This is a genomic window from Streptomyces sp. PA03-3a, from assembly GCF_033792735.1.
Classification (GTDB): domain Bacteria; phylum Actinomycetota; class Actinomycetes; order Streptomycetales; family Streptomycetaceae; genus Actinacidiphila.
This window is the reverse complement of record NZ_JARAVM010000003.1, coordinates 115344-173014: the sequence shown is the minus strand read 5'-3', so window position 1 is coordinate 173014 and position 57671 is coordinate 115344. Positions and strand designations below refer to the sequence as shown.

Sequence of the window (57671 nt, the reverse complement as noted above, 5' to 3'; positions counted from 1 at the left end):
CGGCGTACGGCTGCTGGCCGCCGACTGCGACCGCGCGGCGATCGGACCCGCCCTGCCCGCGATCATGGACGGACTGGGCCAGGACACCCCGCGCGGCGCGGTCACCGGAGCCGTCTGGCACCTGGGCAGCGACCGCCTGCTGGAACGCGTGCTGGCGGGCGGGTCCCGCTACGCCGTGGAGGAGGGCCACGGCGAGGACGGCGACCTGCGCCGCTGCGAGGACGACGGGGCGGTGGCCGACGCGGACACCGGCCAGGTCGGCGCACGCGCCCGCGAACGCGGCCTCGGGCAGGTCGGCAGCCTCGGCTCGGGCAACCACTTCCTGGAGGTCCAGGAGGTGGCCGAGGTCTACGACGAGCCGGTCGCCGCCGCCTTCGGCCTCGCGCTCGGCCAGGTCTGCGTGATGATCCACTGCGGTTCCCGGGGACTGGGCCACCAGATCTGCTCCGACCACGTGCGCGCGATGGACCGTGCGATGCGGCGCTACGGCATCGAGGTCCCCGACCGGCAGCTCGCCTGCGTCCCCGTCGACTCGCCCGAGGGCCGCGCCTACCTCGGCGCGATGGCCGCCGCCGCCAACTACGCCCGGGCCAACCGCCAGCTGCTGGGCGAGCTGTCCCGCCGCATCTTCCGCCGCGAGGCGGGCGTCCCTCTCACGCTCGTCTACGACGTGTCCCACAACCTGGCCAAGATCGAGGAGCACGAGGTGGACGCGGCGCCGCGCACCCTGTGCGTCCACCGCAAGGGCGCCACCCGGGCACTTCCGCCCGGCCACCCGGACCTGCCCGCCGACCTTCGCGGAGTCGGCCAGCCCGTGCTCATCCCCGGCACCATGGGCACCTGCTCCTACGTCCTCACCGGAGTCCCCCGAGGTGCGGCGTTCCACTCGACCTGCCACGGGGCCGGCCGCGAGAAGAGCCGGCACCAGGCCGCGCGCGGGGTCAGCGGCAGGGAGCTGCGGGCGCGGCTGGAGGCCCGCGGGATCGCCGTGCGGGCCTCGTCCTGGCGCGGCCTCGCCGAGGAGACGCCGGAGGCGTACAAGGACGTCTCGGCGGTGGTCGAGGCCAGCGAGGGCGCCGGACTGTGCCGCAGGGTCGTCCGCCTGGTGCCCCTCGGTGTGGTGAAGGGGTAGCCACGCCCCGGAGGACCGGTCAGACGTCTCAGACGTCGACCGTGGCCGCGCAGGTCCACCCGTACGGGCCAGGCGCCAGGTGGAGCTCGCCCAGCGAGACGGCCTTCGGCACCGCGCCGACGACCTCGACCGACGCGACGTCGGCCACCGCCATCCGTACGTCCAGCCCGCCGCCGTCGTCGTCCGACTCGGCCTCGACGTCGACGGGCACCTCCCCGTGCACCTCGAGCCGGAAGATGACCTCGTCGAGGAGGTCGGCCAGCAGATCGTCGTCGGGGGCCTCCGCCACCGGCACCCGCCGTACGCACGCGGGCCGCACCCCGGCGACGTCCGCGAAGCACTCGACCAGCCCCATCACCGCCTCGACCAGGCACTGCTCTCTGGTCGGCCCCCACGCCTCGATCCGCACATCGGCGGTGTGCGGCACCGTACGGTGCCCGCCCGCCTCCGCTCCGCCGCCGCCGTAGGTCTCGTCCACCATGAGGAACGCCTGCCCGGTTCGCGCGGCCTCAAGGGTCCGGCGGCCCGCCGTCAGCTCTTGACGGCCCGCAGGACCACGAACTTCGGATTCGACGCGACGACCTCGCAGTTCCCGAAGAGCCGCCGCAGGCGCACGTGGTAGCCGAGGTGCCGGTTGCCGACGACCAGCAGCTCGCCCCCGGACCGCAGCGCGGACCGGGCGGTGACGAACATGCGCTGGGCGGTCGCTGCGGTGACCGCCTGGTGGGAGTGGAACGGCGGGTTGTTGAGGACGAGGTCGGCCCCCTCGGGCCCGACGGCGGCCACGGCGTCGGCCGCGTCCCCGACGAGGAACCGGGCCCTGCCCCCGGGGCCCGCGTTGTCGCGGAAGGTCCGCTCGGCGGAGGCGACCGCCTGGTGCGACTCGTCGACGAACAGCACGTCGCTGTCGTGGTTCGCCACGGCGACCGCGGTGCCGACGACACCGTTGCCGCAGCCCAGGTCGACCACGCGGTCCGGGCCCTTGCGGTCCGGAAGGTGCTCGAGCAGGAAGCGGGTGCCGATGTCGAGGCGGTCGGCGCAGAACACGCCCGCGTGGTTGGTGACGGTACGGCCGGACAACGGCCCGATGCCGTCGGGCAGCGCGTACCGCAGCGGCCACGGGTTCGTCCCGCGGGCCGCCGCCGGATCGGGCGTGCTGAAGATCAGCCGCGCCTTGCGCACCGCCGGCGAGGTACGGGTCGGCCCGACGATCCGCTCGAACAGCCGCAGCGTGGACGTGTGGATCTCGGTGACCATCCCCGTACCCAGGACGACGGTGTCCGGGTGGAGCGCGGGCGCCAGCCGGTGCAGCTGGTCCTCCAGCAGGGCGAGGCTCTTGGGCACCCGGACCAGCAGCACGTCGATGCGCGCGGGAGGCTCGTCGCGCGTGGTCAGCAACCGCACCTCGGCGTCCGGCACGTTGCGGCGCAGGTTCGCGCGCGTGGCCTGCTGCCCGAGGTGGGAGTCTGTGATCTGCGCGGGACGGTACGCGGCCAGCGCCGTCGCCAGCGCCCCCCAGCGGTCGCCCAGGACGACGGTCGTGCCCGTCAGGTCCGTGCCCGTCTCGGCGACGTGCCGCAGAAGGTAGTCGTCGGCGGCGTCCCACGCCCGCAGCGTCTCCCGCGGCTCCGCGGGGAATCGGGTCAGTTCGAGTGCGCCCCACGGCGTGCTGAAGAGGTTCATCGCCCCCTCAGGGTACGGGCTGCGCGCACCGCCCCAGGCTGCGGGCTCCGAGGCCGCCGCCGGCAACGGCGACGCGGGCCGGCGGTACCGCCGGCAGGCCGGTGAGGTCGCGCGGGCCCCGTCACGCGGCCGGTGGGTGCGCGCGGTCGCGGCGCACCCACCGACGCGAGGGGATCAGCCCTGGGCGGCGTTCTGCACCATCTCGGCGAACGTGGTGACGTCCTTGGCCGGGGGAACCTTGATCGCGGAGGTCTCGCCGTAGCCGGAGTAGCCGATCGTCAGCTTGGCCGGGCCCTTGGCGGTCGTACCGGACTCCAGGGTCTGCACGGCGAGGTCGTCGGCGCCGATCCACGCCTCGATCTTGACGGTGTTCTTGAGGCCGGTGGTCTGCAATTCCTTGACGTACGCGTCGCGCTCGTCCTTGCTGATGAGGTCAAGGACAGCGGTGTCCGCGGCGAGCTTCTTGATGTCCACCGTGCCCGTGTAGTGGGTCGCCTCGGCGCCGGCGACCTGCTCCGTACCGGCCTTGGCGAGGTCCGTCGCGGTGGACAGGGCGGCGAGAGCCGCGGCGGGCCCGTGCGGCAGGTCGGCGGCCGGGTTGTCCTCCGCCGAGGTGCCGTCGAGCTTCAGCCACTTCTTGCCGCCGGCGGCCTCCGCCATCTCACCCTCGACGGGGAGGTACACGGCGCCGTCGGCCATCGTCATGTGCACCTTGCCGTCCGGGCCCGCCATGTCCTGCAGCTCGGGGTCGGAAGCCGCGTCCATGCTCAGCTCGGCCCCCTCGGAGCCCTTCCCCCAGCTCAGCGTGCCCTCCGCCTTGGTGTTGCCGTCCGCCGGATCGACGGCGTCGACGCTGACCTTCGCGGAGGCCTGCTGTTCCACCGCCTTGGTGGCGTTCCGCAGCGCCTCGGCCGGGGCGACCTCCTTCTTCTCCGGCTTGGCGGAGCCCTGCGTCGACCCGGACTTCGGCGCGGCGTCCTCGCCGGAGTCACCACAGGCCGCGAGACCGAGCGCGAGCGTGCCGGTCGCAGCGGTGATCGCCACAAGGCGACGAATACGCATGAAAAGTTCCCCCCTGGGGGTAAAAATCTGTACAACGATCAACGGCCCTGCACGATACATCAACCTTCGGACACTCGAACGATCAGGCGGTCCGGCATGATCAGGGCATGCCTTTGATCGACGTCGTACAAGGTGACATCACCGCTGAGGAGTCCGACGCCGTCGTGACCGCGGCCAACGAGTCGCTGATGGGCGGCGGTGGCGTGGACGGCGCCATCCACCGGGCGGCGCGTCCGCGACTGGCACAGGCGGGTGCCGCCATCGGTCCCTGCCCACCGGGAGATGCGATGGCGACGCCCGCCTTCGGCCTCGGACGGCGGGTCAGGCACGTGATCCACACGGTCGGTCCGGTGTGGGAAGGCGGCGACCAGGGAGAGGCCGAGGTCCTCGCCTCCTGTTACCGCCACTGCCTGGAGGTCGCCGACGAACTCGGGGCGGCGAGCGTCGCGTTCCCCGCGATCGCCACGGGCGTCGTGGCCCGCCGCCACGGCCTCCGGGCCGGACTGCCCGGCGGGCATCGTCACCCAGGCCGCGAACCCGTCCCGCGAGCCGACCTCGTCGGAGGCCCCAGCCCGAAGCCGTCCTCGTGCCGGCCGGGCCCCCACTCGTCGTGGGCCTCGAGCCGGACGGAGTGCAGACGGACGGTGGGCGCGACCAGTTCGGGCAGGCAGGAGACGACGATATCCGCGTGCGGTTCTCGAACGGCCGTCCGCCCTCCTCGGAAAAATCGGGTGTGTGTGCGCACCGAGCACTGCTAATTTCTGTGACGTGCCGAAGCTCAATCAGATCATCGCCGTGGAAAAGGGCGTCAAGTCCAAGTCCCTCCAGGAACTGACCCAGGCCCATCACGACGTCCAGAAGCCCGCGCTGCTCGCCGGGATCTCGCGGACGTACCAGCCCAAGGACGAGGAGGGCGAGCAACTGCCCCCGGAGTCCACCCGGGTCCAGGTGAAGGCCGAGGACGTCCTGCGCGCGGTCGGGGGCACCCTGACGCGGCTCTTCGACGTGACGGCGACCAAGGACTGGGCCAACCGGACCGCGGCCGCCGACGTGCTGGTGGACGGGCGGGTGCTCCTCGCTCAGGTCCCCGTCCCGTACCTGCTGTTCCTGGAGAAGCAGCTCACCGACCTGCACACGTTCGTGCGCAAGCTGCCGGTCCTCGACGCGTCGGAGTCGTGGAACCCGGACCCGTCGACGGACTGCTGGAAGACCGACCCGGTCCGGACGATCCGCACCAGGAAGGTGCCGCGCAACCACGTGAAGGCCGAGGCCACGGAGAAGCACCCGGCGCAGGTCGAGGTGTACTACGAGGACGTGCCCGTCGGGTACTGGACGACCGTGAAGTTCTCCGGCGCGCTGCCGGCGCGCCGCGTGAACGAACTCCTCGGCAGGGTCGAGAAGCTGCAGCAGGCCGTCAAGTTCGCCCGCGAGGAGGCCAACGGCGCGGACGTCGCCGACCAGCGCGTGGGCGAGGCGGTCTTCGGCTACTTGTTCGGGTAGCCTCATCAACGCCCCCCGTGAGAGCGGGGGGTGCGCCGAGAGCGCAAGCTGAAACTGACGTTGAAGCTGACCAGGGGTATCAGTGGGGGTTCGAATCCCTCTCCCGGCACCACGTGCCGGGGTGGCCCAACCGGTAGAGGCAGCCCCGTGAATCTCAGACTCTCGCTCCAGTCTCAGCATTCGCCGCCGAACACCGGATCGACCGAGCGTGGACGATCATCGACGGATGGGGGTTCAATTCCCCTCTGCGCCTCTTCGCGGCGCGGTAGTTCAAAGGTAGAACACGTCGATCTCAGAATGATCCGCGACTCTTAAACGCCGCCGGTGTGCGCAATTGGGTGGCACCTCAGGAGCCCGGGCAGCTGGATACCGCTCCCGGGCTCCGTCACGTCTTCCCCCGCCGGTCCGCGGCTGCCGACCGTCCGGGACAGCAAGGCCAAGTGCGTCCCGACGGATCGGGAACCCGACCTTTGCCTGGACGTCAGCGACCTGGCTGTGGTCTACCTCTGCGGCACCGCCCGCGGTGCCGCCCGCGGTGCCGCAGAGCCCGCAACCGCGCAGATATCACCTCGTGCCCTCGCTCTCTCGCGCCGGAGCCTTTCGGCCCGGAGCCGAGCCGCTGCGTTGTCAGTCTCCGCTGATACCGTCCGGCCGTTCACGATCTTCGAGGAGGGGCTGTATGGGTGCCAGCGGGTGGGACTACGTTACCGGGTACGACGGGGACGTCGCGGCGGCTCTGGCGGGTTTGCAGGCGAGGGTGTTCCAGGAGACGTACGGCGACGGTGCCCGCTACAAGGACCTGGAGGAGCTGTATGAGGACGAGGAGTTCATGGGGGAGGAGGGCACCCACACGATCCTCGACATCCACACGGTCGTGGCCACGGACGACCCGCCTGTGCCGTCCCGTGCCGGGGACTACGGCACGCTCAAACCCCTGCCGCTCAGCCGCGTGGTCCACCACTTCGGTACCGAGCAGCCGACGGTGGAGCAGTACTCGGCGCTCGTCGCCGCTGCCGATGAGTTCACGAGCCACGAGGAGTTCGAGCGGAGCCTGCTCGGCGAGTGCCGGATGAGGTGGACTGGCTGCTACGTCGTTCTGTACTCCGATGGCGGGCCCACCCACCTGGGGATCTTCGGCTTCTCAGGTGACTAGGACCGAGCTGGCCGGCTTGTGACCGCACCGGATACGGGTTGGCGGGCGGGGGGATCCAAGGGTGCCGAGGGGGCGTGGGGGGCTTGTGTAACCGTGATGCGCGACAACGTTGTCAGTTGATCCGGGCATGACTATATCGGCCCGAGAGGCAACGTTGTCAAGGGAGTTGGCGTGCGGCGGAGGCGGTCTTCCGGGACACCGGTGAGACGCGTTACTGTCCCCGCGGCTTGTGTGACCGTGGCGCGCGACCCGTCCGTGAGAAGAAGGGCCGCGTCATGCGCTTGCGTCCGACGTCCGTGCTGCTGGCCGCCGTCCTGGCGGTCGGCGGCGCCACTCCCGCCCTCGCGGCGCCCGCCGCGCCGCCACCCGATCTCGTGCAGGACCCCACCTCCTACGTCGACCCCCTGATCGGCACCAGGAACGGCGGCAACGTCTTCCCCGGCGCCGTCATGCCGCAGGGCATGCTGTCCTGGAGCCCCGAGACCACCGGCGGCGACGCCACCCGCACCACGGCGCCCGGCGGTTACCACTACGACGCCCCCCGCGTCCGGGGCTTCAGCCTCACCCACATGTCGGGCACCGGCTGTGCGGGCGGCAGCGGCGACATCCCGTTCCTCCCGTACGCCGGGGAGGTCACCACCTCGCCCGCCGCGGACACCAAGGACGCCGTCTACGCCGCCGACTTCAAGCACGCCGACGAGACCGCCGAGCCCGGCCGCTACAAGGTCGGCCTGTCCTCCGGCGTCACCGCGGACCTGACGGCCACCACGCGGACGGGCTCCGGCCGTTTCACCTATCCCGCGGACAAGCCGGCCTCTTTGCTGATCCGCACCGCCAACTCCGAGGTCGGGTCCACGGACTCGACCGTGACCATCGACCCGAAGACCCGTACCGTCTCCGGCTCCGTCACCTCCGGGAACTTCTGCGGCTACCTCGACCCGGAGGGCCGCCGCTCCTACTACACCCTCTACTTCACCGCCCGCTTCGACCGTGCCTTCAAGGCGACCGGCATCTGGCAGGACGACAAGGTGAGCCCCGGTGCCACCAGCGCCTCCGGCGGCACCGGCGGCTTCGCCGACGGCGGGAACCCGGTTCCCGGCAAGGGCGCGGGCGGCTGGGTGGAGTTCGCGCCCGGCGGCGGACCGGTGAACGTCAAGGTCGGCATCTCGTACGTCAGCCAGGCCGGCGCCGCCGCCAACCTCGCCGCGGAGAACCCCCGGCACCGCTCCTTCGACGCCGTACGGGACGCGGCCCGCCGCGCGTGGCGCGAGCGGCTGGGCGCGATCAAGGTCGGCGGCGGCACGGACGCCGAGCGCACCACCTTCTACACCGCGCTGTACCACGCGATGATGCACCCCAACGTCATCAGCGACAGCGACCGCAGATACCGGGGCAGCGACGGCGAGGTCCACACGGTCGCCCGCGGCCACCAGGCCCAGTACGGCACCTTCTCCGGCTGGGACGTCTACCGCTCCCAGGTCCAGCTGCTCACCCTGCTGAGCCCGCGCACCGGCTCCGACATCGCCCAGTCGCTGTACGAGTTCGCCCGGCAGAACGGCGGCGTCTGGGACCGCTGGCTGCACGGCGCGTCCGGCACACACGTCATGAACGGCGACCCGTCGCCCGCCGCCCTCGCCGGGATCCGGGCCTTCGGCGGAACGGACTTCGACCTGCGCGGCGCGCTGGACTCCCTGGTGAAGGCCGCGACCGTGCCGACCGAGCGCGACCTTTCGCCGGCGGGCAAGCCCATCCTCTCCGTGGGCCAGCGCCCCTCCCTGGACAAGTACCTGAAGCTGCACTACATGCCGTCCGTCTCCAACGCCTGGGGCGGCGCCGCCGAGACCCTGGAGATGTCGGGCGCCGACTTCGCCCTCTCCCAGCTCGCCAAGGCCGCCGGGGACAAGCGCACCGCGGCCGACTTCGCCCGGCGCTCCCAGTGGTGGCAGAACAACTTCAACCTCGCGGCCGACCCGAGCGGCGGCTACATCGCCAACCGCGCGGCCGACGGCAGCTGGGTCACCGGCTTCACCCCGGCCACGGGCAACGGCTTCGTCGAGGGCACGGCGGCCCAGTACACCTGGATGGTGCAGCACGACCCGGCCGGGCTGTTCGCCGCGATGGGCGGACGGGACAAGGCCCTCGACCGGCTGGACGCCTTCTTCCACAAGGCGGACGGCAGCTGGGCGTTCACCGGCAGCGGCGGCGGGAAGTCCGAGATGGACAACGAGCCGTCGATCAACGTGCCGTACCTCTACGCCTACGCCGGCAAGCCCTACAAGACGCAGGAGACCGTCCGGGCCGCGATGGGCGCCCTGTGGTCCACGCAGCCGGGCGGCATCCCCGGCAACGACGACCTCGGCGCGATGTCGTCCTGGTACGTCTTCTCGGCCCTCGGCATGTACCCGCAGGTGCCCTCCCGCGCCGAACTCGTCCTGGGCTCCCCGCTGTTCCCGCGGATCGAGATCGACCGACCCGCCGGGAACGACATCTCCATCCGCGCCGCGGGTGCGGCGGCCGACGCCCCGTACGTCCGGTCGCTGAAGGTCGACGGCCGCACCAGCGACCGGCCGTGGCTGCCCGCCTCCTTCGTCGAGGACGGCGGCAGGCTCGACTACACGCTGTCGGGCACCCCGGACCGCGGCTGGGGAGCGGACGCCGCGGACGCGCCGCCCTCCTTCCGGGAGGGCGAGCAGCCGCACCAGGTCGGCGTCGGCCCCACCACGGCGACGATCGCCCCGGGCGGCGGCACCGAGGTCGGCATCCGCGCCCTGTCGTTGAGCGGCGGTCAGGCACCGCGGGTGAGCTTCCGCGTGGAGGTGCCCGACGGCGTCACGGCGTCCCCCGCGGAGGGGACGTTCACGGACGGCTCCCAGGACATCACCCTGTCCACCGCCGCGGACGTCAAGCAGGGCTTCTACGACGCCAAGGTCGCGGTGACCTACGGGGACACGTCGTACGAGCAGCCGGTGTCCCTGACGGTCGCCGCTCCCGGCTCCCTCATCGCGGCGTACAACAGCACGGGCATCTCCGACGACTCCGGTGACCACGACGAGGCGGATTACGACGGCGGCGGCTGGAGCTACTCCCGTCAGGCGCTCGCCGCGGCGGGCCTGACCGGCGGCGCGCAGGGCACGGTCACCGGAGGCCTCGGCTTCACCTGGCCCGATTCGCCCGCGGGGCGCCCCGACAACGCCTCCGCGACCGGCCAGACCATCGAACTGGCCACTCCGGCCTCGCGGTTGTCGTTCGTCGGCAGCGCCGTCAACGGCGACCAGCAGACGACGGCGACGGTCACCTACTCCGACGGCAGCACCGGTTCCGTCGACCTGTCCTTCACCGACTGGACCGTGGGAGGCGGCGGCGGCAGCGTCCGCTTCGGCAACGAGGTGGTCGCCAGGACCGCGTACCGGAACGTGGCGGGCGCCGACAAGGATCCGGTGGCCACGTACGTCTTCGCCACCAAGCCCTTCGCCGCGCCGGACGGCAAGACCATCACGAGCGTGAAGCTCCCGGCCAACACGGACCTGCACGTCTTCACCCTCGCGGTGGACTGACCCGGAGGATCCCCAGGGGCGGGCGCGGAGCGATTCCGCGCCCGCCCTTCGTGCTGTCCGCAGCGGCGCGCCGGATAAGCGTCGAATAAGGTGGCGCAGGTCATAGCGGGAATTCTCGAAGGCTTGGAACCCTTTTTCTCGAATTCCGTCCGGCAATGCGCATTGCCAATTCTTTGTGTGTGGATTGCCTGGTATGGATGCAGGCTGCAGGAGGATATTTTCCGAGCCGTCGGGCGATGGCCACCCATTGTTCGTGAGCCCGCGACGGACTTGGTTGAAGGCCCTGCTCACAGGGCGGGCCGGACGAAGGAGAAAGCACGTTGGGCCGTTACCTTCTGCGCCGCCTCGGAAACTACGCAATCCTGGTGTTCATCGCGGCCAGCGCGACGTACTTTCTCGCCTCCTTCACCCTTCACCCCGACATCAACTACCTGTCGAAGAATCCCCGGCCGCCGCTGCACTCGATCTACACGATCCTGCGCGGCTACAACCTCGACCCGCACACACCCGTGTACCTCCGCTATTGGCGCTGGCTGACCGGGATCGTGCTGCACGGCGACTTCGGCAGGACCTACGACGGCGCGTCCGTCAACACCGAGCTGGGACGCCGCGTCCTGGTGAGCACCGAGCTGCTCTTCGTCGCGACCGTCCTGGGCGCCGTCGGCGGCGTCGCGGTGGGCGCCTGGAACGCGCTGCGGCAGTACCGGCCGTCCGACCGGGTGTCGACGATCGTCTCCTACGTCCTGCTGGCCACCCCGGTCGTGGTGATCGCGGTCGGACTGCGGACCCTGGACACCGCGGGCGACGGGCCGCTGGTGCAGTACATCGGGATGTACGACCCGAAGGTGCACGGCACCCTCCCGATCGTCCTCAACAACCTCGAACACCTCGTGCTGCCCACCCTGACCCTGCTGCTCGCCCAGATCCCGTTCTTCAGCCGCTACCAGCGCAGCACCATGCTCGACGTCCTGGGCAGCGACTTCCTGCGGACGGCCCGCGCCAAGGGCCTGCGGCGGCGCCAGGCGGTCCTTCGGCACGGACTGCGCACGGCCGTCATCCCGGTGATGCCGCTGGTGGTCTACAACGTCGTGCTGCTGTTCACCGGCGCCACCTTCACCGAGGAGATCTACGGCTGGCACGGCATGGGGGAGTGGCTGGTCAACTCCATCACGAGCAACGACGTCAACGCGGTCGCCGCCGTGGCGATCTTCACCGCCGGCATCGTCCTGATCGCGGGACTGCTCTCCGACCTCGTCTACGCGGCGCTCGACCCACGGGTCCGCACCTGAGAAGGCCCATGTCGCCCAGGTGAACACACGTGAACCCAGGTGAACGACCGGACCGCACGACTCGAGGAGTCTCCCCCATGACCACCCCCGCAAGCGCCGCCGGGACGCCGGCGCCACCCCAGAGCAGGAGCCGCGGCGCGCTCGTCCTCGCCCGCTTCGCGCGCAACCGGCTGGCCCTGGTGGGCATCGCCCTGGTCGTCGCCCTGGTGCTGCTGGCGTACGCCGTACCGCCCTTCCTCCACTGGACGTACCACGACAACGACTTCACCAGTCTGGACACCGGCCCCGGCGCCGCGCACTGGTTCGGCACGACCCACTCCGGTCAGGACCTGCTCGCGCTCACGCTGAGGGGCCTGCAGAAGTCACTCGTGGTCGGACTCGTCGGGGGGCCGCTCACCACGCTGATCGCCGCGGTGGTGGGCGCCTCGGCCGGCTACTTCGGCGGCTGGACCGACCGGGTCCTGATGTGGTTCCTCGACCTGATGCTGGTCATCCCGGCGTTCCTGCTGCTCGCGGTCCTGTCACCGGCGTTCCAGCACGGCACCTGGCTGTTCTTCGTGATCCTGCTCGCGGCGTTCGGCTGGATGATCACCGGCCGGGTGGTGCGCAGCATGACCCAGACCCTGCGGGAACGGGAGTATGTGCTCGCCGCGCGCTACATGGGCGTGCACCCGCTGGTCGTCATCTTCCGCCACATCCTCCCCAACGCGGCGTCGATCCTCATCATCGACGCGACCGTCCAGGTCGGCGCGATCGTGCTCGGTGAGACCTCGCTGTCCTACTTCGGGTTCGGCATCCAGGCGCCCGACGTCTCGCTCGGCACCCTCATCGCCGCCGGAACGCCGGACGCCAACACCTCCCCGTGGCTGTTCTTCTTCCCCGCGGCCTTCCTCGTCCTGATCGGCCTCGCCGTCGCCTTCATCGGCGACGGACTGCGGGACGCCTTCGACCCGACGGCGCGCGGGGCGAAGTCCCGCAGGCGCGCCCGGCCGGCGGTGCCCCGGTCCCGCCACGCACGGACCGCGCGGATCCCGCGCCGCAAGCCCACAGCCGCGGTCGTCCCGTCGGCGGCGCCACAGGAAGGAGTCACCCCATGACCCACCCCACCGCCGTCCTCGGCGCCCCCTCCCCGCGTCCGGCCGCCGGCAGTCCGGTGCTGACCGTGAACGACCTGCGGGTGTCCTTCCCGGGCGAGTCCGGACGGGTACACGCGGTCCGCGGCGTGGACTTCACGCTCCGGGCCGGCGAGACCCTCGCCGTCGTCGGCGAGTCCGGCTCCGGCAAGTCCGTCACCGCCACCGCCGTGCTCGGACTGCTCCCGGACGACGCCGAGGTCACCGGCTCCGTACGGCTCGGGGATCGCGAGCTGCTCGGGCTGCCGGACCGGCAGATGTCCGGCATCCGTGGCCGTGCCCTCGGCATGGTCTTCCAGGACCCGCTGTCCGCGCTCACCCCCGTCTTCTCCATCGGCACCCAGCTGGTGGAGGCCCTGCGGATCCACCAGGACCTCACCGCCGCCCAGGCCCGCGAACGGGCCCTGGAACTGCTGGACCTGGTGGGCATCCCCGACCCCAGGCGGCGCGTCGACGCCTTCCCGCACGAGTTCTCCGGCGGTATGCGCCAGCGGGCGGTGATCGCCATGGCCATCGCCAACGACCCCGAGGTGATCATCGCCGACGAGCCCACCACGGCGCTCGACGTCACCATCCAGGCGCAGGTGCTGGAGGTCCTGAAGAAGGCCCAGGAGGTCACCGGAGCGGCGATCCTCATGATCACCCACGACCTCGGGGTGGTGGCCGGGATGGCCGACCGGGTGGTCGTGATGTACGCCGGCAAACCGGTGGAGACCGGGACGGCCGACGAACTGTTCGCCACGCCCCGTATGCCCTACACCATCGGCCTGCTCGGCTCGGTGCCGCGGCTGGACTCCGGGGACCGGACGGCCCTGACCCCCATCGAGGGCACGCCGCCGTCGATGGTGGACCTGCCGGCCGGCTGCCCCTTTGCGGCGCGCTGCCCGGTGGCCGTGGACCGCTGCCGTACCGAGGAGCCCGCTCTGCGCGCCGTCACGACGGGAGCCGCGCACGCCACCGCCTGCCACCGCGCGCAGGAGATCGACGCGCCCGGCGGGATCCCGTCGCCGGGCATGTTCCCCACCCCCGCCTCGCCGCGCCGCGCCGGCGGACTCCCGCGCGCCGAGCGGCGCGAGGTCCTTCGGGTCACCGGCCTCACCAAGCACTTCCCGCTCCTCAGGGGCTCGGTGTTCAAGCACCGCGTGGGAACGGTGCGGGCCGTCGACGGCGTGGACTTCGACATCCGCGAGGGCGAGACCCTCGCGCTGGTCGGCGAGTCCGGCTGCGGCAAGACCACCACCATGCTGCAGATCCTCGACCTCGCCGGCCGGAGCGCCGGCAGCGTCGCCGTCCTCGGCAAGGACGTCGGGCAACTGGACGGCAGGGGACGGCGGGAGCTGCGCAGGGACCTGCAGGTGGTGTTCCAGGACCCGATGGCGTCACTGGACTCCCGTATGCCGGTCGGCGACATCCTGGCCGAGCCGCTGCGCACCCACGGCTGGGACCGGGCGCGCATCGCCGAGCGCGTCCCCGAACTGCTGCGCCTCGTCGGGCTGCTGCCCGAGCACGCCGAGCGCTACCCCGCCGAGTTCTCCGGCGGGCAGCGGCAGCGGATCGGCATCGCCCGGGCGCTGGCCCTGGACCCCAAGCTGGTCGTGCTGGACGAGCCGGTGTCCGCGCTGGACGTCTCGATCCAGGCCGGAGTGATCAACCTGCTCGACGAACTGCAGGCCGAACTCGGCCTGAGCTACCTGTTCATCGCGCACGACCTGTCGGTCATCCGGCACATCGCGGACCGCGTCGCCGTCATGTACCTCGGCCGCATCGTGGAGGCCGGCGACGTCGAGGACGTCTTCGCCCGCCCCGCCCACCCCTACACCCGGGCCCTGCTGTCGGCCGTACCTCTGCCCGACCCCGGAAAGGAGCGGCGGCGCCGCCGGATCATCCTGCAGGGCGACCTCCCCAGTCCCGCGGACACCCCCTCGGGCTGCCGGTTCCGCACCCGCTGCCCCAAGTACCGCGACCTCGCGCCGGCCGATTCCGGGCGCTGCGACACCGAGGACCCCGCCGCCGGGGCTCTGGGCGAGGACCACAGCGCCGCCTGCCACTTCGCGGCCGCCCTGGAGGTCCTGTGACGCGCCCACGGCCCGCGGGACGTCCACGGCCCGTGACACGTCCCCCCGGCCGCCCCGCGCGGCCGACACACCACCCACGGAACCCACAAGGAGAGTCCCGTTGAACCGAAAGTCCGTAAGGCTGGCCACGGCAGTCGTGGTGTCCGCGGGTCTCCTCGCCGGCGCCACCGCGTGCGGCGCAGGCAAGGGCGACGCGAACTCGTCGGCGCCGAAGGCACCGCCCAAGGCGACGCTCAACCAGATCAACCCCGTCGACCCCGCGAAACTCCGGCAGGGCGGCACGCTCAACTTCCCCGTCGACGAGTACGCCACCCAGTGGAACAGCCTCAACGCGGCCTCGCAGAACACCGTCGCCGTGACCACGACGATGGCCCCCCTGCTGCCGGCGCTCTTCCACAGCACCCCCGACAACAAGCGGACCCCCAACCCGGACTACCTCAGCAAGGTGACCACCGCCGTCAAGCACGGCAGGCAGGTCACGACCTACGTGATCAACCCCCGGGCCCGGTGGTCCGACGGCACTCCCCTCACCTGGAAGGACTTCCGGGCGGACTGGCAGGCGCAGAACGGCAGGAACCCCACGTACACGCCCGTCAGCACCTCTGGCTACGAGCAGATCGCCTCGGTCGCGCAGGGCAGCGACGCGCGGCACGTCGTCGTCACCTACGCCACGCCGTTCTCCGAGTGGCAGACGCTGTTCTCCCCGCTGTACCCGGCGTCGCAGATCGACACCCCGCGGAAGTTCGACACCAGCTACAAGAACCGCATCCCGGTCACCGCCGGTCCGTTCAGGATCAGCAGGATGGACCCGACGACCAAGGTCGTCTCCGAGGTCCGCGACCCCCACTGGTGGGGTTCGAAACCGGTACTCGACGGCATCAACTTCCGTACCCTGGACGCCGCGTCGACCCCCGGGGCCTTCGCCTCCGGCGAGATCGACGTCGAGGACATCGGGCCGGACGTGGCCGCCTACAAGCAGGCCGGGAAGGTGCCGCACACCTCCATCCGCGTGGCGGGCGCCCCCAACCTGCGCCAGATGGTCGTCAACGGCCGGAGCCCGCTGCTCAAGGACGTCCGGGTCCGCCGGGCCCTGTTCATGGCCCTGGACCGCCAGGCCATCGGCAAGGCCGACCTCAACGGCCTGCCCTTCCCGGCCAAGCCCCTCGACAACCACTTCCTCGTCAACAACGACGTCGCCTACCGCGACAACGCGGGCTCCCTCGGCCGCTACGACCCCGCCGAGGCGGGGCGGCAACTGGACGCGGCCGGCTGGCGGATGCACGGCGGAGTGCGCGAGAAGGACGGCAAGCCGCTGGAGCTGACGCTGACCATCCCGTCGGGAACGCCCATCGCCGCCAACGAGGCGCAGCTGTTCACGGCGATGCTCAAGAACGTGGGCGTCAGGCTCGACACCAAGGTCAAGCCGAGCGACGACTTCTTCAACGACGTCAGCGCCGGGAAGTTCGACCTCACGCTGTTCAGCGGCATCGGCTCCGTGCCGTTCTTCCCGCTGACCAACGGCGCGGCGACCTTCGTCTCCCCGAAGCACGGGAACATCGGCCAGAACTACGCGCGCATCGGCACCGCCGCCATCGACGCCGACATGCACAAGGCCGGCACCGAGGTGGACCACTCCGCCTACCTCGCCGACCTCGACGCCGCCGACGCCGGACTGTGGAAGCTGGCCGCCAACCTGCCGCTGTACCAGCGCCCGCAGATCGTCGCGGCCAAGTCCGACGTGGCCAACTACGGCGCCTTCGGGTTCCAGGACACCGACTGGACCCGGGTCGGATTCACCCGGTGACCCCCTGAGCCGCGGCGCGGGAGGACGACCCCCTCCTCACATCCCTCCCGCGTCGCGTCGGCCCCGACCCGAGCCGACACCCCGAAAGGACAGGGCCCTTGTCCCCGGTGCAGCACCGGGGACAAGGGCCCTTCGTCCGTCGTGCCGTCGGCTACTTGACGCCGAAGGCGCGGATCAGGGTCTGGCTGACGCTGTTCCCCTTCGAGTCCCGCGCCGTCGTCCGCAGGCTCGCGAAGCGGGCCCGCGACGGCGCGTCGAGCTGCGCCTTCCAGCCGTTGCCCGACTGCCGCAGCGTCGCCTTGCGCCAGGTGGCGCCGTCGTCGTACGACACCTCCAGGGTCACGGTGCGGATCGCCCCGGCGCCCGCCGCGCCCTTCAGGTGCGAGGCGGTGACCGTCAGCCCGGTCCGCCGCTGCGCCTTGCCGGACAGGTCGGTGGCCACCGCGTAGTCGAGCTGGACCAGCGGCAGGGGGGTGAGCGTCGTGTAGTCCGTGGTGCTGGAGACGAAGCCCCACTCGCTCCGGGTGCGGGTCGAGTACGGACGGTCCGGCAGGTTCCGCTCGCCCTCCACCACGATCCGGTAGGGCCGCGGGTCGGGCGAAAGCTCCTCGGCCGTGACGATCCGCTCGTTGTAGTCCTCTCCGAGCAGCTCGTCGCCCTGGTACAGCGAGATCTTCGACGTGTCGCCGTCGGCCCACGTCACGCCCGCGTGACCGCCGGAGTCGCCCCAGGCCGGCAGGCTGGACGTGCTGATGATGTCGCCGACCCGGAAGGGGGCCGTCCAGCTGATGCCGTCGTTGAGCGCCCGCGGGCGCTGGATCGGCGCGAACCAGGTCTCACTGGCCGTGCTGCGCGCCTTGTACGTGCGGATGACGCCCCGCTGGCCGAGATCGGGCATGGCGGCCGCGGAGATCCAGCGCTCACCCGCCGTGACCCACGAGGTGAGGGCGCCCTGGGCCGCGACCTGCGTCGCATCGACGAGCGTGGGCCGGTTGCCGATGACCGAGACGTCCTCGCGGTACGCCACGGCCCTGCCCTGCTTGGTGTTGCGGAACGACTCGTCGATGCGCGCCAGTTCGCCGGGGCCGGGCCGGTAGGACGGGTCCCTCGGGACCGCCCCGTCGTTGTGGCGGATCAGGTCGTAGGCGTAGCGGGGGTACGGGTGCGAGACCACCTTCAGTGTCGCAGTGCCGGGCTTGCGGAGCCGGCTCAGCAGCCGCGCGCTGTCGTCGGTGCCGAGCGAGGCCACGGGCAGCGGGGCGCCCTCGGGCAGGTCGGCCCAGGGGTCGTACTTGCCGTAGCCGTCGTTCAGGATCAGCAGCTGCCGTGCGCCGGCCTTCGCCGCAGCGGCGGCCTGGTCCGGGGCCGACACGCTGTCGCTGCGACGGACGACGGCCACCTGGCCGCGCACCTTGACCTTGCGGAAGTCGGCCGCGGAGCCGTCACCCGCCCAGACCGCCCGGTAGGTGCCCGTGCCGTCCGGCAGCTTGGGCGACAGGCTCTGGATGGTGACGTCGCCGTAGGTGTGCGAGCCGGAGGAGAACGTCAGCGGCGCCTGGATCTGCCGCCAGCGGGTCGCGAAGTGGTAGGAACCCGTGCTCACCTTGGGAGTCGGGGTCACCCAGAGGCTGTCGTACAGCCAGTACTGCGGCATGTAGCTGTCCATGAACGGGTACAGGTCGCCGTTGGAGCGGTACTGGTCGACGCGCATGAACTGGTTGGCGGTCGGCTGCGGCGTCACGGCGGCGGCCTTGCGCAGGTCCGCGGCGTCGAAGCGGACGGTGCGGTCGGCGTCGAGGTCGATCTGCGGCGCCGAGAACATTGCGAAGCCCAGCGTGTGCGTGCCGTCGATGCCGGGCACGTCCGCGTTCATCCACGCCGAGTAGGTGCTCGGGGGCAGGCGCAGGTCTATGCGGCCCGAGGCGTCGACGGCGAACGCCTTGGGGGCGGTGTTGCGCTCCACGTCCTTGAGGATGAGGGTGCCGGGCAGGGCCTTGCCGCGCCGGTCCTTCGCCGTGACCGTCAGCATGGTCCGGCGGCCCTCCTTGTTCACCCCGACCGTGGTGCGGGCCAGGGTCGCGCCGTCGGTGTCGGTGGCGACGAGGCGGGTGGCATAGGCGCCGTTGTCCTCGGCGGCGTCGAGGTGGGTGATGACGCCGACGGAGGCGGTGCCGTGCGCGGGCACGGTCAGCCGCGAGTCGCTGAGGGTGAACAGTCCCTCGGGCAGCTGACCCGGGCGCAGGGCCAGGTCCACGGTGACGGGTTCGGCGCCCGAGTTGGTGTAGGTGACGTCCTTGCGGACCGTCTGACCCGGCGTGTACGGGTAGTGGGTCTGCGCGTAGGCGTCACCGGAGGCGACCAGCGTGGCCTTCACGGCGGCGGCGACGTCCACGCGCCCGCTGCCGGACTCGAAGGGGCTGAACCTGTCGATGGTGCTCGCCGTGGTGCTGATCAGCGCGTCCTTGAGCTGCCGCCCCGTCCAGTCCGGGTGCTCGGCGGCCAGGAGGGCCGCGGCGCCCGCCACGTGCGGCGTCGCCATCGAGGTGCCGCTCATCGTCTGGTAGGCGCCCTCGCCCTCCGGCGCGTACTGCGAGCGCGCCGCCAGCACGTTCACACCCGGGCCGGTCAGATCGGGCTTGACGGCGTTGTCGCCCACGCGCGGGCCACGGCTGGAGAACTCCGCGAGTTCGTCCACGCCCTTGCCCGGGCCCCGGACCGCGCCCACCGTCAGCGCCGCGTCGGCGGCACCGGGGGCGCTCACGGTGTAGGGCGAGGGGCCCGAGTTGCCCGCCGCGATGACGAACAGCGCCCCGGTCTCCTCGCTGAGCCGGTTCACCGCCTCGCTGAGCGGATCGGTGCCGTCGGTGGCCTCGCCGCCCAGGCTCATGCTGACGACCTTGGCGTGCTGGTCGCGGGCGGCCCATTCCATGCCGGCGAGGATCCAGGAGTCCTGGCCGCTGCCGGAGTTGTCCAGGACCTTGCCGATGTGCAGGGACGCACCAGGGGCGACACCCTTCTCAGCGCCGCCGGAGGCGGCGCCGGTCCCGGCGACGGTGGAGGCGACGTGGGTGCCGTGACCGTGCCGGTCAGTGACGTCCTGGTCGGGCACGAAGCTCTGCGTCGCCGCTATGCGGCCGGCGAAGTCCGGGTGCGCGGCGTCGATGCCGGTGTCGAGCACGGCGACGTCCACGCCCTGCCCGGTGTCCCCGCCGCCCCACACCTCCGGGGCGCCGATCTGCGCCGTCGTGTCGGACAGCGTGGCCTTGACCTTGCCGTCCAGCCACACCTTGGCGACGCCGCCGGCCAGTCGTGCGCCGTCCGCCGCCTTCGCGGCGGTCCCGGCGGCCCTCGCCCCGGTGCCGGTCAGCGAGGACCAGAAGTCCGCCGCCCGGTCGTGCTCGGCGGAGATCGCCGCGCCCTGGATGCTGTCGAGCGTCAGCGTCCTGCGCGCGCCCTCCGGGGTCTTCGCGGTGCGGGAGCGTGCCGCGGCGTCGGTGTAGGTCACGATGAGCGGCAGCCGGTCGGTGCGGGCGTCGTCGTAGCCGTCCGCCAGCAGCGCGGTGATGTTGAAGAGCCCCTCGTCCAGGGCTCCTGACGCGATGTAGGGCACCGCGGCGTCGGGGTACACGTAGGTGTCCCGGCCCACCGACATCACGTGGGCGCCGGCGGTCCTGCCGTTGGGGCCGGTGACCGAGGTGACGGACTCGGTGCGGCCGTTCCCGGTCACGGTGACCTTGTCACCGGTGATCAGCGTGACGGTGCGCGCGGCCGCGGGAGCGGCGCCGGTCGCGGTGGGGGAGGGGGACGTCGCCGAAGGGTCGGCGGACGCGACCGGACCCGTGGCCGTCAGCACCACCAGGGCGGCGACGGCGGCAGTCAACCCGCGTCTGCGGGACGGAGGCATGCGCAAGGGAACCTCATGGAATCGATGGGCTGGGGTTGAACGCAGTCAGCCATCCGTTCGGATCCCTGTAAAGGCGGCCCTTTGGCACTTCTGTGCCATGTCACCAAGTGGACAGAGCGCAAATTGGCGCAATGATCGGCAAGCGAGACACACTGCACGGTGTGAGCGGTCGCCGCGCCGCGGCACACCTGTCACACGTTGCTGATATGACGTCAATTCGCTCACGCGCAGGAAGAACGTAGGTGGAGAACGATGACGGATGCCGCCGTACCCTTGGAGCTGGTCGGACTCGACGCGGCGGCGGAGGCCGTCTACCGCGGTCTGCTCGCGCACGGTGGCGGCACGGCCGACGACGTCACCGCGGCGTTCGGGCTGGGCACCGGAGCGGCGGTGGCCCTGCTGGAACGCCTGCACCACTCCGGACTGCTGAGCCGCCGCTCCTCCGGCGAGTACCTGACCGTGGATCCGCGGCACGCCCTGCGGGCACTGGTGGAGTCCCGCGAACGCCAGCTGGCCGCCATACGCGACGCCACCGGGCCGCTCGGCGCGCTGTTCGACGAGGCCAGGCGGTCCAGCGCCGGCGAGCCCGCCACCCGGACGATCAGCGGTCCCGAGGAAGTCGGGGACTGCTACTACCGGTTGCACCAGGCCGCCACGTACGAGATCTGCGGCCTGGCCCGGCCGCCCTTCCTCTTCGCGCCGAACGGGCCGCTCGACGAGGCCGCCGTGCGGCGCGGCGTGCGGGTGCGGGTCGTCTACGCGGCCGCCAGCTTCGACGAGGACGGCGGCGGGCAGGAACTGGGCAGTCTCGTGTCGCGCGGCGAGGAGGCCAGGGTCGTGTCCTCGTTGCCCGTCAAGCTGACGATGGCGGACCGCTCGGCGGCCATGGTCTCGCTGAGCCTGGGCTCCGACAGCACCGACACCCTCTACACCGAGGCGCCTCCGTTGCTGGAGGCCCTGACCGAGCTCTTCGAGCGCTACTGGGCCGGTGCCGCCCCGCTGGCCGGACCGGGCGCCCAGCAGCCGCCGGCGCCGCAGCCGTACCCCCCGGGCGACTCGGGCGACCCGGTGCGCGAACCCACCGACGAGGAGCGGAACCTGCTCGCGCTCTTCGCCGCCGGCGTCAAGGACGATGCCATCGCCCGCCAGTTCGGCGTCTCGACGCGCACCCTGCGCCGGCGGATCCAGGATCTCTACACGGAACTGGGCACCACCAACCGGTTCGGCGCGGGCGTCGCGGCGGCCCGGCGCAACTGGGTGTGAGCACGCAGGTGAGAGCACGGACTCGCGCCGATACGCCGCAGGGGGACGATGGGAGGAGGGCGCGGCGGTGTGCCGCGCCGTCCGAGGTGGTCCGGGTGCCCCGGACGCGATCGGCCGACTACGGCGTCACCGGGTTCGACGTCCCGCTGCCGGGAACGTTCGAGGAGGCCGTGCGGCGTCACGAGTCCCTGGTGCCCGACCACCGGGCGGCGGAGGTCCGCGCCATCGTCCGGTTCGGCGGCTCGTGGGAGAGCGCCCTCGCCCTGGCCGCGGGCAACGCGCCCCACGGGTCCACGACCTTCTGGAAGAACGCGGGAACGGCGCTCATGACCCTCGCCTGGGACTCGACGCCGTTCGTGATGGACCTCATGGGCAACTACGCCATCGCCGAGCGGATGTTCCGCCACGAACCCTCCGCCATGATGCACGCGCCGCTGCGCACCGGGATTTACCGGGGCGCCCTGCTCCCCTGACGCCCCGCCCGCGGGAACCGGGACGGCGTCCGCGGCGTCGTGCCCAGGGTCGACCACACGATCATGACGCTTCGCGAAGGAGCCCGGGCATGGCGGCTGCGGCCACACGTTACCTCTATCTGGTCCGGCACGGAGAGGCCCTGCCGGACGAGAGCGGGCTGTCGGACGACGGGCGCCGCCAGGCGGCCCTGCTCGGCCGCAGGCTGGCCGACCTGCCGATATCCGTGGTCCACCACGGCCCGCTGCCCAGGGCCGCGCAGACGGCGGCCCTGATCGGGGAGCACCTGGACGGTGCCGACCTCCGCGTCTCGGAGACCGCCGGCGACTACGTCCCGTACTTCCCGCGGCGGGAGGAACTGCCCCCCGACAGCGCCGACCACCTCCTGCGCTTCCTGGAGGGCGCCACGGCGGAGGAGCGCGCGCTCGGTCCCTCGCTGGCCCTGCGTGCGCTGGAGCAGTTCACCGGCCCCGCCGAGGGCGACGGGGAGCGGCACGAACTGGTCGTCACCCACAACTTCCTGGTGGGCTGGCTGGTGAGGCATGCCATGGACGCCCCGGCATGGCGGTGGCTCGGTGTGAACCAGGCCAACGCGGCCCTCACCGTCATCCGCTACACGCCGGGGCGGCCCGTGTCGGTTCTGGTCCAGAACGACATGCGCCACCTGCCGGAGGAACTGCGCTGGACCGGCTTCCCACCCGGGGGGCGGATCTGAGGCCGCCGCCCGGCCCCGCGTCAGGCGGTGTCGCCGGTGGCCGGGTCGACGCGGACCTCGTGCTCGGCGCCGTTCTCGGTCAGTTCGACCTCCCAGGCTCGGGTGTCGTCGTCCAGTGAGACGGAGGTGACCGTACCGGGGCGGGCGCCGGCGGCCGCCTTGGCCGCCTCCACGAGGTCGGTGCGTGAGCCGCGCAGTGCGTCCCCGCCGTCCGCACGGCGGTCGTCTTCCTGCTGGCCGGCCTGCCCGTGATGCTCGCCGTGGTCTGGACGGTGACCTGGCTCGGCGCACGCAACGCGCTGCGCCCCGTCGACGCCATCCGCGCCGAGATGGAGGCGATCACCTCCAGTGCCGACCTGTCCCGCAGGGTGCCCGTGCCGCCGGCCCGCGACGAGGTGGCCCGGCTGGCGCGGGCCACCAACGAGACGCTCACGGCCCTGCAGGCCGCCGTCGAGAGGCAACGGCGCTTCGTGGCCGACGCCTCCCACGAACTGCGCAGCCCGATCGCGGCGCTGCGCACCGAACTGGAGGTGGCGGCCGCCCACCCGGCCCTGCTGGACCTGGACAGCGCGGTGGACGACGTCACGAGGCTCCAGACGCTCGCGTCCGACCTCCTCCTGCTCGCCCGCTTCGACGCGGGGGAGGAGACCCCCATGGAACCGGTGCCCCTGGACGAACTGGCCCGCGAGAGGGGCGCGCTGTGCTCGGGCGCGGTGCCCGTGACCGTCGAGGCCCCGCAGGCGGTGACGGTCCGCGGTGACCGGCAGGGGCTGGAACGCGTCCTGGACAACCTCCTGGACAACGCCCGGCGTCACGCGACCGCTTCGGTCGCGGTGCGTGTCTCCCGCGACGCCCGGTGGGCCGTGCTGGAGGTGACCGACGACGGCCCGGGCATCCCGGAGGCAGACCGGGAACGCGTCTTCGACCGCTTCATCCGGCTGGACGAGTCACGCACCCGCGACGCGGGAGGCGCCGGACTCGGCCTGGCGATCGTCCGCGACATCGTCCACCGGCACGGCGGCTACGCCGACGCCGGATCGGCCCCGCAGGGCGGGGCGTTGCTGCGGGTCAGGCTGCCTCTGGCGTGACGGCAGGCGCCGGGCCGGTCCCGCCGCCTGGCCGTCGCGGCCCTGCCCTTCCTGGTGGTGCGCGGGTACCCCCGTCTCGTGCCGCGCCTGCTGCCGGGCGCGACGGCCTCGGTCTCCGAACTGCGCATGACCTACCGCACCGGCACCGCCCTGCTGCCCCGGCTGACGGAGACCTGCACGCGGCTCGGATTCCGTATCCGCGAGGTGCGGGCGGACCGGTTGCCGGGCGGGACCTATGCGGCCGCCCGGGTTCTGTTCGAGGTCGAGGGCACCGCCGACCCCCGGCCGGCTGACCTCGGAACTCTTCCAGCACGACGGTGTCGTGGAGGTCGGGCTGACTCCGTCCGACGAGGAGTGACGGCCTGCCGCCGGGGGCCGTGACGGAGCCCCGGTCAAAAAATGGACGTGCTACCTGGGACTCCTGCGGTCGCTGGGCCCCGGCGAGCGGCAGCGTGTGCGACTCGGCGTCCAGATCTGGGCCGAGGCCCTGCGGGCACCGCGGGTGCACGCGGTGGCGCGCGAGGGTGTGGACCGTCCCCGTGCCGTCGTCGCCGACCTGGTCCGGGCGGCCCAGGAGCGCGGCGAAGTGGACGCCGCGTGGCCGGCCGACGGCCTGGCCAGGGTGTTCGTCGCGATCTACCAGGGGCTGGCGCTGCAGAGCGCCTGGGATCCCGAACTGGACGACGCCGGGTACGTGCCGGCCGTCGAGCGCCTCATCGGCGCGCTGGCACGCTGACGTCACCCCTCGTGGAACTCCCGCCGTCCGCGCCGCCGTGCGCCCCGTCGTCCGCCCTCCGTCAGTCCAGGACGAGCGACGACAACTGCGGCGAGAAGGTGGCGTGCAGCACGAGTGCGGCGCTGCCCACGACGGCCGCGTCGGCGCCGAGCGGGGAGGCCTCGACCTGGACGACGCGGATGTGCCGGGCCAGGGGTCTCGCGGTCAGTGCGGAGGCGACCGCGCCGACGTAGCGGGACTCCACGTGCTGGATGCCGTGACCGCCGAGGATGATCAGGTCCACGTCGATGAAGTTGGCGATCGTCACCGCGACCGTGGCCACGTGCTGCGCGGCCTCGTCGATGACCGCGGCTGCGACCGGGTCACCGGCTCCCGCCGCGAGCTGGACCGCGGCGTGGTCGACGGAGGCCGGGTCCCGGCCGAACGCCGGTGACAGCATGCTGCCGCCGGGTTCGGCGATGAGGCGGCGGTGCGTCTCGGCCACGATCGCGGACGGGTTCGCCAGCCCTTCCAGGCAGCCCCGGTTGCCGCAGTAGCACTCAGGACCGTCCGACACCACCGTGGAATGGCCGAACTCGCCGGCGTTGAGCGAACCACCGCGGTACACCTGGTGGTTGAGGACCAGTCCGCCGCCGATGCCGGTGCCGAAGAACAGGTAGGCGAAGTTCGCCACGCCCCGGCCCGCGCCCGACCAGCGCTCGCCGACCGCGGCGGCGGTGGCGTCGTTGTCGAGGGTCACCGGAAGGCCGGTGGCGTCGCCGAGCATCTGCTGCAGCGGCACCCGGGTCCAGTGCGCGAGCTGCGGCGGGGCGACGATCATGCCGTTCCGCTGGTCGATCGGGCCGGGGGTGGCCAGGCCCAGCCCCAGGACGTTGCCGCGCGGCACGTCGGCCTCGGTCAGCACCTCGGCGACCAGGTCGGCCATGGCGGCCACCACGTGTGTCGGATCGGTGCCGGGGGGCGTGGGCCGCCGTTTGACGACCAGCGGACGTCCCAGCAGGTCGACCACGGAGCAGGTGAGTTCGACCGGGTCGAAGACGAGCCCGACGGCGTTGCCCGCGTCCGCGTTGACCCGCAGGGTGGTGCGGGGCTTGCCGCCGCCGGCGCCCCGGCTGGCCCCGTCCTCGCGCACGATCCCCTCGTCCAGCAGACGGCGCACGATCCCCGAGACGGTCTGCGGGGTCAGTCCCGTCTTCTGGGCGATCTCGACCCGGCTGATCCCGTCCGCGAGTTGGATCTGGTCCAGGACCACCGCCCGGTTGTACCGCCCGACTTTGGGGAGGTTTGTTCCTGCTTGCCGCACACGCGTTCCTCTCTTGCCGCAATGACGATACCGCGCAAGGGCGTTGACTTAGTAAAACAAATGGATTTAAAGTCCGGTGCCCAAGCCGTAACAGGTCCGGCATGGAGGCACGGCGCAGTGTCATCGGAGGCAAGTTGATGTCCACGAAATGTCGCATCCCTGGGGAGGCGGGCCCGCGTGATCTGCGCGGCGTCCGCGGCGTGGAGCTCCGCGCATGAGCAGCACCCCGGTACTGCTGGAGATGCGGTCCATCACCAAGACGTTCCCCGGCGTGACGGCGCTCGCGGACGTCAACCTGGTGGTGAAGGAGGGGGAGATCCACGCGATCTGCGGCGAGAACGGCGCAGGCAAGTCCACCCTCATGAAGGTGCTGAGCGGCGTCCACCCGCACGGCAGTTACACCGGTGAGATCGTCTACCGGGGCGACACCGTCAGGTTCCACGACATCCGGGCCAGCGAGCAGGCCGGCATCGTCATCATCCACCAGGAACTGGCGCTGGTCCCCGGCATGTCGATCACGGAGAACATCTTCCTCGGCAACGAGCCGCGCAAGCGCGGCTCGATCGACTGGAAGGCCGCACAGCACCGGGCGCTGGAGCTGATGGAGCAGGTCGGCCTCAAGGAGGACCCGGACACGCTCGTCAAGGACATCGGCGTCGGCAAGCAGCAACTCGTCGAGATCGCCAAGGCCTTCGCCAAGGACGTGAAGCTGCTCATTCTCGACGAGCCGACCGCGGCCCTGAACGAGACGGACTCGCAGCACCTGCTCGACCTGCTGCGCGGCTTCCGGGACCGCGGCATCACCTCGATCATGATCTCGCACAAGCTGAACGAGATCGAGGCGGTCGCCGACACCATCACCATCCTGCGCGACGGGCGGACGATCGAGAGCCTGGACGTCGAGGCCGACGGTGTGAACGAGGACCGCATCGTGCGCGGCATGGTCGGCCGGGAACTCGACAGCCGGTTCCCCGACCACACACCCGACATCGGGGAGGTGTTCTTCGAGGTCCGCGACTGGACCGTGCGGCACCCCGCCTCCGAGGAACGGCTCGTGTGCAAGGGCTCCACCTTCACGGTGCGGCGCGGTGAGATCGTCGGCTTCGCCGGCCTCATGGGCGCCGGGCGCACCGAACTCGCGATGAGCCTGTTCGGCCGCTCCTACGGCACCTTCCTGTCGGGACGGGTCTTCAAGGACGGCAAGGAGATCCACCTCAAGACGGTCTCGGAGGCCATCCGGCACGGCCTCGCCTACGTCAGCGAGGACCGCAAGTCGATCGGCCTCAACCTGCTGGACGACATCAAGACCTCGATGGTCGCCGCCAAGCTCTCGAAGATCTCCCGCCACCAGGTCATCGACCCGGTGCGCGAGCACCGGATCGCCGAGGAGTACCGCCAGAGCCTGCGGATCAAGACCCCCGGCGTCGACGAGGAGGTCGTCAAGCTCTCCGGCGGCAACCAGCAGAAGGTCGTCCTGGCCAAGTGGATGTTCACCGACCCCGACCTGCTCATCCTCGACGAGCCCACCCGCGGCATCGACGTGGGTGCCAAGTACGAGATCTACGGGATCATCCAGCGGCTGGTGGGCGAGGGCAAGGGCGTCATCGTCATCTCCTCGGAGCTGCCCGAGCTCATCGGACTGTGCGACCGCATCTACACGGTGTTCGAAGGCGCCATCACCGGTGAGGTGACGCGCCGCGACGCGAACCCGGAACTCCTCATGAAACAGATGACCTCTATGAAGAAGACACCGAGCCCATGAGCCGCATCTCAGACCTGCAGAAGAACCTCTTCGGGGGCACGGCCTCCAACGCCCGCCAGTTCGGCATGATCGCCACGCTCGTCGCGATCGTGCTCCTGTTCCAGATCTGGACGGGGGGACTGACACTGACCTCCGGCAACCTCATCGCCGTGGTCAGCCAGTACTCCTACATCCTGATCCTGGCCATCGGCATGCTGATGGTGATCGTCGCCGGGCACATCGACCTCTCGGTCGGCTCGGTGGCCGCGTTCACCGGGATCGTGGTCGCCAAGACGATGCAGGAGCACTCGCTCCCCTGGCCGGTGGGCATCCTGCTCGGCCTGCTCGTCGGCGCGGCGATCGGTGCCTGGCAGGGCTTCTGGGTCGCCTACGTGGGAGTGCCGGCGTTCATCGTCACCCTGGCCGGCATGCTCCTGTTCCGCGGCGGCAACCAGTACATCGGCAACGCGGACACCGTGCCGGTCCCCACCGGGTTCCGTGACATCGGTGCAGGCTTCCTGCCCGAGGTCGGCCCGGACACCGGCTACAACAACCTGACGCTGCTGCTCGGCCTGCTCGCCTGCGCGGGCGTGGTCTGGCGCGAGTGGCGGGCCCGGCAGACCCGGCGCGTCATGCACGCCGACGCCGCGCCGCTGTGGGTGACGGGGATCCGCCTGGCCGTGATGGTGGGCATCATCATCTTCACCACACTGCGCTTCGCCGGCGGCCGGATCGGCACCAGCTTCCCGATCTCCGGCATCATCCTGATCGCCCTGGTGCTCGCGTACTCGTACTACACCCGCAACACCATCGGGGGCCGGCACATCTACGCCGTCGGAGGCAACTCCCGCGCGGCCGAACTGTCCGGCGTCAAGCTCCGGCGCGTCAACTTCCTGGTCATGATGAACATGTCCGTGCTGGCCGCGCTCGCCGGCATGATCTTCGTGGCCCGTTCCGCGGCATCCGGCCCGCAGGACGGTCTGAGCTGGGAACTCGACGCCATCGCGGCCGTCTTCATCGGCGGCGCCGCGGTGTCCGGTGGTCTCGGCACCATCAGCGGCTCCATCGTCGGCGGTCTGGTCATGGCGCTGCTCAACAACGGCCTCCAACTGGAGGGCGTGGGCTCGGACATGGTCCAGATCATCAAGGGCCTGGTCCTCCTCCTCGCCGTCGCGTTCGACGTCTACAGCAAGAGCCAGGGTCGCTTCTCGATCATCGGCACCCTGATGCGTCCGTTCCGCCAGAACGAGACGTCCGCACCGGTCGACCCGCCGAACCCGGCCTCCGACCCCGACAAGGCTCCGGTCGCAGGCTGACCGACCGGCAGTACCCCCCCCAGGGTGCCGCACCAGGCGGCGCTCGTCTCTCACCGCATCACCCGGAAAGGGCACAACCCACATGCGCAGAACCATCACCAGAGGCATCGCCGTGATCGGCGCCGCCGCGCTGCTCGCCCTGGGCACGGCGTGCTCCAACGAACGCGAGGGCTCCACCGGCAAGGACACCAGCGACGCCAAGGGCGGCTTCGCGCAGGACGCCCTGGTCGGTGTCGCGCTCCCGGCGAAGACCTCGGAGAACTGGGTGCTCGCCGGTGACCTGTTCACCAACGGCCTGAAGGACGCCGGTTTCAAGGCCGACGTGCAGTACGCGGGCGCCTCGACCACCGTCGCGGACCAGCAGGCGCAGATCTCCTCCATGGTCACCAAGGGCGCGAAGGTCATCGTCATCGGCGCGACCGACGCCGCGCAGCTGTCCACCCAGGTCGCGCAGGCCAAGCAGGCCGGCGCCACCGTCATCGCCTACGACCGGCTCATCACCAACACGAAGGACGTCGACTACTACATCGCGTTCGACAACTTCAAGGTCGGCCAGCTGCAGGGCCAGGCGCTGCTGGACGGCATGAAGGCGAAGAAGGCCAAGGGCCCCTACACGATCGAGCTGTTCTCCGGTTCGCCGGACGACAACAACTCGAAGGTCTTCTTCGACGGTGCGATGGAGGTGCTCAAGCCCGCCATCGACAAGGGCGACATCGTTGTCGGCTCCGGCCAGACCGACATCAAGCAGACCGCCACCCAGGGCTGGAAGGCGGAGAACGCCCAGAGCCGCATGGACTCGCTGCTGAACTCCACCTACAACGGCAAGAAGAAGCTCGACGGCGTGCTCTCGCCGAACGACACCCTCGCCCGCGCGATCATCACCTCGGTGAAGGGCGCCGGCAAGCCGGTCCCGGTCGTGACCGGCCAGGACTCCGAGGTCGAGTCGGTGAAGTCGATCATGGCGGGTGAGCAGTACTCCACCATCAACAAGGACACCCGCAAGCTCGTCGCCGAGACCATCAAGATGGTCCAGTCCCTGCAGAAGGGCGACAAGCCGACGATCAACGACACCAAGTCGTACAACAACGGCAGCAAGGTCGTCCCGTCGTACCTGCTCCCGCCGGTCATCGTGACCAAGGAGAACGCGGCCGAGGCCTACGCCAACGACCCGAAGCTCTCCCCGCTCACCAAGTAGTAGCGCATCACCGCCGCCGCCGGCGCCCGGATCACGTCCGGGCACCGGCGGCGGCCGCGTTCCCGGGCCCGTGCGCGGCGACCTCGCCGGGGGAGCCCCGGTCACGGGCAGGGCAGCAGACGCCGTGGCCCGATCCCGTCGTCGTGGATGATCCGGATCTCCGTCCTGCCCACGCCGTCGCGCCCGAGCGGGCACGGGACGTCGATCTCGTCACCGGCCATGGAGATCGCCTTCTCCTTCGCGTCCATCGCGTCGTTCGCGTGATCCACCACGTAGTAGAGCCAGGTGGCCGCGTTTCCCCCGGCGCCGACCCGGAACCCCACCAGCCACTTGTCCGCCGAGGTGGCGCGGCACGCCGTCGCGAGCGGGCACCGCGGCGCGAGGGAGTACGCCTCGTGGCCGTGTCCCCGCCGTTCCCCGATCGCCGACCCGGCCCTGGCGATGTGCAGCATGGCGCGCCTCCTCAGCCACCGGTGGTACCCGGACGGCACGCGAGAAGAAGTTGAACCGTCTATCTCTTGACCGGGCAGCTCCCGTCGATGTGACACGCCCTTACGGTCCGCCGCCGGGACCGTGAGGGTCCGCCCCGGGCGGCGCGTCGGGGACGCGGCCCGGGAGCGGACGGCGCGGCCTCATCCCCAGGCGCCGGCGATCTGCCGGGTCGTGGCGTTGAGGCGGTTGAACAGATTGGTCACGCCGATCATGAGGACGATCGCGGCCAGCTGCTTCTCGTCGAAGTAGGTGGCGGCGGCGTCCCACACCTCGTCGGCGACCGCCTCGGGACGGTCGGCCAGCCGCGTGGCGGCCTCGGCCAGCCCGAGCGCCGCCCGCTCCTCCTCGCTGAAGTACGGGGCCTCCCGCCACGCCGCGACCGTGGCCAGGCGCTCGTCGCTCACCCCCGCCTTGCGCGCCGTCTTCGCGCCGCCGTCGACGCAGGCGCTGCAGCCGTTGATCTGACTCACCCGCAGGTGCACCAGCTCCAGCGTCTGCCCGTCCACCCCGCCGGAGTGCACGGCCTTGAACAGCTCCTGGATGGGCTGCATCGCGCCGGACAGGACCATGGCCGGGTTCTGCATACGGGACTGCATCGTGGTTCTCCCTCTTCCGGTTCGGCGCCCCGTGCCCCGGGGCGTGACTCCATGACAGCCCGCGGGACTTGCCATGGCGACGGCCGTGGGACACCGTGGGACGGCCGGAACGGCCGTGTTCAGCGGGAACGCGGCCCGGACGGGTCGGGCCGGGGTGGGACAGGAAGGCGGGGGACGGGTGGTTGCGCAGCAACGGACGGCGGAGGCCGACCCATCGCGGGAGCTGGCCGCTCGGCTGCGCATGCTCCAGGAGCTCTCCGGGCGCGGCGTGCGCGCCCTGGCCCGGGACACGGGGCTGAGTTCGTCGTCGCTGTCGCGCTACCTCACGGGCCGCACCGTGCCGCCGTGGCCCGCCGTCGTCGCGCTCTGCCGCCTCGTCACACGCGACCCGCGCCCGCTGCGCCCCCTGTGGGAGCGGGCCTCCCACCCCCTGCCGGCGCCGCCGAGGACCAGCCGCCAGATCCATCCCCCGACGCCGCCCGCGTCGGCCCCGCGCCCGCCCCGCAACGATCTGCCGCGCGACGCACCCGACTTCACCGGGCGCCGGGCCGAACTCGCCGCCGTGCTCGCCGCGGTCGCCGGCAGCCGGGTGGTCGCCCTCGACGGCATGGCCGGGGTCGGCAAGACCTGCCTGGCGGTGCACGCCGCACACCGCCTCGCCGCCGACCACCCCGACGCCCAGCTCTACCTCGACCTGCACGGCTTCACCGACGGCCGCAGGCCGCTCGACCCCGACCCCGCGCTGCGGGCACTGCTCGCCGCGCTCGACGTCCCCTCCGAGCGGATCCCGCAGGAGGGCGGCGTCGAGCGACTGGCCGCCTGCTGGCGGTCCGAGCTGGCCCACCGGCGGGCCGTCGTCGTCCTGGACAACGCCGCCGACGCCGACCAGGTCCGCCCGCTGCTGCCCGGCGCGGGCCACTCCGTCGCCCTGGTCACCAGCCGCAACAGGCTGCTCGGCCTGGAGGAGGTGCCGCCGGTCTCGCTGGACGTGCTGACCCCGCAGGACAGCGCGGAACTGCTCGCCCGCGCGGGCGGCGAGCCGGCGGGCACCGACGGACGGCTGGCCCGCGAACCCCAGGCGGCGGCCGAGGTGCTGCGGCTGTGCGGCAACCTGCCGCTGGCCCTGCGGCTCGCCGGGGCACGGCTGCGGCACCGTCCGGGCTGGACCGTGGGCGTCCTCGTCGAGCGGATGGCGGAGGGCCCCAGCGAGTTCGACACCGCGTTCGCCATGTCCGTGAACCAGCTGGACCACGGCCGGCGCCGCCTGTTCCGGTTGCTCAGCCTGCTGCCGGGCTCGGTGTTCGACGAGTACGTCGTGGCCGCCCTCGCGGCCGTGCCGCTGCGCGACGCCCGGGCGATGCTCGAGGACCTCCTCGACGCACACCTGGTCCAGCAGCCGGCCCCCGGCCGCTACCGGCTGCACGACCTGGTGCACCGGCACGCGCTGCGGGCGACCACCGAGCAGGACCCGGCGGCCGAACGGCAACGGGCCCTGATCCGGGTGCTCGACTACTACGTGCACGCGGCGGCCGCCGCCGACGCCACCATGCCCTTCCTGTCCCGCGGCGGGGTGGCGTGCGCGGGGCCCGCCCCGGCGGATCTGCCGAGGTTCGCCGGCAAGAACACCGCCCTGGCCTGGTTCGGCGCCGAGTACACCAATCTGCTGACCGCTTTCGACGCGGCCCTCGCCGCAGGGGCCGACGCGCACGTGTGCGAACTGCCGCGCTTCATGCGGTCCTACTTCGCCCGGCGCTGCGGCACCACCCAGCTCAACGTCCTCTTCGAGGGCTCCTTGGCCGCCGCCCGCCGCCTGGGGGACCCGAGGCAACTGGGCGAGGCCTACAGCGACCTGGGCTTCGCCCGCCACAACGCGGGCCGGATGGCGGAGGCCGGGGAGGCGTACGAGACGGCCGCCGTCCTCGTGACGCAGGCCGGGGACGTCCTGACCGAGGCAGAACTGACCATGCGGCGCGGCTACCTGGGGTGGGACCAGGGATACGTCGAGGAACCGCTGGAGCTGTTCCGGCTGGCGGCGAAGCTGTACGCGGACGCCGGCTGCCCGATGGGCACGGCCCACGCCACCGCTTACGAGGCCTGGGCCCTGTTGCAGTCGGGGCACCGCGAGGAGGCGGCACGGCTGGCCCGCGAGGCACTGGAGACCCCGCACGCCAACCCCGCGTGGCCGCCGGCGCTCACCGCGCTCATCACCCTCGGAGTGGCCGTCGCCCGCGAGGAACCCGAGGACGCCTTCGGACATCTGCACCGCGCTCTCGCCCTGGCCCGTGAGGACGGGCACCGCCACAACGAGGCATGGTGCCTGAACTGCCTGGGCGTCGCGTTGCGCCGCATGGGCCGCTACGAGGAGGCGCTGGCCAGCCACCGCGAGGCGTTCGCGCTGCTCGACGAGATCTTCGAGGAGCAGTGGAAGATCCACTTCCTCAACGCCTATGGGGAGACCTGCCGCCTCGCGGGCCTGCCGGACGAGGCCCTGCGACTGCACCGGCAGGCGCTGGACCTCGCGCCGAGGCTGGGGCACCGCCACGAGGAGGCGATGGCCCACGAGGGGATCGCGGCCGTGCTCGACGCCACGGCCCCGTCCGCCGCCGCCGAGCACCGCGCCACGGCCCCGTCCGCCGCCGCCGAGCACCGCGCCGCGGGACAGGCCCTCCTGCGGGAACCCCTCCCGGGCGTCTGACGCGGGGGTGCCTCAGGCCGCCGCGGGGACGCGGGGAACCAGGAGCCGGGCTTCGACGTGACCAACTCCCCGCCGATGCCCGGCGCGACAGGGGTGCCGGCGGCGAAGGAGAACACGACGTCCGAAGCGTTGCCGGTCAGCGACCGGCCGTTCCTTCGCCGGCGTCACCGAGGGAGGCCAGCGCCGCCTCGCTCGGGCTGCCCGGTTCGGGGGTCCCCACGTGCAGCAGCTGCCCTGGGGCGTCGACCACGTCGAAGGTCTGGTAGGTGAGTTCGACCCGCCCCAGCACCGGGTGGACGAACACTTTGAAGGCCCGCGGCAGGCTGCCCACGGTGTGGTCCTCCCACAGGGCGCGGAACTCCGGCGAGACCTCGGTCAGTTCGGCGACGAGCCCGGTGACGTCCGGATCGCCGGGAAACCGCCCAGCGTTGAGGCGCAGCGCGTACACGGTGCTGCGCCGCAGCAGCTCCCGGTCCGTGAACACCTCCTGGCCCCGCGGATGGGTGAACAGGATGCGGGGCATGTTCCGCTCGTCCCCGAACGGGGAGAGCAGCACTTCGGCGACCGCATTCGCGGCGAGGACGTCGAAGGCCGGGCCGAGCACGTACGCGGCGGCGCGCGGGAACGCCCCGAGCAGCTGCAGGAGCGAGGGGTGCACCCGCTCGCGCGGGCCGTGCGCCGTGAGCCGGGGAGCGAGGCCCGCCAGCTGGTGGAGGTGCCCGCGTGCGTCCGGCGCGAGACGCAGCGCCCTGCCGATGGCGTCGACGACCTGGGCGGAAGGGTTGCGCTCGCGGCCCTGCTCGAGGCGGGCGTAGTAGTCCGCGCTCACCCCCGAGAGCACCGCCACCTCCTCACGCCGCAGACCCCGGACGCGCCGCCCCGAGCCCCCGGCGGCCAGTCCGGCGTCGGCCGGTTCCACGCGCGCCCGGCTCGCGCGCAGGAACGCGCCGAGCTCGTTGTCGCGTGGCTGCCTCATGCCACCGATGCTAACGGTGCCCGTCGGCGGGAGCGGGTGCGGGCGGGCGGGGTCACGGGCCCCGGGTGGGTGTGCGGCACCCAGGTCCACGCACCCTTCCTCCTTCTTCGGCGGCCCTGTCGGATGGAGGACGCGGCAGGACGCCGCCGTGACACCTTCGAGAAGCGAGAACCACCATGCCGTCGAACCCCAAGACCGTCCTGATCACCGGTGCCAGCAGCGGCATCGGCGAGGCGACCGCCCGCCGTCTGGCGGCGCAGGGGCACGCGGTGCTCCTCGGCGCCCGGCGAACCGGGCGCCTGGCCGCCCTCGCCGGGGAACTGCGCGCCTCGGGCGCCTCGGTCGCCCATCGCGAGCTGGACGTCACCAGCCTGGACTCGGTGCGCGGCTTCGCCGCCGCCGCGCTGGAGGAGTACGGCCGCATCGACGTACTGGTCAACAACGCCGGGGTGATGCCCCTCTCGCCGCTCGCGGACCTGCGCGTCGACGAGTGGGAGCGGATGATCGACGTCAACCTGCGCGGGGTGCTCTACGGCATCGCGGCGGTGCTCCCCATCATGCGGCGGCAGGGCGGTGGGCACATCGTCAACGTCTCGTCCGTCTCCGGCCACCGGGTCGACCCGACGGCGGCGGTCTACAGCGCCACCAAGTTCGGCGTGGCCGCGCTCTCCGAGGGGCTGCGCCAGGAGAGCCGGGACGTCCGTGTCACCGTGGTCAGCCCCGGCTTCACGCGGAGCGAGCTGACCGACCGGGGCGGCTCCGACGAAGCCAGGGCCGCCGCTCACGCGGCCGCCGAGCTTCTCGCGATCCCGGCGTCCGCCATCGCCGACGCCATCGCCTTCGCGATCGACCGGCCCGCGGACGTCGACGTGAACGAACTCGTCGTACGCCCCACCGCGCAGGGTTGAGCGGGCTGGGCGTTCTTCGTGGCGGCACCGGGCCGAGGGCCCGCCCGGTGCCGCGCACCGCCGTTGTCAGGCCGCGGGAGCGAGCGCGGCCCAGTGGGTGGCGCGGCCGGTCTCCCAGCGGTCGCCGTGCGCCGAGGCGACCTGGTCCACGATGGTCAGGCCCCGGCCGTGTTCGCAGTCGCCGCAGCTGGCGGCCCATTCCCCGACGGAGGGAGCCGGTCCGCCGTCGGTGACCTCGACGCGGACCTGTCCGGTTCCCCGGTCGCGGTCCACATGGAGCACGATGGGCGGCCGTGCGTATTCGAAGGCGTTGGTGACGAGTTCCGAGACGACCAGCAGGACTCCGTCGGCAGTGACTGCCGGTACCTGCCAGCGCCGGAGGGCTTCCTTGGTGAGCCTGCGGGCCTCTGCGGGGGCTTCGGGCCGATAGGAGAGCGTCCAGCTCTCTTCCTGGGCCGGCACTGGCTGCCGGCCCCGACATTGACCCGCTTCGACGGTGTCCATCCCCATCCCTCTCGTTGTACCTGTAGGTACAACACGGCTGGGTCACCGCCGATTCCGCAGGCCGCGGGCTACGTAACGGGGTCGCGCCGGTGCAGCAGGACACCGACTCCGTCGTCCAGGGCGAGGGTGCCGCGGGGCACGACCACGAGGTCCGCACCGGTGCTCGCCGCGGCGCGCAGCAGGGCGGCCCCGGCGGGTTCCTCCGGCCCGGTCCACAGGTGCCCGGGCGGCGGCGGGGGATCGTTGACCAGCACGGCCGCCGCCCGGGCGCCCCGCAGCGCGTCGACGACGGCCGCGGTGCCCTCGCAGGCGGTGCGGTCCCGCGCCCGCTGCACCCGGTAGGCCTCCAGGCGGGCCCGGTCGGCGGCGTTGAGGCGGCCGCCCAGCGCACGGGCGAGGAGCTCCTCCGAAGGGGCCGGGCCGGAAGTGCCGGCGGGACGTGCGGTGCCGACCGTGACGAGGTCGCTCCTCAGGTGTTCCGGCATGTGGTCGACCAGCATCTCCGCCGTCCGGGGGTCGCCGGGGTCGCGGCCCAGCACGAGCACCTCGGCCGCGCCGCGGTCGGCCAGGTCGCTCAGGTCCCCGGCCAGCTGTGGCGCGGTCAGGGGCCACTCCTGCACCGGGACGGTCTGCCGGACAGCCGGGTCCGGGTCGGGGCGCCCGGCCGGCCAGCGTCCGGTCCGGGCGGCGACCCGGATGCCCTCGCCGTCCTCGGTGCGGCCGACGAACAGCTCCATATAGGGCACGTCCGGGGCGCGCTGCACCACCAGCGGCAGGGCGTCCGGCAGGGCCTCGAGCCCGGCCGTGTCGCGCGGTGGCGGTTCGGGCAGTTCCTCGGCCAGCACGAGTTCCCCGCGGGTGGCGAACAGGGCCTGGCCGTGCCGTCCGGGCAGGTCGTCGTCGGTGCCCACGGCGGCGTGGAGTGCGTGGACGGTGGCCGGGTCGGCGCCGTGGGCCGTGAGGTCGTCCCGCAGGTGCCGCCAGCGCCGTGCGATGACGCGGTCGGGATCCTCGATGTCCCGGGAGGTGTCCAGGTAGGCGCTCGCCCACGGGCCCGGCCGGGTGAACAGCGGTTGCAGGAACGACAGCTTCATCAGGGTGCCTCCCGGAGCGGGCTCCCGAGGCCGGCAGGCGACCGGGGCCCGTGCGATCGGAGTGTGCGCCGGCAGCCGATGCCGGCCCCCCCTCGTGGCTCCCCGTACCCGTGCGGTGATCCCTTATGCGTGGCGGCCCGGGCAGCGGGCCGTCCGGGCCGTCACGGGACTCAGGAGAGGCAGCCGACGTGCGCGAGGGCCTGCCGCAGCAGTACGCCCTGACCGCCCTGCATCTCCTGCTGCAGCTGCGGCGACGACGCCTCCTGCGGGGTGAACCACACCAGGTCGAGCGCGTCCTGCCGGGGGTGGCAGTCGCCCGCCACCGGGACGACGTAGGCCAGCGACACCGCGTGCTGCCGCGGGTCGTGGAAGGGGGTCACGCCCTGTGTCGGGAAGTACTCGGCGATGGTGAAGGGCTGCGGGGAGACCGGGATGCGGGGCAGTGCCATGGGGCCGAGGTCCTTCTCCAGGTGCCGGACCAGCGCCTCGCGGACACGCTCGTGGTGGAGCACCCGCCCGGAGACGAGGGCGCGGCTGACGCTCCCGTCCGGCCCGATGCGCAGGAGGAGACCGATGTGTGTCACCTCCCCGCTGTCGTCGACCCGCACGGGCACGGCGTCCACGTAGAGGATCGGCATGCGTGCGCGGGTCAGCTCCAGGTCGTCCGGAGACAGCCAGCCGGGCGTGGTTTCGGTCATGTCGGCCATCGGGTGATCGTACGCGGAGAGAACGCCACGTGGGGGCGATCGACGGCGTGCGCCGCGAACCTGCTCGACACGTGCGGTCAGGCCCGTTCCCCTCCTGCCCTGAGCTCGGCGAGCAGCGCGTAGATCGTCGAGCGGGACGTCCCGAGGGCCTCGGCGACGACGGGTACGGCGCCGCGCCTCGCGAAGACCCCGGCCCGTTCGAGTTCGCCGAGGACGGCGAGGCGGTCCGTGCGGTCCAGGCGTTGGGCGGGCCGGCCCCGGGCGCGGACACGGGCGGCGATGACCCGGTCCACCTGCCGGGTCCACCCCTCCGCCAGGGGCGTCTGCTCGCCTGGTGCGGCGGCCGGAGCGGCGAACGCGGTCAGGACGGCGGCCGCCCGGTCAAGCGGCGTGCGGTCCAGGTGGACGCAGAGCACGGCCGACGCGGTGCCGTCGGCGTCGCGCAGCACCGCGCTGACGGAGGACACCCGCCGGCCGCCGGGGAGCAGCGTCTCCCGCGGGCCGTCGACGTCGTCCGCCGGACGCCCCGGCGGCCCCAGCTCGCCCGGCAGCGCCCGGTCCCCGGCGGTACGTCGCGTGACCGGGTTCCAGACGGCCAGGACGCGCTCGTCCCTGACGTCGTGCAGGACCACTTCGGCGTGCGGGCTGAGGAGCCTGGCCACGGCCTCGCAGGCCGGCCCCCACAGCGCGACGCGCGCATCGATGTCGTCGTCCACCCGGAACGCCTTCCTTCCCTGTTGACCGCCCCGCGGCTCCGGCGAGCCGGCCGTGGCCGCGGGGAAGGGCCGTCGTGTCTTGTGGCGGTGCCGGGCGGAACCGTTGCGCTACGGTGCCGCGGGCCGGTTTCTGAGCGCCTGCCAGAGGATCCGGTAGAAGTCCGCGTAGCTGCGCTCCACGTGGACGGCGAGGGACCGCGTCTCCTCGTGGCGCTCGCCGAGGCGGTTGATCGGCACCGTCATCGCCGCGTGGTGCTCGATGTGCAGGTTGTTGCCGTTGGTGAACCAGGTGCTCAGCCAACTGCCGCGAATCGAACGTGTGTTGCGCAGCACGTCCGTCGTCTGCGTGTCGCACAGCAGGTGCTCCGGGAGTTCCACCAGGAAGTGCAGCGGGACGGCGAGCAGCAGCGGGAGGACCCACAACCGCAGCACGTACTCGCCGTGTCCGAGGAACGCCAGGACGACCGCGCCTCCCACCGCCGCGCCCAGCAGGGCGTGTTCGGTCACGATCCGCCGCCGCATCGCCGGGGCGATGTGCCCGAACGCGTACGTCCAGCGTCCCGTGACCGCGCGTACGACGTCCGCGCCGACGGTGCCCAGGCGCGGGTAGTCCAGCAGCCCGCGCAGCAGCGCCCGGAAGGTCAGCGGCCCCCGGGTGTCGAAGCCGAAGAACTCCGTGTCCTGCGGGGTGCCCAGGTAGCGGTGGTGCTGCAGATGGCGCACGCGGTAGTGGCTGTAGACCACGAGGAGCGGCATTCCCAGGGGCACGCCGACCAGCCGGTGGGGGAACGCGCGCCGGAAGGCGGAGTGGTGCAGGCACTGGTGCTGCAGCTCGACGGCGTGGGTGAACATGGCCGCCAGCAGGACGATCCCGGCACCCGCCGCCCACAGGTTCCGCTGCAGTGCCAGCGCCGCTGCGGCGCAGGTGAGGAGCGCCAGGACGGCCAGCTTGGCGAGGAAGACCCGCTCGTCGAAGGACGTCACCCGCAGCCGTGCGAACAGGACGGCCGCAGTGGCGGGCGGGGCGCTCTCGCGCTCGGGGAGGAGCCGGTCAACGGCCACTGAGCACCACCACGTGGGTACCGGGCACCAGGCCCTCGGACCGGGCGGTGCGGAGCAGTCCCGCAAGGGCGACGGCCCCGGCGGCGGTGGGGAACGCGCCGTGCTCGGCCAGCGCGTCGCGGGCGTCGCACAGTTCCCGGTCGTCGGCGCCGATGACGGTACCGCCGGTGGCCGCGATCGCCGCCATGGCCTCGTCGCCCTGCAGGGCGTGCCAGTTGACGAGCGGCTGGTTGTGGTCGGTGGTGGAGACGGACTCCGGCGGCAGGGTCCGGTACGGGCCCGGCCAGCAGGTCACCATCGGGTTGTTGCCGGCCGAGCCGACACCGTTGATCACCGTGTTCCAGCCGAGCAGCTCCAGTTGGCGCCGCACGGCGATGGCGGTCGTGCCATTGCCGACGGGCAGCCAGATCGCCGCGGGGGCTTCGGGCAGTGCGGCCCGCAGCGCGGACACGACCACGCCGTGCCCCTCGAACACGGCCTCGACGTACGGGCCGTCCACGTTGCCGTCGACGCAGTCCCCGGTGGTGGCCAGCCGGCGGGACTCGTCCACGGCGTCCTCGTAGGCCCCGTCCACGAGGTGGACGCGGGCTCCGGCGGCTTGCATCGCCTCGCCGCCGTCGCTCCAGCCGGCGGGGAGGACGACCGTGCACTCCACCCCGGCGACCTGGCAGGCCGTCGCCATGGCGCGCCCGTAGTTGCCGCAGGTCGCGATGGTGACGTGCCGGTGGCCGTCGGCCACGGCGCGGGCCACGACGGCGCGGGCGGCGGGTTCCTTGTGGCTTCCCGAGGCGTAGCGCGTCTCGTCCTTGACCAGGACCCGGGCGCCGGGCACCAGGGCGGAGACGTCGATGAGGGGGGTGCCGAAGGCGTCCGAGGGCGCTTCGGCGGACAGCGGTGCGGGGGTGGGCATGTCGGTTCCTTCGGGGGTGGTGGACGGACGTGCCTCCGGTGCCCGGCACGGTCGTGCCGGGCACCGGCGTGCGGGGGTGTCAGACGCGGGCCGTGACGAGCTGGGAGTCGGCGTGGCCCTGGAGGTCGTCGAGGTCGCCGAGCTCCGCCGGGGGCAGGGCGTCGGGCAGGTCGTCCTCGAGCAGGCGCAGCCGGGGGTTGGCCCAGCCGCGGGCCGCCCAGCCCAGTTGCAGCAGTCCGCTGACGACGACGAGCAGCGCGAGTCCGCGTCCGGGCCCCGTGCCGAGCAGTACGCCGACAGTGTCCGCAAGGGCGCCGGCGGGTTCCAGGAGCGGCGTCACGTAGTGCTCGGCCAGGGGGCCGACGACCAGGTAGCCGAGCGGCATGGTCAGCATCATCAGCGTCATGAAGATGGCCAGTACCCGGCCCTGGAGCTCCAGGCCGACCTTGGTCTGGACCAGGGCGATCCAGTGGCCGTCGGCCAGGGACTCGCCGAAGGCCAGCAGGAACATCCCGGCCACGATCAGCGGCGGGCTGGCGAAGCCGACCATCGCCATCGCCAGGCTGGCCACCGCCATGGAGATGATCAGGCCCTGTGCCCTGCGGGCGGTGCCGCCCCACAGACCCATCACCAGGCTGCCGCAAAGGCCGCCGACACCGGCGGCGCCGAGTGCCGCCCCCAGCATGAAGGGGGACTGCTCGATGAGCAGCATGGGCGTGATGACCGCGAACCCGAGGGTGTAGAAGGCGTGGTCGATGACGAAGAAGCGCAGCGCGGCGCGGAGCCCGGGCCGGCGGGAGATGTAGCGCCAGCCGCCGGTGATCTCCCTGCCGAACGACTCGTCACGGCGGCGGAAGAGGGTGTCGGGGAAACGGACCGCCAGCAGGGTCACGACTCCCGCCGCGAAGCTGCACACGTCGATCATGATCACGCCGGAGACCCCGATGACCCCGATCAGCCCGGCGCCCATCATGGGCGCGAAGACCGTGCCCACACCCACGCCGAGCTGGCTGATGCCGTTCGCGTGCCCGAGGTACCGCTTGGGGACGAGCTGGGCCACCGCGGCCAGGTAGGCGGGGCGCTGGAAGGCGCCCGCGACGGAGGTGACCGACACGGCCAGATAGATCTGCCACATCTCCAGACCGCGGCCGAGGACCAGCAGGCCGAGCCCGCCCATCGCCAGCCCCGCCACCGCGTCGCTGGTCAGCATGATCATGCGGCGGTTCCAGCGGTCCGCCACTGCTCCTGCCAGCGGCCCGGCGAGGATGCCGGGGAGCATGCCCACCGCGTTGACCACCGCGAAGTCGGCGACCGAGCCCGTGCGCTGGTACACCCAGATGCTCAGGACGAGCGTGCTCAGGCTGCTGCCGATCATCGACAGGAACTGGCCCAGTGCCACGACGGCGAACCGGGAAAGACTCGGCCTGGTGTCCCTGGTGTCCCTGGTGTCCCTGGTGTCCCCGGCGCCCCTGGCTCCGGCCGCCCGCCGCCCGCGCGGCGGAACCGGCTCGTCCGCCCTGTCCGCCACCGGCTGCCCGGCGTGCCGGACCCCGTCCTGCGGCGGGACGTCCGGCGGGAGCGGTGGCCCCTGCCACCGCTCCGCGTGCTCCACCAGCGTCCGGGCCAGCGGTTCGGCGTGCGTCTTGACGAAGAAATGGCCCGCCTTCGGCAGCACCGCCAGGGAGACGTCGTCCGCGAAGTGTTCCCACTCGTGGTGGCGTTCCTGGTAAAGCTCGGTGACCCGGTCCCTGGAGCCCACCACGCTGAGCACCGGGGCCCGCAGCCTGGGTGCCGCGGCGCCCTGGTAGGCCCTGGTGTAGTACTCCTCCGCGTCCCGGGCGTCGTGCCGCACGTTGCGCAGCACGAACTGCTCCTGCTCGGGGTCGTCCAGGTCGGTGAAACCGCCCCGCGCCCGCAGGTAGGACAGGTACTCCCGGTCGGAGGTGAGCCAGTCGGTGGGCACCAGCCGGTGCACCCAGTCGAAGAACCGCCCGGGGAGCCGCGCCGTGGGGAAGCTCGCGCCCAGGCCGACGCCCACGACGTCGACGCCCGCGGCCTCCGCCTGGCGTGCGACCTCCAGCGTCACCGCCGTGCCCAGGCAGTGCCCGTAAAGCATGACGGGACCCTTCACCGCGCCGAGTTCCGCCACCACCCGGGCGGCGACCTCGGCGCCCGGCAGCAGCACGTCGTCCGGCCTGCTCATGTCGTGACCCGGCAGCTCGACCGCGTAAAGCCCCCACTGCGGGGGCAGTTGCTCGGCCAACGGCCGGTACGCGACGGCGCTGCCGCCGGAGAACGGCACGGCGACGACCGTGACGCCGCCCGCGCCCGGATCCGCGTCATGCCCGGTCAGCCGGTGCAGCAGAGACGCCGGTTCCGCCCGCTGCTCCTCGCCGCGCTCCGCGCGGTCCGCGAGCAGCGCGGCGAGCGCGCGCACCGTCGGGGTGCGGTACAACTCCACCAGGGCCAGCCCCGGGTCGATCTGCCGGACGATCCGCAGCGCCGCGAAGGAGTCCCCGCCGAGGGAGAAGAAGCTGTCGTCGATGCCGATCGCCTCCTCCTCCACGCCCAGCGTCCCGGCCCAGATCGCCGCGATGCGCCGCTCGGCCGCGTTCCGGGGGGCGGTGCGCGCCGGGGCGTCGGAGGCGTCGGACGGGGCCGGCAGGGCGCGCCGGTCGAGCTTGCCGTTCGGGGTGAGCGGCAGCCGCGGCAGGAACACCACCCGCGCGGGCACCATGTGCGTGGGCAGCCCGGTCGCCAGGGCCTCGCGCACCGCCGCCTCGGTGAGCGCGGCCTCCGGCGCCGCCACGAGGTAGCCGACGAGCTGGGCGGTCCCGGAGGGCAGGGTGTGCACCGCGGCCGCGGAGGCCGCCGCCCCGGGGAGCGCGCCGAGTGCGGCCTCGACCTCGCCGAGTTCCACCCGGTAGCCGTTCACCTTGACCTGGTCGTCCAGACGGCCGAGGAAGTCCACGGTGCCGTCGCGGCGGTAGCGCGCACTGTCCCCCGTCCGGTACATGCGCGCGGTGCCGTCCGCGCCGTCCGGGGCGGCGTACGGGTCGGGGACGAACCGCTCCGCGGTCAGCTCCGGCCGCTCGTGGTAGCCGGGCGACACCCCGGCGCCGCCCAAGTGGAGTTCACCCACCACACCGGGCGGCACCGGCGCCCCGTAGGCGTCCAGCACGTACACCCGGTTGTTGGGGAACGGACGGCCGATGGGCAGTGGCGCCTCGGCGGGCAGGTCGTCGACGTCCCCGTCGAAGTACACGTTGTCGACGGTGACCTCGGTGACGCCGTACGCGTTGACGACCCGGTTGCCGGGGCCGACGAGACGCTGCGCCCGCTGGTACTCGCGCACCTGCCACTTCTCGCCGCCGCCGATCAGCAGCCGCACGAAGTCCAGGCTCTCACCGGCCTGTTCGGCGTGGGCAAGCAGCGCCCGCAGTACGGCCGGCACCAGTTCGGTGCACTGGACGCCCTCGTCGCGCATGAGCGCGTAAAGCTCCGCCGGGTCCAGCAGCGTCTCGCGCGGGACGACGACGAGCCGGCCGCCGGTGCAGTGCGCGCGCAGCGTCTCGCCGACGAACATGTCGAAGGAGAAGCTCGCGGCCTGCTGGTACGTCCAATCGGGGTCGAGGTCGTAGGCGCGCTGCCACATGGCCGCGGCGTGCACCAGATTGCGATGGGTCACCACCACGCCCTTCGGGCGGCCGGTGGAACCGGAGGTGTAGATGACGTAGGCCGGGTCGTCCGGCGTCCCGACGGGCACCGGATCGGAGTCCGCCGCGGCGTCGACCAGCGCGGCGTCACGGTCGAGCGCGAGGACGGCCGTACCCCCGGGGGCGTCGGGGGCTCCCTCGAGGCCGAGCAGGGTGACCAGCGCCACCGGCCGGCTGTCCTCGAGCATGTAGCGCAGACGCTCGCGCGGGTACGCCGGGTCCAGCGGCACGTAGGCGCCGCCCGCCTTGAGGACGCCCCACATCGCCGCGAACAGGTCGATCCCGCGGTCCAGGCAGATCGCCACCCGCTCGCCCGGGCGGACGCCGCGCTCACGCAGCAGGTGGGCGATGCGGTTCGCCCTCCGGTTGAGCCAGTCGTAGCTGACGGTCCGCCGGCCCGAGGTCAGCGCGGGCGCGTCCGGCCGCCGCGCGACGCAGCGTTCGAAGACCTCCTGCAGGCTGTGCGCCGGGGGGATCTCGGCGGCGCTGTCGTTCCAGGTACGGAGGACCGTGTGGCGCGCGGCCTCGGTGAGCAGCGGCAGCCGGCCCACCTCGGTGCCGGGCTCGGCGGCCGCGGCGTGCAGGAGGGTGAGCAGGTGGTCCACGAAGGCCTCGACCCGCTCGGCGTCGAAGAGTTCGGCCGCGTAGTCGACGGTCAGAACCGGTCCGTCCGCGGGGAAGTCCAGGCCGATCGCCAGGTCCGCCATGGTCGCGGCGGGCGCCTCGTCCCCGGCGTAGGCCAGGAGCGGGTCGCGCGGCGCCGCCGTGTTGTGCACGGTCACGCTCACCCGGCTCAGCGGGTCGAGCCTGCTCCCGCCGGCCCGCCGCACCGCCGCCGCGATCTCCGGCAGCGGCAGGCCCTGGTGCTCCAGGTCGCGAAGGACCGCGTCCCGTACCCGGCCCAGCAGCGCGGCGAAGCTCGGCTCGCCCGTGAGATCGCCGCGCAGCGGCAGGATGTTGAGGACGGAGCCGACCACGCGGTCCAGCGCGGGATCCTCCCGTCCCGCCACCGGCGCCAGGACCGTCACGTCGCTGCGCCCGCTGTACCTGCCGAGGACGACCTGCACGCCCGCCAGGACGACCATGAAGAGGCTGACCCGGTGCTGCCTGGCGCACGTGTCCAGCAGCGCGAGCGACGCCGGGTCGAGGTCGCGGGCGACCCGGGCCGCGCGGTGGGTCGCCACGGCGGGCCGCGGACGGTCCGCGGGGAGCTCCAGGTCCAGGTCGGCGCCGTCGAAACGGTCGCGCCAGTACGCCGCGAGCCCGGCGTCACCGGACACGGCCGTCCCCTGCCGGGCCACCTCCGAGAGGCGGTCGGCGGCGGCGTGGCGCGGCTCGAGACCCGCGCTCAGGTCGCCGTAGACCTCGGCCAGCGCGTCCCCGAGGACGCCCACGGACCAGCCGTCGAAGACCAGGTGGTGGACGGCGAGGAGGAGTTCGTCCCCGTCCGGCGTGCGCAGCAGCACCGCGCGCGCCACCGGGCCGCGCTCCAGGTCGGTCCGCTCGGTCACGATCCGGCGGCGCTCCGCGGCCGCCCGCGCCCGTGCCGCGTCCGGCGCCAGGTCCCGAAGATCGACCTCGCCGTACGGGACGGTCGCGGAGCGGTCGACGTCCGTCACCGGCCCGTCGCCCTCGTACGGGAAACGGGACACCAGGGCGGGGTGGCGTGCGGCCAGTACGGCGAGGCACCGGGGCAGCAGCTCGGGGCGGACGGGATCCGCCCACCGGTAGCGGATGCCGATGGTGTGCACCGGAAGTTCGGGGCTCACCTGTTCGGCCATCCAGAAGTCCCGCTGCAGCGCGGTGAGCGGGAAGCGTGACGGCTCCTCGGCCGGGCGCTCCTCACCGGGCTCGCCGTCGCGCGCGGAGGCAGCCGGCCCCGGAGCGGCGTCGGCGGCGGGGACGACGCCGGCGACCTCGGCGAGCGTCGGTGCAGCGTAGAGCGCGCTGAGCGTGAGCTCAGCCCCGTGCGCGTGCCGCAGCCGGCTGATCATGCGGATGGCGGAGAGCGAGTCCCCGCCGAGGGCGAAGAAGTCGTCGCCGGGACGGATGTCAGCGGCGCCGAGCAGTTCCCGCCACACGGCGGCCACGAGCGCCTCGGGCGAGGAGCCCCCTGCGCCGTCCGCAGCGACCGGGGGTACGGGCGACGGCGCGGCGGCCAGCGCCGCGCGGTCCACCTTGCCCTGCACGGTCAGCGGGAAGGCGGCGTGCACGGAGAAGACGGCGGGCACGAGGTAGTGCGGCAGCCGGGCGGCCAGCTCGCGACGGACGGCATCGGTGCCCGGCGCGCCGTCCTCGGTGACGAGGTGGGCCGCGAGCCGCGGCGCGCCCGCGCCCTCGTCGACGAGGACGACGGCGTCCCTGACGCCGCGCACCTCGCGCAACGCGCTCTCCACCTCGCCCGGTTCCACCCGGAAGCCGCGGATCTTGACCTGCTGGTCGAGCCGGCCCAGGTACTCCAGGTTGCCGTCCGCCAGTCGCCGCACCCGGTCGCCCGACAGGTACTCCCGCCGCCCGTCAGGTCCCTCCCGGAAGCGGTCCGCGGTCAGGTCCGGACGCCCGAGGTAGCCGGTGGCCACTCCCGTGCCGCCGATGCGCAGCTCGCCGGGCTCACCGAACGCCGCCGTCGTGCCGTCCGCGGCGACGACCCGCACGGTCACCCCGGACAGGGGCGTGCCGATCGGCACGGGTCCGCCGCCGGTCCACGTGGTGAGGTCGGCGGCGGTCGCCACGACCGAGGTCTCGGTGGGGCCGTACGTGTTGAGCAGCCGCACCCCGGAGCCGACCTGCGCCTGCCAGCGGGTGACCGCCTCCGGGTGGACGGCCTCACCGCCGATGATCACGGTGCGCACTGTCGCGGGGAGCGCGGCCTCGCCGCGCTCGAGCGCGCCGACGAGCTCGTGCCAGTACGCGGTCGGCAGGTCGAGGACGGTGACGCCGAGTCCGGCGCAGCGGTCCAGGAAGACGTCGGGACGGCTGATCATGTCCTCGTCCCGGACGACGACCGTGGCGCCGGCGGTGAGCGGCGGGAAGATCTCCTCCACGCTGGCGTCGAAGCTGAGCGAGGCGAACTGCAGCACCCGGTCGGTGGGGGAGAAGCCGTAGCGCTCCCCGGCCGCCCGGCAGAAGTGCGCCAGGGCGCGCCGCGGAACGACCACGCCCTTGGGCCGACCCGTCGAGCCCGAGGTGAAGACGACGTACGCGGGGTCCTCCGGCGCCGCGGCCGTGCCCGGCAGGGGAGCGGTTCCGGCGGCGTCCACCGCGATGACCGGCGTCCCCGCCGGGAGGGAGCCGGCGATCCCGTCCGTGCCGCCGGCCGGGACGATCACCACTCGGGGGGCGGCTTCCTCGACCATCACCGCCAGCCGCGCCGCCGGGTAGCCCGGGTCGAGCGGCAGGTAGGCGGCTCCGGCCCGCAGGACCGCGAGCATCGCCGTGACCGCGTCCCGGCCCCGGGGCAGGGACAGGCCCACCAGGTCCCCCGCGCGCACCCCGTTCGAGTGCAGCGCCCGCGCCAACGGCTCGACGGCGGCCAGCAGTTGGGCGTAGGTGGAAGTGCCCGTCGCGTCGACGACGGCCGGGGCGTCCGGGGTCAGCCGAGCCTGCTCCTCGATCGCGGCGAACACGTCCGACGACGCATTCTCGATGGCGCCGAAGGTGACGGCATCGGCCACCGTGGGTCCGGCCGGAGCGGCCGGGTCCACGGCCGGTGTAGTGCGCACGCGATCTCCCTGGGAGCTGTCCCTGCACTGTGGCGGCACCAAGCGGAACGCCTCGGTGAATTTGTGGGACGCGCGCGACGATGATGTGAATGATCTCGGTCACCTCGTCTGCGATCACATGAATGGAGCGTGGTGAAAAGGCAGTTGACGCAAATGCGACGCCGTGACGAATGGTCATTTTGTAGGGGCTGCCGGATCCGTGCCGCGCGGGTCGGCCATCGGTCCGGCGGTGGTGCGATGCTGGAAGCAGTGGATCATCGCCGGCGGAGATGACCGGCTTCCGGCCGGGCGACGGAGAGGCAGCTGGTGGGCATGGATCTGCGGCAGATGGAAGTGGTCGTCGCGGTCGCGGAGGAGGGCGGGTTCACGGCGGCCGCCCACCGGCTGCACGTCGTGCAGTCCGCGGTGTCCGGCACCGTGCGGGCGCTGGAGCGGGAACTGGGCAGCGCGCTCTTCGAGCGGACCACGCACCGCGTGTCGCTGACACCGGCGGGGGAGGCGTTCGTGCCGGCCGCCCGTGCGGCGCTGCGCGCGGCCGAGGAGGCCCGTGCGGCGGTCGACGCCGTACGGGGCGAGCTGCGGGGCCTGGTGACGGTGGGCACGATGCAGGGGGTCTGGGCCGGTCTGCACCGGGCCCTGGCCCGCCTGCGCGCGGAACACCCCGGTGTGACCGTGCGCCTGCGGCAGGGTGCGGTGGCCGACATCCGGCAGGCCCTGCGGGAGGGCACGGTGGACCTGGCCGTGGTGGCCCTCGACCGGCAGCAGCAACGGGGGCTGGTGACCCGTCTGCTGTCGCGCGAGCAGATGCTCCTGGTCGCCGCGCCGGGACGCGGCTTCGCGGAGGACGACGTGGTGACCTTCGAGGAGGTCGCCGGCCTGCCCTTCGTGGACTTCCCGTCCGGCTGGGCGATCCGCTCCGAGGTGGACCGGGCGTTCCGGGCCGCCACCACCGAACGGACCCCCGTGTTCGAGGTGAACGACATCTTCGCCGCGGCCGAACTGGTTCGGCACGACCTGGGGGTCTGCGTCATGCCCGCCTCGCTCGCCGCCCGCTTCCCGGACCTCGCCGTACGCCGCTTCGAGCGGCACGCGCCCTCCTGGAAGGTCATGGTGGTCAGGCCCGGAGGCGATCCCGTGCCCGCCGTCGAGGCGCTGCTGCGCCACATCACCCCTCGCACCGCGGCCGGCGGACGCGGCTGAGCGCGGTCAGCGGGACGCTGCCTGCCCGGTCGTGTTCTGCCCGGTCGAGTCCTGAGTGGTCGCGGCGGGCGTGCCCTTGCGGGCGGCGCGGAGTTCGGTCCCCCAGTAGGCGAGGCCGACCAGGGGAAGAGCGGCCCCCAGGACGCTGACCGCCGTCCAGCCGGCCGCGTGGTAGGCGAGCGACCCGAGCTGCGACCCGAGCGCGCCTCCCGCGAAGAAGACGGCGATGAAGGCACTGTTCAGCCGGGACCGCGCGGCGGCGTCGAGTTGGTAGACGGTGTGCTGTCCGAGGATGAGGGCGGTCTGCACGGCCATGTCGATCAGGATCGCGGCGAGGGCGATCAGGACGATGCTGTGCTGCCCGAAGCCCGCCACGGCGAAGGCCGCGGCCGCCACGCCGAAGGCGATCCCGGTCACCGGCCGTACGAGTCCGCGGTCCGCCCAGCGGCCGGCCGTCGGTGCCACCGCGGCACCCGCGGCGCCCACGAGCGCGAAGACCGCGACGCCGATCGGCGAGTAGTGGAACGGACCGGTGAGCAGGAAGGAGACGGTCGTCCAGAAGGCGCTGAACGCGCCGAACATGGCCGCCTGGTACAGCCCCCGGCGTCGCAGCGCCGGATGCGTCCGTAGCAGCCTGACCGTCGAGCGCAGGACCTGGGAGTAGGGCAGGGAGGTCGTCGGGGCGTGCTGCGGCAGGGCGGCGCGCAGCGCCAGGGCCAGGAGGGCCATCAGGACCGCGGAGCCGAGGTAGACGTAGCGCCAGCCCGCGACATCGGAGACCAGGCTGCTGACCGTGCGGGACAGCAGGATCCCCGCGAGCAGCCCGCTCATCACCCGGCCCACGACGCGGCCGCGGGCGTGGTCGGGCGCGAGGCCCGCGGCGAACGGCACCAGGATCTGCGCGACGACGGAGGTGGCACCGCTGACCAGGGATGCGACGAGCAGCACCGGGAAGTCCGCGGCTGTCCCGGCCACCGCCAGGGCGACGGTGGTGACGGCGAGCAGCGCGGTGACCAGCCGGCGCTTCTCCAGCCGGTCGCCGAGCGGGACGAGGAGGAGCATCCCGGCGACGTAGCCGATCTGGGTCACCGTGATCAGCGTGCCGGCCGCCGCCGTGCCGAGGTGGAAGACCCGGCTCAGCGACGACAGCAGCGGCTGGGCGTAGTAGAGGTTGGCGACGGTCATCCCGGAGGCGACGGCCAGCAGCGCGACCAGCCATCCGGGAACGCCGTGGGTGGTCGCGGACGGCGCGGGGCGCCGCGTGGAGGGGTTCTTGGACGCGGGGGACACGAGGGCCTTCTCGTGACGGGAACCGGTGGTGCGGTTCGGGCGGGCGGAGTGCCGGTCGGGCGACTTCTCGCGCTGCCCGGCCGACTGCTGCAGCGCCCGCGCCGGAGGATTGCTTCCTCCGTGAAGGAGATGACTTGCGATGTCGGTCATCTCGATTTGAGATGACCGCCGATCGCCCTCACCGCCGGGCGGTGGAGTCCTCGGGCGGCGTCACCTCGAAGGGCCCGGCTGCCCCGGCTGCCTCGGCTGCCTCGACGGGTTCCGGCGTCGGCCGCGCGAACGCGTCCCGACCCAGCAGCCGGCCGAGCGCGGCGACCGCGGGCTCGGTGTAGCGGGCCGCCGGCGGACCGGCGACGACCAGGATCAGGACGTACGCGGTGGCCAGCGGCCCGATACGGGGCTCCGTGGCGACGGCGAGGCCCGCGATGACGATCGAGAACTCCCCGCGTGCGACGAGCGCCCCGCCCGCCCGCAGCCGCCCCCGCGGATGGACGCCCGCCCGGCGGGCGGCGTACCAGCCGGTGACGATCTTGGTTCCCGTGGTGACCAGCGCCAGGGCCAGCGCCGGGAGCAGCACCGGCGGTATGGCCGCCGGATCGGTGGACAGCCCGAAGAACACGAAGAACACGGCGGCGAACAGATCGCGCAGCGGGGTGAGCAGACGGCCCGCACCGGCGGCGACCTCACCGGACAGGGCGATGCCCACCAGGAACGCGCCGACGGCCGCCGACACCTGGAGCTTCTGCGTGATGCCCGCCACCACCAGCGCCAGCCCGAGCACGACCAGGAGCAGCATCTCGGGATTGTCGGACGAGACCGCCTTGCTGAGCAGCCGTCCATGGCGCAACGCCAGGTACAGCACCGTGCCCACGGTGCCGAGGGCGATCGCCAGCGTCACCCCTCCGGCCGCCAGGCCGAGGCCCGCCAGCAGGGTCGTCAGCAGCGGCAGGTAGACGGCCATGGCCAGGTCCTCGATGACCAGGACGCCGAGCACCACGGGCGTCTCGCGGTTGCCGAGCCTGCCGAGGTCCGTGAGCACCTTGGCGATGACACCCGACGAGGAGACCCAGGTGACCCCGGCCAGCGCGACGGCGGCCACCGGACCCCACCCGAGCAGCAGTGCCGCCACGGCGCCCGGTACCGCGTTGAGGACGAAGTCCACCGCCCCCGACGGGTATTGGGCGCGCAGATTGCCGATCAGTTCCGAGGCGCTGTACTCCAGCCCGAGCAGCAGGAGGAGCAGGACCACCCCGATCTCGGCCCCCACGGAGATGAAGTCCTCGCTCGCCGACAGCGGTACGACTCCGCCGTGCCCGAAGGCGAGCCCGGCCAGCAGGTAGAGCGGCACGGGCGACAGCCCGATCCGGCCCGCGAAGCGCCCGATGATGCCCAGCCCGAGGATGACGGCACCGAGTTCCACGAGAAGCGCGGTGGTGTCGTGCATCCTCAACTCCCGGACACGATCGCGGCCAGGGCGTCCACGCCCTCACGCGTGCCGACCGCCACGAGGATGTCCCCGATCGCGAGCCGGAAGTCCGGTCCGGGCGAGGGGTGCGCGCTCGTCCGCCGCATCACCGCCACGACGGAGGCCCCGGTCAGCGTCCGCGCCCGGGTGTCGCCCAGCGGCCGCCCGGCGTACGGCGACCGGGAGTCGACCGGGATCTGCTCGGTGACCAGTCCGATGCCGTCCGTCCGCACCGCCAGCGGCGTCGGGTCCAGCAACCGCGCAAGCCCGGCGGCCTCCTCGGCCTCCAGGGGGACCGACGTGCCGCAGGCGTCGGGATCGTCCGCCTCGTAGAAGCCGAGGAACCGCCGCCCGTCCTGGTGCACCACCACCGACAGGTTCCGCCCGGTGCGCGTGGTCACGTCGTACTGCGTCCCGATGCCCGGAAGGGTCGTCCGCCGTATGCCCACTGCTGCCTCCCAGGCAGGCCCGCACCATTGCACGCCGGTGAGGGCCACCTTCGCGCCTTCATTGTCGGCGGGGTGCCCTCGACCAGCGGCTTTTACGTCCGTATTACGTTCAGCCGGACGGTTCTATTCCGGCCGGGGCGATGCGGAGCGACACGGGGCGTGCGGGCAACCCGCGGCGCGGACGCGAGGTGCGCACGACGGCCGCAGCGGTCCCGCCCCTGGGGGCGGGACCGCTGCGCGTGGTCGAAGTGGTCGAAGTGCCGGATCAGGCGGCGGGCACCGTCGGGGGCAGTGCGAGGGCGGCCTTGACGCTGCGCGTCGGCTCGTCGGCGAGGACCTCGAACCGGTCGTTGGCCAGCGCCTCCATGGTGAGCTCCGCGACGCTGGCGGCGCTGATCTTCGGGGCGTCCGTCCAGGCGCTCAGGTCGGTGTCCACGAATCCGCAGTGCACGCCGACGACCAGGGTGCCCTGGTCGTACAGGCCCTTGCGCAGGGCGTCCGTCAGCGACCACTGCGCGGCCTTGGAGGCGGCGTAACCGGGGAACTGGGGCTGCCCGACCCAGGAGGCCAGCGACAGCATGTTCACCAGAGCCCCGCCGCCGTTGCGCGCCAGCACCGGGGCGAAGGCCTGGGAGACCGCCCAAGTGCCGAAGTAGTTGACGTTCATGGCCTGGCGGGCGCCGCCGAGGCCGCCGGTCAGGAGTCCGCTGGTGGCCCCGCCGACGCCGGCGTTGTTGATGAGGACGGAGACGTCGCCGGCGGCCTCCGCCGCCGCGGCCACCTGTGCCTCGTCCGTCACGTCCAGCCGCAGCGGGACGAGGTCCGGGTCGGTCACGCTCTTCGGATCACGGACGCCGGCGTAGACCTTCGCCGCGCCGTGCTCCAGGAGTGCCCGGGCGAACGCGTGCCCGATCCCTCGGTTGGCCCCCGTGACCAGGGCGACCGTTCCCTTGATGTCCATGCGGCTTTCCTTTGCGAAACGCCCCTTCGGCAGGGCTCCGTACACAGCTGACGACGCGGGCTCCCGCAGGCGGCCCGCGTACTCAGGTTAACACCTGAATTTAGTTATGAAAGGCAGCTGTGGATCGGCCGCGAGGGTTCATGGGCGGGGCCAGGGCCGCCCGGCGAGCCGTTCGATGTCGGTGTTGAAGCGCCTGAGGTAGCCGGCGAAGGCGGCGATGTCCTGGTCGGGCCAGTCGGCCATGACCTTGTCCAGGCCGCCGATGATGGCCTCCCGTTCCTCGTCGAGCATCCGGGCGCCCTGCGTGGTGATGCGGAACTTGCGGGCCATCCCGCCCTCGGGGTCGGGGATGCGCTCCACGAGGCCGGCGCGCATCGCCGCGGCGGTCTGCCGGTTGAGGGTGGAGGTGTCGAGTGCGAAGGCCTCGCTCAACTCGCCGATCGACATCGGCCCCTGGACCCGGATGCGGCTGAGGAGGATGTAGGCGCTGCGGTCCAGGGCGCCGGACCTGTGGCGCAGCAGTTCGTGGCGGCTGAGGAGCATCTGCTCGTACTCGACGTCGTGGGTGGACCTGCCCATGTGCCTTCCGCCTCCTGCCGTTCACCGGGCCGCCGGTGTGCGTCTTCGGCGCCCGCTGCCATCCTCGCACAGGGCGTGCACCAGCCACATCATGTGCCTAATGCACTTCCTATGTACGATGCACACCGATCCCCGTACGACCGCCAGGCGAGGAGTGCCGACATGAACGCCCCACAACCCACAGCACGCGCCGGGGGCGTGGTCGCCACGCTGGCCCTGGCCGGCGTCACCGCCGCGATCATGCAGACGCTGGTCACCCCGCTGCTGACGGAGCTGCCGCAGATCCTGCACACCTCGTCGTCGAACGCCGCCTGGGTGATCACCGCCACCCTGCTGGTGGCGGCCGTGTGCGTGCCCGTCTTCGGACGCCTCGGCGACCTGGTGGGCAAGCGCCGCATGCTGGTGGTCTGCTCGGTGCCGCTCATCGCGGGCTCGGTGGTGTGCGCCCTGTCGTCGTCCGTCGTGCCGATGATCGTCGGACGAGGTCTGCAGGGCATGGGCATGGGCATGGTGCCGCTCGGCATCGCCCTGCTCCGCGACGTGGTCCCCGCGGAGAAGCTCAGCTCCTCCATCGCCCTGGTCAGCGCCTCCATGGGAATCGGCGGCGGCCTGGGCCTGCCGATCGCCGCGGCCATCGCCCAGTACGCCGACTGGCGCGTGCTGTTCTGGGGCTCGGCGGGCCTGGCCGCCGTCGTCGCGGTGCTGATCTGGTTCTTCATCCCCGAGGTTCCCGCCGGAGCCAAGGGCCAGCGCTTCGACGTGCCCGGCGCGCTCGGCCTGGGCGCCGGACTGGTCTGCCTGCTGCTCGCCGTCTCCAAGGGCGCCGACTGGGGCTGGGGGTCGGCGACCACCCTCGGCCTGTTCGGTGCCGCCGTCGTCGTACTCGCGGCCTGGGGATGGTGGGAGCTGCGCACCCGCGACCCGCTGGTCGACCTGCGCACCACCGCCCGGCCCAGGGTGCTGATCACCAACGTGGCCTCGGTCTTCGTGGGCTTCGGCATGTACGCCGGGATGCTGGTCGTCCCCCAGCTGCTGCAGTTCCCGAAGGCGACCGGCTACGGCCTCGGCCAGTCCATGCTGGCGGCGGGTCTGTGGCTTCTGCCGGGCGGCGTCATGATGATGATCGTCTCTCCCCTCGGCGGCAAGCTGACCAACTCCCGCGGCCCCAAGTTCACGCTGATCTCCGGCGCCGTGGTCCTCGCCGCCGGGTACGGACTGTCGCTGGTGCTGACGGGCACCGCCTGGGGCCTGATGCTGGCGGTCATGGTCGTCAACAGCGGTGTGGGGCTCGCGTACGGCTCCATGCCGGCCCTGATCATGGGCTCGGTCCCGCTGTCGGAGACCGCCGCCGCCAACGGTTTCAACGCCCTGATGCGTTCGCTCGGCACCTCGGTCGGCGCCGCCGTGATCGGTGTCGTCCTCTCCCAGATGACCACGACCGCGGGCGGCTACACCTTCACCTCCGAGAGCGGCTTCCGCACGGGCCTGGTGATCGGCTGCGGCATCGCGCTGCTCGCCGCGCTCATCGCGGCGGCCATCCCCGCCGCCCGCGCCGCGTCCGGCGACGCGCGGGCCGAGCCGGCCACCGAGCTCAGCAAGGCCGCGCCGGCCGGCTGACCGGCTGTCCGCCGTCGCGCGTTGACCGACCCCGCGCTGCGGCCCGCGGGCGTCATCGGCCGCGCACCAGTCGGGAAGATCCACAGGACAGGGGCCGCCGAGTACCCTCGACCCGAACGGCTCGAGTGTCACGTGGTCTCACTGCTCCTGACGGCGCTTGCCCGGTGGGACCGGGTACCGGCGGCGGAGGCCTGTCGAGGGCCCGACGCCCGCGCGGGCGGCCTGCGGATGCGCCGCGGCCGCGCCGGTGCCAGAGTCGGGAGCGACCGCGCGACCCCGCTGGGTGTCCGTGCGCCGCCACGGTGGGTGCCGCCCTCCCGGCGGGCGCGAGGCGCCGAAGCTGCCGGGGCGGGAAGCGGTCACCAGTGGGAGTTGTCTTCGCGCGCGGAGCACGGCCGCCCGGGAGACCGACCGAGAGGCCGCCGTGGGAAGCTCGGATGCGGGAGCGGACACCGAGGTTGTGGAAGCGGTCGAGGCCGAGCTGTCCGCCTACATGGCGGAGCGGTGCCTCACCGGATCGGGTGTGCTGCCCGCTGACGTCGCTCTCTCCGGCGTCCTGACGGAGTTCGTCTCACGGGGCGGGGCCAGACTGCGCGCACGATGCGTGTGGTGGGGCTGGCTCGCTGCCGGCGGTTCGGCTCACCCGGACGGGACCGCGGTGCCGGTGCGGCTGGGAGCGGCGCTGGAACTGCTACAGGCCTGCGCGCTGATCCACGACGATGTGATGGACCGTTCGGACACCCGCCGCGGCGGCCCCGCGGTGCATGCCCACTTCACCCTCGAGCACCGCCGCGCGGGTTGGTCCGGGGACTCGCCGGCCTACGGGTTCGCCCAAGCCGTGCTGACCGGAGACCTGGCCCTGGTGTGGGCCGAGGACCTGCTCAGGACGGTTCCGATGGACACCGCCGTGCGGCGCCGGGTCGAAGCGCTGTGGCAGGCCATGCGCTCGGAGATGGTGGTGGGCCAGCACATGGAGCTGCGACTGCAGGCGGAAGGCTCCGACGACCCGCAGGCGGCGCTGCGCACCGCCGAGCTGAAGTCCGCGCTCTACAGCGTCGCCCGCCCACTCGCGATGGGGGCCGCCGCCGCCGGCGCGGACGACCGCACCACCGAGGTGCTGCACGAGTTCGGCCGCCGCGCCGGACTGGCCTTCCAGCTCCGCGACGACTTGCTGGGCCTCTACGGGGATCCTGTAGAGACCGGCAAGCCGTCGGGCGACGACATCCGCTCGGGAAAGCCGACCTACCTGACCGCCGTGGCGGTGCAACTGGCCCGGCGGTCCGGCTCCCCCGGGACCGAGGCCCGCGTCCGTGCCACGCTCGGCAACCCCCTCGCGGACGAGGCGGAGATGAAGGCCTTCCGCGGGTTGCTGCGGGAACTCGGTGCGGTGCGGGCGGTGGAGGCCCGCATCGCCGCGCTGGCCGACGAGGCCGCCGCTCTCCTCACGACCGGTCTCCTCGCGCCGCGGGGCATCCCTCCACTGGCCGGGCTCGCCCGCCGTATCGGCGAGGTCGCCCTCGTATGACCTCCACCACGGTCCGCCGGGCCCCCGAACGCGAGGACGACCGCCGATGAGGACCATCCAGGGCCGCACCGACCATGTGGTCGTCGTGGGCGCGGGGCTGGCAGGGCTCGCCGCCGCCCTCCACCTGCTGGGCGCCGGCCGCCGGGTGACCGTACTGGAACGAGCCGCGGTGCCCGGGGGCCGCGCCGGTCTGCTCGAACTCCAGGGCTACCGCATCGACACCGGCCCGACGGTTCTGACCATGCCCGACCTCCTCGAAGACGCGTTCGCGGCCACCGGCGGCTCTCTCGCCTCACGGGTGGAGCTGAGGGCGCTGCATCCCGCCTACCGCGCGCGGTTCGCCGACGGCTCCGCCCTCGACGTCCACACC

43 protein-coding genes and 1 pseudogene (2 of these 44 cut by a window edge) are annotated in these 57671 nt (G+C 72.7%); 23 read left to right on the top strand and 21 right to left on the bottom strand.

Going from position 1 to position 57671, the window contains the following annotated elements:
• Positions 1-1132 carry the 3' portion of an RtcB family protein gene (locus PV342_RS04605; protein WP_400800982.1) on the top strand. 281 nt of this gene lie to the left of the window's left edge, so the window shows 1132 of its 1413 coding nt (coding positions 282-1413); the start codon falls outside the window, past its left edge; the stop codon is at positions 1130-1132.
• 28 nt (positions 1133-1160) lie between these two features.
• On the opposite strand, the gene PV342_RS04600 is transcribed toward PV342_RS04605, so the two are convergent.
• From PV342_RS04600 to PV342_RS04590, 3 genes are all read right to left on the bottom strand, one after another.
• Positions 1161-1613, bottom strand: coding sequence for an archease (locus PV342_RS04600; RefSeq protein ID WP_400800980.1), 453 nt, complete (start codon positions 1611-1613; stop codon positions 1161-1163).
• A 50-nt stretch (positions 1614-1663) separates the two neighbouring features.
• Entirely contained in the window at positions 1664-2815 is a 1152-nt protein-coding gene (locus PV342_RS04595) for a methyltransferase (RefSeq protein WP_386992372.1), read from the bottom strand.
• Between the two features lie 174 nt (positions 2816-2989).
• Entirely contained in the window at positions 2990-3877 is an 888-nt protein-coding gene (locus PV342_RS04590) for an SCO4651 family lipoprotein (RefSeq protein ID WP_386992374.1), read from the bottom strand.
• A 107-nt stretch (positions 3878-3984) separates the two neighbouring features.
• On the opposite strand from PV342_RS04590, the gene PV342_RS04585 reads away from it, so the two are divergent.
• From PV342_RS04585 to PV342_RS04550, 8 genes are all read left to right on the top strand, one after another.
• The gene (locus tag PV342_RS04585) at positions 3985-4635 is read left to right on the top strand and encodes a macro domain-containing protein (protein WP_500315853.1); all 651 of its coding nucleotides are present in this window, start codon (positions 3985-3987) and stop codon (positions 4633-4635) included.
• A gap of 10 nt (positions 4636-4645) precedes the next feature.
• On the top strand, positions 4646-5377 hold the full coding sequence (locus PV342_RS04580; RefSeq protein ID WP_400800973.1) for a DUF7873 family protein: 732 nt from the start codon (positions 4646-4648) through the stop codon (positions 5375-5377).
• 679 nt (positions 5378-6056) lie between these two features.
• Complete coding sequence (locus tag PV342_RS04575; RefSeq protein WP_500315852.1) at positions 6057-6530, top strand: hypothetical protein; 474 nt, start codon at positions 6057-6059, stop codon at positions 6528-6530.
• Positions 6531-6805: 275 nt separating this feature from the next.
• Positions 6806-10084, top strand: a complete 3279-nt coding sequence (locus tag PV342_RS04570; protein ID WP_500315851.1) for a GH92 family glycosyl hydrolase — start codon at positions 6806-6808, stop codon at positions 10082-10084.
• 320 nt (positions 10085-10404) lie between these two features.
• Positions 10405-11373, top strand: a complete 969-nt coding sequence (locus PV342_RS04565) for an ABC transporter permease (RefSeq protein ID WP_500315850.1) — start codon at positions 10405-10407, stop codon at positions 11371-11373.
• Between the two features lie 77 nt (positions 11374-11450).
• Positions 11451-12470 (top strand): ABC transporter permease, encoded by a 1020-nt coding sequence (locus tag PV342_RS04560; protein WP_500315849.1) that lies wholly within the window; start codon positions 11451-11453, stop codon positions 12468-12470.
• A complete protein-coding gene (locus PV342_RS04555; protein ID WP_400800967.1) occupies positions 12467-14581 on the top strand; it encodes an ABC transporter ATP-binding protein in 2115 nt (704 codons plus the stop codon). The genes PV342_RS04560 and PV342_RS04555 overlap by 4 nt, the downstream gene beginning before the upstream one ends.
• A 100-nt stretch (positions 14582-14681) precedes the next feature.
• Complete coding sequence (locus PV342_RS04550; protein ID WP_400800965.1) at positions 14682-16385, top strand: ABC transporter family substrate-binding protein; 1704 nt, start codon at positions 14682-14684, stop codon at positions 16383-16385.
• Between the two features lie 151 nt (positions 16386-16536).
• On the opposite strand, the gene PV342_RS04545 is transcribed toward PV342_RS04550, so the two are convergent.
• Complete coding sequence (locus tag PV342_RS04545) at positions 16537-20289, bottom strand: S8 family serine peptidase (RefSeq protein ID WP_500315848.1); 3753 nt, start codon at positions 20287-20289, stop codon at positions 16537-16539.
• A 252-nt stretch (positions 20290-20541) separates the two neighbouring features.
• Here PV342_RS04545 and PV342_RS04540 point away from each other — a divergent pair, with 252 nt between their 5' ends.
• The 3 genes from PV342_RS04540 (at position 20542) to PV342_RS04530 (ending at position 22738) form a co-directional block, all read left to right on the top strand.
• On the top strand, positions 20542-21552 hold the full coding sequence (locus tag PV342_RS04540; RefSeq protein WP_400800961.1) for a LuxR family transcriptional regulator: 1011 nt from the start codon (positions 20542-20544) through the stop codon (positions 21550-21552).
• A 95-nt stretch (positions 21553-21647) separates the two neighbouring features.
• Positions 21648-22025, top strand: a complete 378-nt coding sequence (locus tag PV342_RS04535) for a hypothetical protein (protein WP_400800958.1) — start codon at positions 21648-21650, stop codon at positions 22023-22025.
• An 89-nt stretch (positions 22026-22114) separates the two neighbouring features.
• Positions 22115-22738, top strand: a complete 624-nt coding sequence (locus PV342_RS04530; protein WP_386992398.1) for a histidine phosphatase family protein — start codon at positions 22115-22117, stop codon at positions 22736-22738.
• 20 nt (positions 22739-22758) lie between these two features.
• On the opposite strand, the gene PV342_RS04525 is transcribed toward PV342_RS04530, so the two are convergent.
• The gene (locus PV342_RS04525; RefSeq protein ID WP_400800952.1) at positions 22759-22911 is read right to left on the bottom strand and encodes a PepSY domain-containing protein; all 153 of its coding nucleotides are present in this window, start codon (positions 22909-22911) and stop codon (positions 22759-22761) included.
• Between the two features lie 33 nt (positions 22912-22944).
• On the opposite strand from PV342_RS04525, the pseudogene PV342_RS04520 reads away from it, so the two are divergent.
• Positions 22945-23826, top strand: a pseudogene (locus PV342_RS04520) (sensor histidine kinase); the annotation flags it as partial.
• A gap of 412 nt (positions 23827-24238) precedes the next feature.
• Positions 24239-24562 carry a TetR family transcriptional regulator C-terminal domain-containing protein gene (locus PV342_RS04515; protein WP_400801386.1) on the top strand — a complete coding sequence of 108 codons (324 nt, stop codon included), beginning with the start codon at positions 24239-24241 and terminating at the stop codon, positions 24560-24562.
• Between the two features lie 61 nt (positions 24563-24623).
• On the opposite strand, the gene PV342_RS04510 is transcribed toward PV342_RS04515, so the two are convergent.
• On the bottom strand, positions 24624-25814 hold the full coding sequence (locus PV342_RS04510) for an ROK family transcriptional regulator (RefSeq protein ID WP_400800949.1): 1191 nt from the start codon (positions 25812-25814) through the stop codon (positions 24624-24626).
• Positions 25815-26079: 265 nt separating this feature from the next.
• Between PV342_RS04510 and mmsA the strand changes: the two genes are divergently transcribed.
• The 3 genes from mmsA (at position 26080) to PV342_RS04495 (ending at position 30117) form a co-directional block, all read left to right on the top strand.
• Complete coding sequence (mmsA, locus tag PV342_RS04505; RefSeq protein WP_018557708.1) at positions 26080-27627, top strand: multiple monosaccharide ABC transporter ATP-binding protein; 1548 nt, start codon at positions 26080-26082, stop codon at positions 27625-27627.
• On the top strand, positions 27624-28922 hold the full coding sequence (mmsB, locus tag PV342_RS04500) for a multiple monosaccharide ABC transporter permease (RefSeq protein ID WP_018557707.1): 1299 nt from the start codon (positions 27624-27626) through the stop codon (positions 28920-28922). Before mmsA ends, mmsB begins: the two co-directional genes overlap by 4 nt.
• A gap of 82 nt (positions 28923-29004) precedes the next feature.
• Entirely contained in the window at positions 29005-30117 is a 1113-nt protein-coding gene (locus PV342_RS04495) for a substrate-binding domain-containing protein (RefSeq protein WP_018557706.1), read from the top strand.
• A gap of 101 nt (positions 30118-30218) precedes the next feature.
• On the opposite strand, the gene PV342_RS04490 is transcribed toward PV342_RS04495, so the two are convergent.
• Entirely contained in the window at positions 30219-30569 is a 351-nt protein-coding gene (locus PV342_RS04490; RefSeq protein ID WP_361007604.1) for a hypothetical protein, read from the bottom strand.
• Between the two features lie 180 nt (positions 30570-30749).
• Positions 30750-31205 (bottom strand): carboxymuconolactone decarboxylase family protein, encoded by a 456-nt coding sequence (locus tag PV342_RS04485; protein WP_500315847.1) that lies wholly within the window; start codon positions 31203-31205, stop codon positions 30750-30752.
• A gap of 178 nt (positions 31206-31383) precedes the next feature.
• On the opposite strand from PV342_RS04485, the gene PV342_RS04480 reads away from it, so the two are divergent.
• Positions 31384-33900, top strand: a complete 2517-nt coding sequence (locus tag PV342_RS04480) for an ATP-binding protein (RefSeq protein WP_500315846.1) — start codon at positions 31384-31386, stop codon at positions 33898-33900.
• A 136-nt stretch (positions 33901-34036) separates the two neighbouring features.
• On the opposite strand, the gene PV342_RS04475 is transcribed toward PV342_RS04480, so the two are convergent.
• Entirely contained in the window at positions 34037-34876 is an 840-nt protein-coding gene (locus PV342_RS04475; RefSeq protein WP_400800937.1) for a helix-turn-helix transcriptional regulator, read from the bottom strand.
• A gap of 176 nt (positions 34877-35052) precedes the next feature.
• Between PV342_RS04475 and PV342_RS04470 the strand changes: the two genes are divergently transcribed.
• Positions 35053-35784, top strand: coding sequence for an SDR family oxidoreductase (locus PV342_RS04470; RefSeq protein WP_500315845.1), 732 nt, complete (start codon positions 35053-35055; stop codon positions 35782-35784).
• A 66-nt stretch (positions 35785-35850) separates the two neighbouring features.
• On the opposite strand, the gene PV342_RS04465 is transcribed toward PV342_RS04470, so the two are convergent.
• The 7 genes from PV342_RS04465 to PV342_RS04435 form a co-directional block, all read right to left on the bottom strand.
• The gene (locus PV342_RS04465; protein ID WP_400800931.1) at positions 35851-36246 is read right to left on the bottom strand and encodes an ATP-binding protein; all 396 of its coding nucleotides are present in this window, start codon (positions 36244-36246) and stop codon (positions 35851-35853) included.
• Between the two features lie 110 nt (positions 36247-36356).
• On the bottom strand, positions 36357-37382 hold the full coding sequence (locus PV342_RS04460; RefSeq protein ID WP_500315844.1) for a baeRF2 domain-containing protein: 1026 nt from the start codon (positions 37380-37382) through the stop codon (positions 36357-36359).
• Positions 37383-37552: 170 nt separating this feature from the next.
• On the bottom strand, positions 37553-38089 hold the full coding sequence (locus tag PV342_RS04455; protein ID WP_026250738.1) for an NUDIX hydrolase family protein: 537 nt from the start codon (positions 38087-38089) through the stop codon (positions 37553-37555).
• A 77-nt stretch (positions 38090-38166) separates the two neighbouring features.
• Entirely contained in the window at positions 38167-38805 is a 639-nt protein-coding gene (locus PV342_RS04450; RefSeq protein ID WP_400800925.1) for a PAS domain-containing protein, read from the bottom strand.
• Positions 38806-38913: 108 nt separating this feature from the next.
• Positions 38914-39867, bottom strand: a complete 954-nt coding sequence (locus PV342_RS04445) for a fatty acid desaturase family protein (RefSeq protein WP_500315843.1) — start codon at positions 39865-39867, stop codon at positions 38914-38916.
• Entirely contained in the window at positions 39857-40777 is a 921-nt protein-coding gene (locus tag PV342_RS04440; protein WP_500315842.1) for a pyridoxal-phosphate dependent enzyme, read from the bottom strand. The genes PV342_RS04445 and PV342_RS04440 overlap by 11 nt, the downstream gene beginning before the upstream one ends.
• A 79-nt stretch (positions 40778-40856) precedes the next feature.
• Positions 40857-48215 carry a non-ribosomal peptide synthetase/MFS transporter gene (locus PV342_RS04435; protein ID WP_500315841.1) on the bottom strand — a complete coding sequence of 2453 codons (7359 nt, stop codon included), beginning with the start codon at positions 48213-48215 and terminating at the stop codon, positions 40857-40859.
• A 312-nt stretch (positions 48216-48527) separates the two neighbouring features.
• On the opposite strand from PV342_RS04435, the gene PV342_RS04430 reads away from it, so the two are divergent.
• Positions 48528-49415, top strand: coding sequence for a LysR family transcriptional regulator (locus tag PV342_RS04430; protein ID WP_400801384.1), 888 nt, complete (start codon positions 48528-48530; stop codon positions 49413-49415).
• Positions 49416-49421: 6 nt separating this feature from the next.
• Here the strand turns inward: PV342_RS04430 and PV342_RS04425 are convergent, their stop codons facing one another.
• The 5 genes from PV342_RS04425 to PV342_RS04405 form a co-directional block, all read right to left on the bottom strand.
• Positions 49422-50855 carry an MFS transporter gene (locus PV342_RS04425; RefSeq protein ID WP_400800910.1) on the bottom strand — a complete coding sequence of 478 codons (1434 nt, stop codon included), beginning with the start codon at positions 50853-50855 and terminating at the stop codon, positions 49422-49424.
• Positions 50856-50883: 28 nt separating this feature from the next.
• Complete coding sequence (locus tag PV342_RS04420) at positions 50884-52149, bottom strand: cation:proton antiporter (protein WP_500315840.1); 1266 nt, start codon at positions 52147-52149, stop codon at positions 50884-50886.
• Positions 52150-52151: 2 nt separating this feature from the next.
• A complete protein-coding gene (locus tag PV342_RS04415; RefSeq protein ID WP_500315839.1) occupies positions 52152-52619 on the bottom strand; it encodes a cation:proton antiporter regulatory subunit in 468 nt (155 codons plus the stop codon).
• Between the two features lie 265 nt (positions 52620-52884).
• Entirely contained in the window at positions 52885-53580 is a 696-nt protein-coding gene (locus PV342_RS04410) for an SDR family oxidoreductase (RefSeq protein WP_500315838.1), read from the bottom strand.
• Between the two features lie 138 nt (positions 53581-53718).
• Positions 53719-54159, bottom strand: a complete 441-nt coding sequence (locus tag PV342_RS04405; protein WP_386992444.1) for a MarR family winged helix-turn-helix transcriptional regulator — start codon at positions 54157-54159, stop codon at positions 53719-53721.
• Between the two features lie 162 nt (positions 54160-54321).
• Here PV342_RS04405 and PV342_RS04400 point away from each other — a divergent pair, with 162 nt between their 5' ends.
• The 3 genes from PV342_RS04400 to crtI form a co-directional block, all read left to right on the top strand.
• Positions 54322-55776: an MFS transporter gene (locus tag PV342_RS04400; RefSeq protein WP_361007586.1), complete on the top strand. Its 1455-nt coding sequence runs from the start codon at positions 54322-54324 to the stop codon at positions 55774-55776.
• A gap of 424 nt (positions 55777-56200) precedes the next feature.
• Positions 56201-57301, top strand: a complete 1101-nt coding sequence (locus PV342_RS04395; RefSeq protein WP_500315837.1) for a polyprenyl synthetase family protein — start codon at positions 56201-56203, stop codon at positions 57299-57301.
• Positions 57302-57347: 46 nt separating this feature from the next.
• Positions 57348-57671, top strand: the 5' end (the start) of a protein-coding gene (gene crtI / locus PV342_RS04390) for a phytoene desaturase family protein (protein ID WP_500315836.1). The gene runs 1194 nt beyond the window's last position; only the first 324 of its 1518 coding nucleotides appear in the window; the start codon lies at positions 57348-57350; its stop codon lies off the right edge, out of view.

Coding starts and splice junctions, on each gene's coding strand:
- mmsB (WP_018557707.1), top strand. CDS start 27,624: ATGAGCCGCATCTCAGACCTGCAGAAGAACCTCTTCGGGGGCACGGCC.
- PV342_RS04490 (WP_361007604.1), bottom strand. CDS start 30,569: ATGCTGCACATCGCCAGGGCCGGGTCGGCGATCGGGGAACGGCGGGGA.
- PV342_RS04575 (WP_500315852.1), top strand. CDS start 6,057: ATGGGTGCCAGCGGGTGGGACTACGTTACCGGGTACGACGGGGACGTC.
- PV342_RS04590 (WP_386992374.1), bottom strand. CDS start 3,877: ATGCGTATTCGTCGCCTTGTGGCGATCACCGCTGCGACCGGCACGCTC.
- PV342_RS04455 (WP_026250738.1), bottom strand. CDS start 38,089: ATGGCCGACATGACCGAAACCACGCCCGGCTGGCTGTCTCCGGACGAC.
- PV342_RS04470 (WP_500315845.1), top strand. CDS start 35,053: ATGCCGTCGAACCCCAAGACCGTCCTGATCACCGGTGCCAGCAGCGGC.
- PV342_RS04545 (WP_500315848.1), bottom strand. CDS start 20,289: ATGCCTCCGTCCCGCAGACGCGGGTTGACTGCCGCCGTCGCCGCCCTG.
- PV342_RS04540 (WP_400800961.1), top strand. CDS start 20,542: ATGACGGATGCCGCCGTACCCTTGGAGCTGGTCGGACTCGACGCGGCG.
- PV342_RS04410 (WP_500315838.1), bottom strand. CDS start 53,580: ATGGACATCAAGGGAACGGTCGCCCTGGTCACGGGGGCCAACCGAGGG.
- PV342_RS04600 (WP_400800980.1), bottom strand. CDS start 1,613: ATGGTGGACGAGACCTACGGCGGCGGCGGAGCGGAGGCGGGCGGGCAC.
- PV342_RS04425 (WP_400800910.1), bottom strand. CDS start 50,855: ATGACCGACATCGCAAGTCATCTCCTTCACGGAGGAAGCAATCCTCCG.
- mmsA (WP_018557708.1), top strand. CDS start 26,080: ATGAGCAGCACCCCGGTACTGCTGGAGATGCGGTCCATCACCAAGACG.
- PV342_RS04560 (WP_500315849.1), top strand. CDS start 11,451: ATGACCACCCCCGCAAGCGCCGCCGGGACGCCGGCGCCACCCCAGAGC.
- PV342_RS04440 (WP_500315842.1), bottom strand. CDS start 40,777: ATGCCCACCCCCGCACCGCTGTCCGCCGAAGCGCCCTCGGACGCCTTC.
- PV342_RS04460 (WP_500315844.1), bottom strand. CDS start 37,382: ATGAAGCTGTCGTTCCTGCAACCGCTGTTCACCCGGCCGGGCCCGTGG.
- PV342_RS04405 (WP_386992444.1), bottom strand. CDS start 54,159: ATGGGCAGGTCCACCCACGACGTCGAGTACGAGCAGATGCTCCTCAGC.
- PV342_RS04595 (WP_386992372.1), bottom strand. CDS start 2,815: ATGAACCTCTTCAGCACGCCGTGGGGCGCACTCGAACTGACCCGATTC.
- PV342_RS04485 (WP_500315847.1), bottom strand. CDS start 31,205: ATGCAGTCCCGTATGCAGAACCCGGCCATGGTCCTGTCCGGCGCGATG.
- PV342_RS04430 (WP_400801384.1), top strand. CDS start 48,528: ATGGATCTGCGGCAGATGGAAGTGGTCGTCGCGGTCGCGGAGGAGGGC.
- PV342_RS04570 (WP_500315851.1), top strand. CDS start 6,806: ATGCGCTTGCGTCCGACGTCCGTGCTGCTGGCCGCCGTCCTGGCGGTC.
- PV342_RS04420 (WP_500315840.1), bottom strand. CDS start 52,149: ATGCACGACACCACCGCGCTTCTCGTGGAACTCGGTGCCGTCATCCTC.
- PV342_RS04530 (WP_386992398.1), top strand. CDS start 22,115: ATGGCGGCTGCGGCCACACGTTACCTCTATCTGGTCCGGCACGGAGAG.
- PV342_RS04475 (WP_400800937.1), bottom strand. CDS start 34,876: ATGAGGCAGCCACGCGACAACGAGCTCGGCGCGTTCCTGCGCGCGAGC.
- PV342_RS04555 (WP_400800967.1), top strand. CDS start 12,467: ATGACCCACCCCACCGCCGTCCTCGGCGCCCCCTCCCCGCGTCCGGCC.
- PV342_RS04400 (WP_361007586.1), top strand. CDS start 54,322: ATGAACGCCCCACAACCCACAGCACGCGCCGGGGGCGTGGTCGCCACG.
- PV342_RS04495 (WP_018557706.1), top strand. CDS start 29,005: ATGCGCAGAACCATCACCAGAGGCATCGCCGTGATCGGCGCCGCCGCG.
- PV342_RS04585 (WP_500315853.1), top strand. CDS start 3,985: ATGCCTTTGATCGACGTCGTACAAGGTGACATCACCGCTGAGGAGTCC.